At 74.5% G+C, this 55,010-nt stretch carries 55 protein-coding genes (1 of these 55 running past the window's edge); 29 read left to right on the top strand and 26 right to left on the bottom strand.

Features of this window, described 5'->3' with window-relative positions; all coding sequences use genetic code 11:
* Positions 1–1,135 carry the 5' portion of a YncE family protein gene (locus ACZ3J7_RS36210; protein WP_465627556.1) on the bottom strand. It extends 320 nt beyond the left edge of the window, so only the first 1,135 of its 1,455 coding nucleotides appear in the window; it begins with the start codon at positions 1,133–1,135; its stop codon lies off the left edge, out of view.
* 479 nt (positions 1,136–1,614) lie between these two features.
* Here ACZ3J7_RS36210 and ACZ3J7_RS36205 point away from each other — a divergent pair, with 479 nt between their 5' ends.
* The 4 genes from ACZ3J7_RS36205 to ACZ3J7_RS36190 all read left to right on the top strand — a co-directional run bounded on the left by ACZ3J7_RS36205 (position 1,615) and on the right by ACZ3J7_RS36190 (position 5,583).
* Positions 1,615–2,403 carry a DUF5979 domain-containing protein gene (locus tag ACZ3J7_RS36205; RefSeq protein WP_465627555.1) on the top strand — a complete coding sequence of 263 codons (789 nt, stop codon included), beginning with the start codon at positions 1,615–1,617 and terminating at the stop codon, positions 2,401–2,403.
* A 95-nt stretch (positions 2,404–2,498) separates the two neighbouring features.
* Positions 2,499–3,683, top strand: a complete 1,185-nt coding sequence (locus tag ACZ3J7_RS36200) for an MFS transporter (RefSeq protein WP_465627554.1) — start codon at positions 2,499–2,501, stop codon at positions 3,681–3,683.
* Between the two features lie 151 nt (positions 3,684–3,834).
* Complete coding sequence (locus ACZ3J7_RS36195) at positions 3,835–5,085, top strand: alpha/beta hydrolase family protein (RefSeq protein WP_465627553.1); 1,251 nt, start codon at positions 3,835–3,837, stop codon at positions 5,083–5,085.
* Positions 5,086–5,226: 141 nt separating this feature from the next.
* On the top strand, positions 5,227–5,583 hold the full coding sequence (locus ACZ3J7_RS36190) for a helix-turn-helix domain-containing protein (RefSeq protein ID WP_465627552.1): 357 nt from the start codon (positions 5,227–5,229) through the stop codon (positions 5,581–5,583).
* On the opposite strand, the gene ACZ3J7_RS36185 is transcribed toward ACZ3J7_RS36190, so the two are convergent.
* Complete coding sequence (locus ACZ3J7_RS36185; protein WP_465627551.1) at positions 5,532–7,064, bottom strand: FAD-binding oxidoreductase; 1,533 nt, start codon at positions 7,062–7,064, stop codon at positions 5,532–5,534. The genes ACZ3J7_RS36190 and ACZ3J7_RS36185 overlap by 52 nt on opposite strands.
* Positions 7,065–7,628: 564 nt before the next feature.
* Between ACZ3J7_RS36185 and ACZ3J7_RS36180 the strand changes: the two genes are divergently transcribed.
* Positions 7,629–8,741 carry a response regulator gene (locus ACZ3J7_RS36180; protein ID WP_465627550.1) on the top strand — a complete coding sequence of 371 codons (1,113 nt, stop codon included), beginning with the start codon at positions 7,629–7,631 and terminating at the stop codon, positions 8,739–8,741.
* Between the two features lie 27 nt (positions 8,742–8,768).
* On the opposite strand, the gene ACZ3J7_RS36175 is transcribed toward ACZ3J7_RS36180, so the two are convergent.
* Positions 8,769–9,203 carry a nuclear transport factor 2 family protein gene (locus ACZ3J7_RS36175; protein ID WP_465627549.1) on the bottom strand — a complete coding sequence of 145 codons (435 nt, stop codon included), beginning with the start codon at positions 9,201–9,203 and terminating at the stop codon, positions 8,769–8,771.
* A 146-nt stretch (positions 9,204–9,349) separates the two neighbouring features.
* On the opposite strand from ACZ3J7_RS36175, the gene ACZ3J7_RS36170 reads away from it, so the two are divergent.
* The gene (locus ACZ3J7_RS36170; protein ID WP_465627548.1) at positions 9,350–9,865 is read left to right on the top strand and encodes a winged helix-turn-helix transcriptional regulator; all 516 of its coding nucleotides are present in this window, start codon (positions 9,350–9,352) and stop codon (positions 9,863–9,865) included.
* 100 nt (positions 9,866–9,965) lie between these two features.
* Here the strand turns inward: ACZ3J7_RS36170 and ACZ3J7_RS36165 are convergent, their stop codons facing one another.
* The gene (locus tag ACZ3J7_RS36165; protein ID WP_465627547.1) at positions 9,966–12,155 is read right to left on the bottom strand and encodes a carbohydrate-binding module family 20 domain-containing protein; all 2,190 of its coding nucleotides are present in this window, start codon (positions 12,153–12,155) and stop codon (positions 9,966–9,968) included.
* Positions 12,156–12,475: 320 nt separating this feature from the next.
* Here ACZ3J7_RS36165 and ACZ3J7_RS36160 point away from each other — a divergent pair, with 320 nt between their 5' ends.
* Both ACZ3J7_RS36160 and ACZ3J7_RS36155 read left to right on the top strand, forming a co-directional pair.
* The gene (locus ACZ3J7_RS36160) at positions 12,476–14,803 is read left to right on the top strand and encodes an ATP-binding cassette domain-containing protein (protein ID WP_465627562.1); all 2,328 of its coding nucleotides are present in this window, start codon (positions 12,476–12,478) and stop codon (positions 14,801–14,803) included.
* A gap of 318 nt (positions 14,804–15,121) precedes the next feature.
* Positions 15,122–15,856, top strand: coding sequence for a hypothetical protein (locus tag ACZ3J7_RS36155; RefSeq protein WP_465627546.1), 735 nt, complete (start codon positions 15,122–15,124; stop codon positions 15,854–15,856).
* Positions 15,857–15,955: 99 nt separating this feature from the next.
* Here ACZ3J7_RS36155 and ACZ3J7_RS36150 read toward each other — a convergent pair whose 3' ends face one another.
* From ACZ3J7_RS36150 to ACZ3J7_RS36140, 3 genes are all read right to left on the bottom strand, one after another.
* On the bottom strand, positions 15,956–17,209 hold the full coding sequence (locus ACZ3J7_RS36150; RefSeq protein ID WP_465627545.1) for an RCC1 domain-containing protein: 1,254 nt from the start codon (positions 17,207–17,209) through the stop codon (positions 15,956–15,958).
* Between the two features lie 72 nt (positions 17,210–17,281).
* Positions 17,282–18,514, bottom strand: coding sequence for an RCC1 domain-containing protein (locus ACZ3J7_RS36145; RefSeq protein ID WP_465627544.1), 1,233 nt, complete (start codon positions 18,512–18,514; stop codon positions 17,282–17,284).
* Positions 18,515–18,558: 44 nt separating this feature from the next.
* Positions 18,559–18,813: a hypothetical protein gene (locus ACZ3J7_RS36140; RefSeq protein ID WP_465627543.1), complete on the bottom strand. Its 255-nt coding sequence runs from the start codon at positions 18,811–18,813 to the stop codon at positions 18,559–18,561.
* 306 nt (positions 18,814–19,119) lie between these two features.
* Here ACZ3J7_RS36140 and ACZ3J7_RS36135 point away from each other — a divergent pair, with 306 nt between their 5' ends.
* From ACZ3J7_RS36135 to ACZ3J7_RS36125, 3 genes are all read left to right on the top strand, one after another.
* A complete protein-coding gene (locus tag ACZ3J7_RS36135; protein WP_465627542.1) occupies positions 19,120–20,031 on the top strand; it encodes a hypothetical protein in 912 nt (303 codons plus the stop codon).
* Positions 20,031–21,386, top strand: a complete 1,356-nt coding sequence (locus ACZ3J7_RS36130) for a hypothetical protein (protein WP_465627541.1) — start codon at positions 20,031–20,033, stop codon at positions 21,384–21,386. Before ACZ3J7_RS36135 ends, ACZ3J7_RS36130 begins: the two co-directional genes overlap by 1 nt.
* Positions 21,387–21,466: 80 nt before the next feature.
* A complete protein-coding gene (locus ACZ3J7_RS36125; protein WP_465627540.1) occupies positions 21,467–22,369 on the top strand; it encodes a hypothetical protein in 903 nt (300 codons plus the stop codon).
* A 93-nt stretch (positions 22,370–22,462) separates the two neighbouring features.
* Here ACZ3J7_RS36125 and ACZ3J7_RS36120 read toward each other — a convergent pair whose 3' ends face one another.
* The 5 genes from ACZ3J7_RS36120 to ACZ3J7_RS36100 form a co-directional block, all read right to left on the bottom strand.
* Positions 22,463–23,386: a hypothetical protein gene (locus tag ACZ3J7_RS36120; RefSeq protein WP_465627539.1), complete on the bottom strand. Its 924-nt coding sequence runs from the start codon at positions 23,384–23,386 to the stop codon at positions 22,463–22,465.
* A gap of 47 nt (positions 23,387–23,433) precedes the next feature.
* Entirely contained in the window at positions 23,434–24,468 is a 1,035-nt protein-coding gene (locus tag ACZ3J7_RS36115; RefSeq protein WP_465627538.1) for a hypothetical protein, read from the bottom strand.
* Positions 24,469–24,708: 240 nt separating this feature from the next.
* Positions 24,709–25,008, bottom strand: a complete 300-nt coding sequence (locus tag ACZ3J7_RS36110; RefSeq protein WP_465627537.1) for a DUF2316 family protein — start codon at positions 25,006–25,008, stop codon at positions 24,709–24,711.
* Between the two features lie 106 nt (positions 25,009–25,114).
* Positions 25,115–25,384: a hypothetical protein gene (locus tag ACZ3J7_RS36105; RefSeq protein WP_465627536.1), complete on the bottom strand. Its 270-nt coding sequence runs from the start codon at positions 25,382–25,384 to the stop codon at positions 25,115–25,117.
* Positions 25,381–25,758 carry a winged helix-turn-helix transcriptional regulator gene (locus tag ACZ3J7_RS36100; RefSeq protein ID WP_465627535.1) on the bottom strand — a complete coding sequence of 126 codons (378 nt, stop codon included), beginning with the start codon at positions 25,756–25,758 and terminating at the stop codon, positions 25,381–25,383. The genes ACZ3J7_RS36105 and ACZ3J7_RS36100 overlap by 4 nt, the downstream gene beginning before the upstream one ends.
* Positions 25,759–25,855: 97 nt before the next feature.
* On the opposite strand from ACZ3J7_RS36100, the gene ACZ3J7_RS36095 reads away from it, so the two are divergent.
* Positions 25,856–26,509, top strand: a complete 654-nt coding sequence (locus ACZ3J7_RS36095; protein ID WP_465627534.1) for an NADPH-dependent F420 reductase — start codon at positions 25,856–25,858, stop codon at positions 26,507–26,509.
* Between the two features lie 7 nt (positions 26,510–26,516).
* Here the strand turns inward: ACZ3J7_RS36095 and ACZ3J7_RS36090 are convergent, their stop codons facing one another.
* Positions 26,517–26,945, bottom strand: a complete 429-nt coding sequence (locus ACZ3J7_RS36090) for a hypothetical protein (RefSeq protein ID WP_465627533.1) — start codon at positions 26,943–26,945, stop codon at positions 26,517–26,519.
* An 83-nt stretch (positions 26,946–27,028) separates the two neighbouring features.
* Positions 27,029–27,988, bottom strand: coding sequence for an LLM class flavin-dependent oxidoreductase (locus ACZ3J7_RS36085; protein ID WP_465627532.1), 960 nt, complete (start codon positions 27,986–27,988; stop codon positions 27,029–27,031).
* A gap of 128 nt (positions 27,989–28,116) precedes the next feature.
* Between ACZ3J7_RS36085 and ACZ3J7_RS36080 the strand changes: the two genes are divergently transcribed.
* On the top strand, positions 28,117–28,743 hold the full coding sequence (locus ACZ3J7_RS36080) for a TetR/AcrR family transcriptional regulator (RefSeq protein ID WP_465627531.1): 627 nt from the start codon (positions 28,117–28,119) through the stop codon (positions 28,741–28,743).
* A gap of 25 nt (positions 28,744–28,768) precedes the next feature.
* Here the strand turns inward: ACZ3J7_RS36080 and ACZ3J7_RS36075 are convergent, their stop codons facing one another.
* Positions 28,769–29,191 carry a hypothetical protein gene (locus ACZ3J7_RS36075; RefSeq protein ID WP_465627530.1) on the bottom strand — a complete coding sequence of 141 codons (423 nt, stop codon included), beginning with the start codon at positions 29,189–29,191 and terminating at the stop codon, positions 28,769–28,771.
* Between the two features lie 88 nt (positions 29,192–29,279).
* On the bottom strand, positions 29,280–30,227 hold the full coding sequence (locus ACZ3J7_RS36070; protein WP_465627529.1) for a TIGR01777 family oxidoreductase: 948 nt from the start codon (positions 30,225–30,227) through the stop codon (positions 29,280–29,282).
* A gap of 93 nt (positions 30,228–30,320) precedes the next feature.
* On the opposite strand from ACZ3J7_RS36070, the gene ACZ3J7_RS36065 reads away from it, so the two are divergent.
* Positions 30,321–30,902 carry an SMI1/KNR4 family protein gene (locus tag ACZ3J7_RS36065; RefSeq protein ID WP_465627528.1) on the top strand — a complete coding sequence of 194 codons (582 nt, stop codon included), beginning with the start codon at positions 30,321–30,323 and terminating at the stop codon, positions 30,900–30,902.
* Between the two features lie 463 nt (positions 30,903–31,365).
* Positions 31,366–32,754: a glycosyl hydrolase family 28-related protein gene (locus tag ACZ3J7_RS36060; RefSeq protein ID WP_465627527.1), complete on the top strand. Its 1,389-nt coding sequence runs from the start codon at positions 31,366–31,368 to the stop codon at positions 32,752–32,754.
* A 72-nt stretch (positions 32,755–32,826) separates the two neighbouring features.
* On the opposite strand, the gene ACZ3J7_RS36055 is transcribed toward ACZ3J7_RS36060, so the two are convergent.
* Positions 32,827–33,765 carry a carbohydrate kinase family protein gene (locus tag ACZ3J7_RS36055; protein WP_465627526.1) on the bottom strand — a complete coding sequence of 313 codons (939 nt, stop codon included), beginning with the start codon at positions 33,763–33,765 and terminating at the stop codon, positions 32,827–32,829.
* Between the two features lie 416 nt (positions 33,766–34,181).
* Here ACZ3J7_RS36055 and ACZ3J7_RS36050 point away from each other — a divergent pair, with 416 nt between their 5' ends.
* Positions 34,182–36,044 (top strand): cellulase family glycosylhydrolase, encoded by a 1,863-nt coding sequence (locus tag ACZ3J7_RS36050; RefSeq protein WP_465627525.1) that lies wholly within the window; start codon positions 34,182–34,184, stop codon positions 36,042–36,044.
* A gap of 149 nt (positions 36,045–36,193) precedes the next feature.
* On the opposite strand, the gene ACZ3J7_RS36045 is transcribed toward ACZ3J7_RS36050, so the two are convergent.
* Positions 36,194–37,042, bottom strand: a complete 849-nt coding sequence (locus ACZ3J7_RS36045; protein WP_465627524.1) for an SAM-dependent methyltransferase — start codon at positions 37,040–37,042, stop codon at positions 36,194–36,196.
* A 262-nt stretch (positions 37,043–37,304) separates the two neighbouring features.
* On the opposite strand from ACZ3J7_RS36045, the gene ACZ3J7_RS36040 reads away from it, so the two are divergent.
* Positions 37,305–37,790 (top strand): MarR family transcriptional regulator, encoded by a 486-nt coding sequence (locus ACZ3J7_RS36040; RefSeq protein WP_465627523.1) that lies wholly within the window; start codon positions 37,305–37,307, stop codon positions 37,788–37,790.
* A gap of 189 nt (positions 37,791–37,979) precedes the next feature.
* A complete protein-coding gene (locus ACZ3J7_RS36035) occupies positions 37,980–38,336 on the top strand; it encodes a PRC-barrel domain-containing protein (protein ID WP_465627522.1) in 357 nt (118 codons plus the stop codon).
* Between the two features lie 85 nt (positions 38,337–38,421).
* Here ACZ3J7_RS36035 and ACZ3J7_RS36030 read toward each other — a convergent pair whose 3' ends face one another.
* Both ACZ3J7_RS36030 and ACZ3J7_RS36025 read right to left on the bottom strand, forming a co-directional pair.
* On the bottom strand, positions 38,422–38,817 hold the full coding sequence (locus ACZ3J7_RS36030) for an SsgA family sporulation/cell division regulator (protein WP_465627521.1): 396 nt from the start codon (positions 38,815–38,817) through the stop codon (positions 38,422–38,424).
* Between the two features lie 160 nt (positions 38,818–38,977).
* Complete coding sequence (locus ACZ3J7_RS36025) at positions 38,978–39,349, bottom strand: hypothetical protein (protein WP_465627520.1); 372 nt, start codon at positions 39,347–39,349, stop codon at positions 38,978–38,980.
* Between the two features lie 206 nt (positions 39,350–39,555).
* Between ACZ3J7_RS36025 and ACZ3J7_RS36020 the strand changes: the two genes are divergently transcribed.
* The 3 genes from ACZ3J7_RS36020 to ACZ3J7_RS36010 all read left to right on the top strand — a co-directional run bounded on the left by ACZ3J7_RS36020 (position 39,556) and on the right by ACZ3J7_RS36010 (position 41,664).
* Positions 39,556–40,500 carry an RNA polymerase sigma factor SigF gene (locus ACZ3J7_RS36020; RefSeq protein WP_465627519.1) on the top strand — a complete coding sequence of 315 codons (945 nt, stop codon included), beginning with the start codon at positions 39,556–39,558 and terminating at the stop codon, positions 40,498–40,500.
* A gap of 200 nt (positions 40,501–40,700) precedes the next feature.
* Positions 40,701–41,054 (top strand): STAS domain-containing protein, encoded by a 354-nt coding sequence (locus ACZ3J7_RS36015; RefSeq protein ID WP_465627518.1) that lies wholly within the window; start codon positions 40,701–40,703, stop codon positions 41,052–41,054.
* A 142-nt stretch (positions 41,055–41,196) separates the two neighbouring features.
* The gene (locus ACZ3J7_RS36010) at positions 41,197–41,664 is read left to right on the top strand and encodes an ATP-binding protein (RefSeq protein WP_465627517.1); all 468 of its coding nucleotides are present in this window, start codon (positions 41,197–41,199) and stop codon (positions 41,662–41,664) included.
* Between the two features lie 106 nt (positions 41,665–41,770).
* Here ACZ3J7_RS36010 and ACZ3J7_RS36005 read toward each other — a convergent pair whose 3' ends face one another.
* Positions 41,771–42,166, bottom strand: coding sequence for a WhiB family transcriptional regulator (locus tag ACZ3J7_RS36005; protein ID WP_465627516.1), 396 nt, complete (start codon positions 42,164–42,166; stop codon positions 41,771–41,773).
* Positions 42,167–42,431: 265 nt separating this feature from the next.
* Entirely contained in the window at positions 42,432–42,620 is a 189-nt protein-coding gene (locus tag ACZ3J7_RS36000; RefSeq protein ID WP_465627515.1) for a hypothetical protein, read from the bottom strand.
* 200 nt (positions 42,621–42,820) lie between these two features.
* On the opposite strand from ACZ3J7_RS36000, the gene ACZ3J7_RS35995 reads away from it, so the two are divergent.
* On the top strand, positions 42,821–42,898 hold the full coding sequence (locus ACZ3J7_RS35995) for a hypothetical protein (RefSeq protein WP_464336931.1): 78 nt from the start codon (positions 42,821–42,823) through the stop codon (positions 42,896–42,898).
* A gap of 183 nt (positions 42,899–43,081) precedes the next feature.
* Here ACZ3J7_RS35995 and ACZ3J7_RS35990 read toward each other — a convergent pair whose 3' ends face one another.
* Complete coding sequence (locus ACZ3J7_RS35990) at positions 43,082–44,029, bottom strand: oxygenase MpaB family protein (protein WP_465627514.1); 948 nt, start codon at positions 44,027–44,029, stop codon at positions 43,082–43,084.
* A gap of 215 nt (positions 44,030–44,244) precedes the next feature.
* Here ACZ3J7_RS35990 and ACZ3J7_RS35985 point away from each other — a divergent pair, with 215 nt between their 5' ends.
* From ACZ3J7_RS35985 to ACZ3J7_RS35975, 3 genes are all read left to right on the top strand, one after another.
* Positions 44,245–45,612 carry a hypothetical protein gene (locus ACZ3J7_RS35985; protein ID WP_465627513.1) on the top strand — a complete coding sequence of 456 codons (1,368 nt, stop codon included), beginning with the start codon at positions 44,245–44,247 and terminating at the stop codon, positions 45,610–45,612.
* A 129-nt stretch (positions 45,613–45,741) separates the two neighbouring features.
* Positions 45,742–46,962, top strand: a complete 1,221-nt coding sequence (locus ACZ3J7_RS35980) for an AAA family ATPase (protein ID WP_465627512.1) — start codon at positions 45,742–45,744, stop codon at positions 46,960–46,962.
* The gene (locus ACZ3J7_RS35975) at positions 46,959–48,206 is read left to right on the top strand and encodes a vWA domain-containing protein (RefSeq protein ID WP_465627511.1); all 1,248 of its coding nucleotides are present in this window, start codon (positions 46,959–46,961) and stop codon (positions 48,204–48,206) included. Before ACZ3J7_RS35980 ends, ACZ3J7_RS35975 begins: the two co-directional genes overlap by 4 nt.
* 156 nt (positions 48,207–48,362) lie before the next feature.
* On the opposite strand, the gene ACZ3J7_RS35970 is transcribed toward ACZ3J7_RS35975, so the two are convergent.
* Entirely contained in the window at positions 48,363–48,809 is a 447-nt protein-coding gene (locus ACZ3J7_RS35970; protein ID WP_465627561.1) for a DUF6114 domain-containing protein, read from the bottom strand.
* A 139-nt stretch (positions 48,810–48,948) separates the two neighbouring features.
* Positions 48,949–49,578: a DUF6230 family protein gene (locus ACZ3J7_RS35965; RefSeq protein WP_465627510.1), complete on the bottom strand. Its 630-nt coding sequence runs from the start codon at positions 49,576–49,578 to the stop codon at positions 48,949–48,951.
* A gap of 608 nt (positions 49,579–50,186) precedes the next feature.
* Between ACZ3J7_RS35965 and ACZ3J7_RS35960 the strand changes: the two genes are divergently transcribed.
* Both ACZ3J7_RS35960 and ACZ3J7_RS35955 read left to right on the top strand, forming a co-directional pair.
* Positions 50,187–51,176, top strand: coding sequence for a hypothetical protein (locus ACZ3J7_RS35960; RefSeq protein WP_465627509.1), 990 nt, complete (start codon positions 50,187–50,189; stop codon positions 51,174–51,176).
* A gap of 205 nt (positions 51,177–51,381) precedes the next feature.
* Positions 51,382–52,041: a Tat pathway signal sequence domain protein gene (locus tag ACZ3J7_RS35955; protein WP_465627508.1), complete on the top strand. Its 660-nt coding sequence runs from the start codon at positions 51,382–51,384 to the stop codon at positions 52,039–52,041.
* A 78-nt stretch (positions 52,042–52,119) separates the two neighbouring features.
* Here ACZ3J7_RS35955 and ACZ3J7_RS35950 read toward each other — a convergent pair whose 3' ends face one another.
* A complete protein-coding gene (locus ACZ3J7_RS35950) occupies positions 52,120–52,722 on the bottom strand; it encodes a helix-turn-helix domain-containing protein (protein ID WP_465627507.1) in 603 nt (200 codons plus the stop codon).
* Positions 52,723–52,852: 130 nt separating this feature from the next.
* On the opposite strand from ACZ3J7_RS35950, the gene ACZ3J7_RS35945 reads away from it, so the two are divergent.
* Positions 52,853–54,466, top strand: a complete 1,614-nt coding sequence (locus tag ACZ3J7_RS35945) for an FAD-dependent oxidoreductase (RefSeq protein WP_465627506.1) — start codon at positions 52,853–52,855, stop codon at positions 54,464–54,466.
* 167 nt (positions 54,467–54,633) lie between these two features.
* On the top strand, positions 54,634–55,010 hold a 377-nt coding region (locus tag ACZ3J7_RS35940; RefSeq protein ID WP_465627505.1), incomplete at its 3' end, for an electron transfer flavoprotein subunit beta/FixA family protein.

Here is a 55,010-nt window from a genome sequence, read left to right as displayed (position 1 = left end):
CGCTGAGGGTGTAGTCGATCCGGCCGCCGATCAGCCCGGCCACGGGCCGCGCGGTGAGGCCGACGGCGAGGTCGGCCTCCCGGTGGACGGGGGTGGGCGGGCGCGGGATGACCAGGTCGGTCGGGGTGCGGACGGTGCCGGACCGGCCGAGGACGGTGTCGGTGGCGGTGTCGAGCACGGTCAGGTAGCCGTTGGCCCGGTTGGCGACCCAGAGTTGGCCGCCGTCGGGAGTGAGGGCGAGGGCGCCGGGCTCGTCGGGGGTCTCGACGATGCCGGTGACCCGTCCGCCGCCGGTGGCGAACGCGGTGACGGTGGGGCCGAGCGCGCTGCTCGCGTAGCCGAGGCCGCCGTCGGGGCTGACGGCGACGCCGTCGGCGCCCGCGTAGACCTGCACCTGGGCGCCGACGGTGCGGGTGGCGGTGTCGATCACGGCGACGACGCCGGTGTCGTACGCGGTGACGTACGCGTGCCGGCCGTCGGGCGCGAGGGCGACCCGCCGGGGCGAGCCGGACAGCGGGACGGTGGCGGTGACGGTGTTGCTGCGGGTGTCGACGACGGTGAGGCCCAGCGGCTGGACGAGGTAGAGCTCGCGGCCGTCGGGGGAGACGGCCGCGTCCTCGGGCAGGAAGCCGACCGGGACGCTGGCAGTGGCGGCCCGGGTGGCCGGGTCGAGCACGGTGACCCGGCCCTCCGCCGGGTCGCCCTGGTAGTCGCCGACGTAGAGCCGGGTGCCGTCCGGGGAGACCGCGACGGCCCTGGTGCCGGTGCGGGTGGCGATCGGGACGGGCGCCCGGCCGGGGGCGGTGGCGTCCAGGGCCCAGACGGTGGGGGCGCCCTGGTCGGTGACGTAGACGCGGGTGCCGTCGGGCGCGGCCGCGACCCGGGCGGGCCGGGCGCTGCCGGGGAGGGCGATCCGCCCGGTGGGCTGCCGGGTGGCGGTGTCGACGGTGGTGAGGGCGCCGCCGTCCTGGTCGACGACGTAGGCGACGTACGCGACGGGCCCGGCCGGGGGTGCGTCGGCCGGGGCGGCCGAGGCGGGGGCCGGGAGGGCGAGCAGCAGCGGCGCCGCGAGGGCGAGCGCGAGCGCGCCGACGGCGGGTCTGCGGAGGAGGGCGGCGGGACGACGGGATCGCACTGCTGTCTCATTTCGTTCACGGGGGTGGCGCCGCGGCCCCGCGACGGCGGGGGCGGCTCCGCGACGGCGGGGCGCACCCGCCCGGCCGCGACTGCTGGTGCACGGGTGGTCACCGGGTGTGCATGCTGCTGGGGCGCGCGCCCGGCTCGCAAGGGCGGTTTCGCGCCACCGCGGGCGCTCGGCGCGCGTTTCCGCCGGATCCGCGCCCACCGGACCGAGGAGCATTCCGTCGCATTGTCCGAAAGGCCGCTTCGCCGATCGCACACGCCCCTCCGGCCCGACGCGCCGCCTCCGCAAGGGCGTTCGGGGAACGCTCACCCGATCGATCCGGCCACCGGACGCCGCCCGGCCCGCCGCGCCCGCCGCGTCCCGCCGTTCGCCTGACAGACGATCAGCCCCTCGGTGCGGCCACCCCGCGCCCCGACGTGCGGATCGTAGGGTTTCGCCTTATTTGTCTGCTTCCACGGCAAGGACCGCCCATGCCACGACCAGGACGCTTCACCCCCACCCGCTCGGCCCTGGGGGTGCTGACCGCCGGCGAGGCCGCGCGGTACGCGGCCGGGAAGACCTTCACCGTCACCGTCTCCTGCGCCCTGCCGGACGCCTCCGGCGACGCGACCGACCTCGTCCTGCACCACGACTACCAGCTGACGGCCGACCGGCCCGTCACCGTCTCCCCGCTGCCCGTCGGCACCCGCTGCTGGGCCGAGGAGATCGACACCGCGGGCGCGGCGCGGGCCGTCGTCGACCACGGCACCGCCGACGACCCGGTGGTCGTCACCGCGGGCGACCCGACCGGCGCGACCATCACCGTCACCAACACCTACCCGGCCGGGAAGCTCACCGTCACCAAGCACGTGGTGAACGGCGGCGCCGGGCCGTACTCCTTCGCCCTCACCTGCACCACCGCGAGCGGCCCCGTCCCGCTGGCCGCCGCCGACGGCGCGTTCGCGCTGAAGGACGGCGAGACCCGCGAGGTCACCGTCCCCGACGGCGCCGAGTGCACCGTCACCGAGCAGGACGTCCCGGCCGGGGACGTCGTCGGCTACTCCGTCGCCGGCGGCCGCACCACGGTCCGCGGCAGCGCGGCCGTCGAGGTCACCAACACCTTCCCGCTCCCCTCGCCCACCGGGAGCTCCCCCGCCGCCGACGGCGGCGCCCTCCCGTCCACCGGCACCGGCTGGGCCCTCGGGGCCGGCGCCGCCGCCCTGCTCGCCCTGCTCACCGGCGCGGCGCTGCGCCTGACCGCCCGGAGCCGCCGCCACTGACCCGACCCGCACCCCCTCGCGGCCCCGGCCCGGAACCCCTCCGGCCGGGGCCGCGGCACGTCCGCCCACGCCGCCCGCCCACGGTCTACGGTGAGGTGGTGACAGATCGTCGACGCAACGGGTACCTCGGGGCGGCGGCCGCGTTCGCCGTCTGCATGGCCGGCACCACGCTGCCCACCCCGCTGTACGGGCTCTACCAGGAACGGATCGGCTTCTCCGAACTGATGGTGACGGTGGTGTTCGCCGTCTACGCGTTTGGGGTGATCGGCGTGCTGCTGCTGTTCGGGAACGTCTCGGACGCGGTGGGGCGGCGGCCGGTGCTGCTGGCGGGACTGGCGTTCGCGGCGGCCAGCGCGGTGGTGTTCCTCGCCGAGCAGGGCCTGCCCTGGCTGTTCGCGGGCCGCCTGCTGTCGGGCTTCGCGGCGGGCCTGTTCACCGGCACCGCCACCGCGTACGTCCTCGAACTCGCCCCGCCCGGGCGCAAGGGCCGGGCCGGTTTCGCCGCGACCGCCGCCAACATGGGCGGCCTGGGCTGCGGGCCGCTGCTGGCCGGGCTGCTCGCCCAGTACGCGGCACGGCCGCTGACGCTGCCGTTCGCCGTCCACCTGGTGCTGCTGGCGGTCTCGTTCGCGGTGGTCCGCGCGCTGCCGGAGACGGTGCCCGGGGCCCGGCCGGTCCGCACCGCGCGGCCCCGGCGGCCGTCGCTGCCGGCCGAGGTGCGCGGGGTGTTCGTGCCCGCCGCGATCGCCGTGTTCGCCGGGTTCGCACTGATGGGGGTGTTCACCTCGGTCGCGCCCGCGTTCCTCGCCGAGGAGCTGGGCGTGCGCGACCACGCCCTGGTCGGGCTGATCGTCGCCACCGTGTTCTTCGCCTCCACCGTCGGCCAGCTGCTGGTGCCGGGGCTGGGCACCCGGCGGGCGGTCCCGCTGGGCTGCCTGGTGCTGATCGGCGGCCTGGGCCTGCTCGCCCTCTCGCTCGCCACCGAGACCCTCGCCCCGCTGGTGCTGGCCGCCCTGGTCGGCGGCGCGGGCCAGGGCATGGGTCTGCGCGGCGCGGTCGGCGAGGTCGCGGCGGCCGCCCCCGCCGCCCACCGGGGCGGAGTGCTCTCCGCCCTGTTCGTGGTCGGCTACCTGGGCATCTCCGTCCCGGTGATCGGCGTCGGCCTGCTCTCCGGGCCGCTCGGCCTCCCCGACGCCGGCCTGGTCTTCACCGCCTGCATGGCCGTCCTGGCCGCCGCCGCCGGCGCCTTCCTGCTGCACCGGGCCCGCGCCCTGGGGTGACCGCGCGGCCGCGACGAGTCCACCACCACCTGATCGGGCGTCATACCCGGGTACTACCCCGCCGGTTGGCCCTCCGGTACGACGCCGACCACCCGTTCGTCCCCGTACGGTGGTGCCCGCCAGCACGTACCGAACACGGAGGGAACCGGCGATGGGCAAGCGCGGACGGATCGGGGCGGCCCTGCTGCTCGCGGCACTGGTGCTACCGGCGGGCCAGGCACCGGCGGTGGCCGACACCCGGCAGGCGACGGCCCGACTCCCGCAGCCCACCGGGCCGTTCGCGATCGGGACGACCGCGCTGCTGCTCGCCGACGACTCCCGGCCCGACCCGTGGACGGCCGGGCGGACCCGCGAGCTGATGGTCAGCTTCTGGTACCCGGCCGCCCGCCCGTCCGGCGGCGGACCGGCCCCGTACATGACTCCGGCCGCCGGAGCGCACTTCGGCGGTCCGGACGGCATCGGGTTGATCAACTACGGTGTCACGCCCGGCAGTACCGACTGGTCCTCGATCCGCACCCACGCCCGGACGGACGCCCCGGTGCTGCCCGGCGGACCGCGCCCGGTGGTGCTGTACTCGGCCGGGCTGGGCGACCCGCGCGCCTGGGGGACGGCGCTGGTCGAGGACCTGGCCTCCCGCGGGTACGTGGTGGTGACCGTCGACCACACCTACGAGGCTTCCGAAGTCGCCTTTCCGAGCGGCGAGTTGGCGACCTCGGTGCTGCCCGGCATGCTCGGCGACCCGGACCTCGACGTCGCCTCGGTGCTGCGCCGGTCGCTGGACGCCCGGGTCGCCGACACCCGCCTGGTCCTCGACCGGCTCGGCTGCCTCGGCGAACTGCCGGGCCTCCAGGCCGGGTTGGCCGCCTCGCTGGACCTCGGCCGGATCGGCATGGCCGGCCACTCCGCGGGCGGCTTCACCGCCCTCCAGGCCATGCACGACGACCCGCGGATCGCCGCCGCCGTCGACCTGGACGGCCAACTGCACTTCCCCGACCCCGACGGGCGGGGCGGCGTCCACCTCACCGACCTCGCCGAGGACGGCCTGAGCCGTCCCTTCCTGCTGATGGGCACCCGCAGCGCCGACTCCGGCTCCTACCACCGGCAGCCCGGCTGGGACGCCCTGTGGCGGCACAGCACCGGCTGGCACGCGGACGTCACCCTGGAGGGCTCCCGCCACGGCTCCTACACCGACGCCGAGTCCCTCCTCCCCCAGCTCGCCCGCCAGGGCGCCCTCTCCCCCGCCGCCCTCCGCGACCAGATCGGCGACCTCGCCCCGGCCCGGGCCGAAGCCGCCACCCGCGCCTACGTCGCCTCCTTCTTCGACCGCTGGCTGCGCGGCCACGACGACCACCTGCTGGACGGCCCGTCCCCGCGCTTCCCCGAAATGACCTACGAGCGCTGAGGGTCGGCAGCGGCGTTCTCGCCGGGTCCGTCCGGGCCGTCGAACAAGAGCGCGGCGACGGTCCGCGGGGCCTCGCGCAGCGCGTCGTGGGCGCCCGTGAGGCGGACCGCCCGCAGGAGGGCGGCGACCGGGTGGGGGCAGGTGCGGATCCTGCGCCGGGCGCCGGCCGGGCTCGGCCGGCAGGTCGGGGCCGGTGCCCGCACCCTGAGCCGACTGCCGCGCGACGAGCTCGGCATGACGTTCCACGCGTGGCGCACCCGGGTGCGCGTCCACCACGCGCCCGTGCTCCGGGCCGAGGGCCACGGCACCTCGCACACCGCCCACGCCCGCGGCCGGGCCGACCCCGGCGGCTTCATCGCGGCGTCCACCGACCTCGCCGGCACGACCCCGGGCCGCTACCGGGCGGGGCCCCGGCACCCGCCCGGCGCCCGCCCGGCACTCGGCGCTCAGGCCGCGGCGACGCTCTGCGGGAAGGCGAACACCCCGTCCGGGTCGTAGCGCCGGGCGACCTCGCGCAGCCGCGGCAGGTTGTCGCCGTAGTAGGCGCGCCCCCAGTCCGGCAGCGTCGCGTCGATGTAGTTGACGTACGCGCCGGGCGCGCCGAGCCGGGCGAGGCCGTCGCGGACCTCGTCGACGGTGGCCCGGACCCGGTCCGCGTTCGCGGCGGTCGCCCCGGCGTACACCTGGGCGCTGGCGAGCGACCCGCGGTGCGGGAACGCCGTCCCGTCGGGGGCGATCTCGCCGACCGCGCCGCCGAGCGAGTCGAGCAGCAGGTCGACGCCGGTGCGGCCGGTCATCAGCTCGGTGAGGCGGCCCGGGTCGAGCGGCCGCGGGCCGAGCATCCGGGAGACGGCGACGAAGCCGGTGCGGGTCAGCCGCCCGCCCTCCCAGGTGGGGTGGCACTGGGCGACGGTGTCGTTGGCGCAGCCGGCCATGAACTTCATCGCGGCCAGGTAGTCCTTGGCGGCGACGGTCCGCCCGGTCGGCGCGGTGCCGGCCAGCCGGACCAGCCGGTCGAGCTGCGGGTTCGCGCCGGACGGGTCGCCGACCCAGCAGCCGACGATCCGGCAGGTCGGCGGGTTGCCGCCGGAGACCTGGCAGCTGGCCCAGAGCTCGGGCGGGGCGTCGGCGACCCACTGCTGCCAGGCGCCGAGCACCTGCGGGACGGATCCGGCGGGGAACGGCAGGATGAAGACGGTCAGGCCGGGCGCGGGCGGGGTGTCGAAGGTGAACCGGGTGACGACGCCGAAGTTGCCGCCCCCGCCGCCGCGCAGCGCCCAGTGCAGGTCGCTCTCGTGCTCGGCGTCGGCGGTGCGCACGCAGGAGTCGGCGGTGACCACCTCGGCGGCGCGCAGCCGGTCGCAGGTCAGGCCGTACTTGCGGGCCAGCACGCCGATGCCGCCGCCCAGGGTCAGGCCGCCGATGCCGACCGTCGGACAGCTCCCGCCGGGCAGCAGCCGTCCGGCGGCGGCGAGCCCGGCGTACACCTCGATCAGCCGGGCGCCCGCACCGACCTCGGAGCTGCCGTCGGGGTTGGTCCGGACGGTGTTCAGCGCGCGCAGGTCGATCACCAGGCCGCGGTCGGGGACGCTGTAGCCGAGGTAGCTGTGGCCGCCGCTGCGGGCGGCGATCGGGATGCCGTGGCCGCGCGCCACGTCCAGGCAGGCCCGGACGTCGTCGGCGGAGGCGCACTTGGCGACGGCGCCCGGGAGTTGGTCGTCGTTCAGCTCGTTGAAGCCGAGCCGGGCCGTCCCGTAGCCGGGGTCGGCGGGCAGCACCAGCCGGTCGCCGAGCCGCTGCCGCAGCGCCTGCCAGTCCGGCGGCGCGGCCCGCAGGGCGTCCCGCGGCCGCGCCGGGAACGCCCGCACGCCCTGGCCCCGCGCCTCCCGCGCCCGGGCCGGGGCCGCCCCCAGCAGCAGTCCCGCCCCCACCGCTCCGCCCATCGCTCCGCCCATCGCCAGGAACCGACGACGATCCATCACCACGACGCTCCTCTCCGCCCCGCACGGGGTGCGCGGGGTTCCTCCGGCCCCGATCGTCACGCCCCGCGCCGCCCCCGCCCGGCCACGGCCCGCCACGGCCCGCCGGAATGCGCCCGATGGCGCAGCGCGACGGCGCGCACCCGGCACCACGCCGTTGCGCGCACGCCGGGCGTCCCGCGGCCGCCATCGGCGAGAGCCCCGCCGACGCCGCCCGAAGCCGACCGAAGCCGACCGACGCCGACCCGTGCCGACCGGCCCGCCGTGTCCCGCTCCGGGCCGAAGACGTGCGGTCGCGACGGCCCGCCGCCCGGGCACCCGGGCCGGCCGCCACCCCCTACGCCTCCGACCGCCCCCGAACCGTGACCTGACTGGCCGTCATTTGTTCTCCCGGTGTCGTATTGTCGCCGTCTCGGCCGACGCGATCGCGGATGGTCGCGTCCCGTCGTGGCCGCTCCGGCCGGGACGGGGCGGGCCGACCGGTGCGAGTGGAGGTACGCGGGTGCGGATGCGGGTTCGGGTGCTGGCGCGGACGGCCATGGCCCTCCGGGCGGGGTGCGGCCGGTGACGGCCGCCGACGGCCTCCCGCCGCTGGCGGACGGACTGGGCGCGGAGCAGCGCGAGTTCGGCGAGGAGCTGCGCGCCCTGCTGCGCCACCCGGACACCCGGGTGGCGGCCTCGGCGGCCCGCTGCGGGCTGGACCCGGAGACCGTCGACGCCTACCTCTCGGCCGCCCGCATCCCGCCGTGGGACTTCGTCGAGGCGCTGCTCGACACCCGCGCCGCCGGGCTCATCGACCGGTCGTCCGTCCGGGAGCGGCTGCGCCGCTCGCGGATGGCCGCCCTGCGGGTGGCCCGGCCGATCGGCCGGGCGGTGTGCCAGATCGAGGGCCAACTGCACGCCGCCGCACGGGAGATCGAGCAGGCGGACGAGCTGGCGGAACGGGCCGGGCGGGCGCTCGCGCACAGCCGCCGGGCGCTCGCCGAGCTGGACGCCCGCGTTCCCCCGCGGGATCCCCGCCCGGCCGCCGAGCAGGCCGTCCCGCACCCCCGGGGCGCCGAACGGGGCACCGAACGGGACGTAGAACGGACCGCTCTCGTCGAGCAGGCCGAGCTGTTGGCCGAGCAGGCCGAGCGCGCCCGCGAGCAGTCCGCCCGGGCCGGGGTGCGGTACGCCCTGCTGGAGCGCCAACTCGCCCTGGTGGAGCGGCAGCAGGGCACCACGGCGGCGCCGTCCCCACCTGCCGGGGCGCCGGTCGGCGCGGGTGCCGACGGCGCGCGGCCGCCGAAGATCCTGCTGGTGGACGACCGTCCGGAGAACCTGGTGGTGCTGGAGGCGCTGCTCGGTCCGCACGGGCACGAGCTGGTCTCCGCGACCTCGGGTCCGGACGCGCTGCGCGCGCTGATGGAGCCGGACGGCTACGCGGCGATCCTGCTCGACGTGCAGATGCCCGGCATGGACGGCTACGAGACGGCCGAGCACATCCGGCGCCGCGCCCGCACCCGCGACATCCCGATCGTCTTCGTCACCGCGATCGGCAGCGGCGCGGACCACGCGATGCGCGCGTACGCGGCGGGCGCCGCCGACTTCATCCCGAAGCCGGTCGACCCGTGGGCGGTGCGGGCGAAGGTCGCCTCCTTCGTCGAGCTCCACCGGGAACGCGCCGCCCGCCGCTGACCCCCGCCGCTCCCCGCCCCTCGCCCCTCAGCCGGTCGCGGCGGCCAGCGCGGCGGCCTGGCGGCGGCACGCCTCGTCCAGCGCCTTGGTGTCCTCCAGCACCTCGTCCGCGGTCATCCGGCCCCAGCGGAGGGTGATCCACTGGACGGCCTCGTTGCGGTAGGGCGTGCCGTCGGCGAGGGTGGCCGCCACGTCGAGGCGGACGACCACGGTGGTGCGCCAGGGCCAGCCCCGGACCAGCACCTCGCGCGGGGTCAGCCGCAGCCCGGGGAAGCGCTCGTACAGGGCGCGGAACCACTGTTCGAAGCCGTCGCGGCCGACCAGTTCGGCGCCGAGCGGGGTGTCGCCGGCGAACCGGAAGCGCAGGTCGGGGGCGGCGGTGGCGACGGCCGCCCGGTAGTCGCCGGTGCCGATCCGCCGCCACAGCGAGCGGACCCTGGCGCGGGTGAGGGCGTGGTACATCGCTGCCTCCCGGGGCGTGGTGCGGGCGGGCGCGCGGGCGTACGGGCACGGACCGGCCCCGCCCCCGTCGCCGTCCGTCCCGCCGACCGTAGCACCTCACTTGCATCATGCAAGTCACTAGGGCGGGGCGCCCTAGACTGGACGCCGTGGACCGCACCCGCTTCGCCGACGTCCCCTGCTCCGTCTCGCGCGCCGCCGGGGCGGTCGCCGACCCGTGGACGCTGCTGGTGCTGCGCGACCTCTTCCTCGGGCTGCGCCGCTTCGAGGAGCTGCGTCAGGACCTCGGCATCGCCACCAACATCCTCACCGCCCGCCTCGACCACCTGGTGGCCGAGCGCCTGGTCGAGCGCCGCCGCTACAGCGAGCGCCCGCCCCGCGACGAGTACCTGCTGACCGACGCCGGACGCGACCTGCACGGCATCGTGCTGGCCCTGCTCGCCTGGGGCGACCGGCACCGCTCCGACCCCGCGGGCGCCCCGCTCGTCCCCCGCCACACCGCCTGCGGCCACCCGGCCCGCCCGACCGTCACCTGCGACCACTGCGGCGGCGAACTCGCTCCCGGCACGGTCGAGTTCACCCCCGGCCCGGGCGGCCGGCCGGCCCGCGGCACCACCGTGATCGCCGCCCGCCTCGCCGACGGCCCGCTCCCGTCCGGCGACTGACGCGCCCCGCCCCCGTCCCGCCCCGCCACAACGGCGAGGCCGCCACCCCCTGCCGGGGACGGCGGCCTCATTCCGTGGGGGTCTCGCGCCCCGGGTGCGGCTACTTCCAGCTGTCCCCGAGGGTGGCCGTCCCGGAGGCTCCGGTGGCGTAGGTGCGGTTCGCGCCGCTCTCCCACGTGACGTTCCCGGCGGCGTCCTTGACGATGTACTTGTACTCGAAGGCGGTGCTCGCCGGCATGGTGAGCGACAGCGTCCAGTTCGGGTACGAGGCGCTGGACATCGGCAGCGCCGAGGACGGGTTCCAGCTGCCGAGCTGGGCGGTCGAGCCGACCAGGTAGACGTTCTGGCCGACCACGGTGGTCTTGTTCTCGGCGAAGTTCACCGTGACCTGCCCGGTCGAACCGGCGCCGCCCCAACTGTCGTTCAGCGTGCCGCCGGTGGCCCCGGAGTTGGCGCTGTGGTTCGCGCCGCTCTCCCACGTGACGTTCCCGGCCGCGTCCTTGACGATGTACTTGTACTCGAAGGCGGTGTTGGCGGGCAGTTGGACGCTGCCGCTCCACACGGGGTAGCCGGCCGGGGAGAGCGCGACGGCCGCGCCCGGGTTCCAGTTGCCGAGCTGGGCGATCGAGCCGACCAGGTAGACGCTCTGGCCGACCACGGTGGTCTTCGTCTCGTGGAAGCTCTCCGTCACCGTCCCGCCGGGCGACTGGGACGGCGAGGCGCTGGTACTGGCGCTGGCGCTGGCGCTGGCGCTGGCGCTGGCGCTCGCCGACGCGGAGGCGGAAGCCGAGGGGCTCGGGCTGGCGGTGCCGGTGGTGGCGGCGTACAGCGCGACCGCGTCGCCCGCGCCCACGGTGACGGTCGCCTTGCCGGAGCCGTCCACGCTCACGGTCGGGCCGGTGCAGGCGGAGCCGCTGAGGTCGCCGTGGATGACGTCGCAGTAGGTGCCGGCCGCCAGGCCGGTGGTGAAGGTCTGGGTGAGCGCGGCGGAGCCGTTGTTGATCGCGACCCAGCCCTTGGCGCCGCGGCTGAACGCGATCGCGTTGCCGCCGTTGTCCCACCAGTTGGCGACCGACTGCCCCCGGGTCGCGTTGTGCCAGCCGACCATGTTGGCGATGCCCCGGTCGCGGTCGGTGCAGGTCCAGGTGCCGTTGCCGCAGTCGACGTCGGTGACGAAGCCGTTGCCGTCGGCCGGCGGCGAGTCGTCCTTGTTGGCGAACCGGTAGCCCGCGTACACCTGCGGGGTGCCGTAGCCCCAGGCGAGTTCGAAGACGTGCGCCAGCCGGTACTTGCTGCCGTCGTTGTACGTCAGCGTGGTCCGGTCGCGCTCCAGGTCGTGGTTGGTCACCATGGCGGCGGACTTGTCGCTCGGCTCGAAGCCCCAACTCTGCCCGAACGTCTTGAGATTGGCGATGCTGCCGTTGAACTGCTGGCTGAGCTTGGAGGCGTAGGTGAACTCCAGCACGCTGCCGTTGCCCTCGAACGCGGCGGGCGCCAACTGACCGCCGCTGCCCGGGAAGATCTCCTGGTAGACGTACGGCCGCCCGCCCCACCGGGTGTCGCTCACCCGGGAGAGGATGTTCGCCATGTCGGCCTGCGCGACGTGCTTGGCCGCGTCCACCCGGAAGCCGTCGACGCCCGCGCCGACCAGGGTGTTCAGGTAGCCGGCGATCTTGCCGCGGACGTAGTCGCTCTCGGTGTTCAGGTCCTCCAGGTTGAGCAGTTGGCACTCCTGGACCTGGGTGACGTTGTTCCAGTCGTTGATGCCCAGGTCGGCGTTGGGGCACGGCGGGGAGCCGTGGAAGTCCGACTTCGCGTAGGGCACCGCCGAGTAGCTGTACGCCGCCGGACTGAAGGCCGAGCCGCCGTACCCGTCGGTGCTGCTCTGGTTGCTGCCCGCCATGTGGTTGATCACCGCGTCGACGTACACCTTCACGCCCGCGCCGTGGCAGGCCGCCACCATCGCCCGGAACTGCGCGTCGCTGCCCATCCGGCTGTTCAGGCTGTACGAGACCGGCTGGTAGACCTCCCACCAGGGGTGCCCGGACAGCGAGATCGACTCCTGCGGCGGGGCCACCTGCACCGCCCCGTAGCCCTTGGGGCCCAGGACGTCGACGCACTCGGCGGCCACCGAGTTCCAGTTCCACTGGAACAGGTTGGCGATCACGTCGCCGCCGTTGGGGGTGGCGGCGGCCTGCGCGGTGCCCTGCAGGCCGAGCGGCATCAGCACGCCCAGCACCAGCGCGCCGGCCGCGGCGGCGACGGGCACGGTTCTACGGACAGCGGACATCGATGAATCTCCCAAGGTGGTGGGGGACTTGAGGAGGGAACGGGAAGACGATCCACCCCGGCCGCGCGCACCGTCAAGGCATCGGTGCAAGAAATTTCATCTCCTTGCGTTCGGATGCACACGCGCGGGAAACACGGATCGGCTATCCGAACCGGCAAAAATAGGAAGATAACTCCCATCCACCCCTCCAGTCCCTCCGCTCCGCCCTCCCCATTCGGCAAACACTTTCAGCAACTTTCAGCCATGTGCCGCTCCCCGCCCCGCGCCCGCCCCCGGGTTAGCGTGGCGCGGTGGACCAGAACACGATCGACGACGACGGCATGGTGCGGGTGCGCGGCGCCCGGGTGCACAACCTGCGGGACGTGAGCGTCGCGGTGCCGCGCGGCGCGGTGGTCGCGTTCACCGGGGTCTCCGGCTCCGGCAAGTCCTCGCTGGCCTTCGGCACCCTGTTCGCCCAGGCCCAGCACCGCTACCTGGAGTCGGTCTCGCCGTACGCCCGCCGCCTGCTGCGCCAGGTCGAGGCCCCGCAGGTGGACGCGGTGACCGGCATGCCGCCGGCCGTCGCGCTGGAGCAGCGCCGCTCCGTCCCGTCCTCGCGCTCGTCCGTCGGCACCATCAGCACCATGTCCAACCTGCTGCGGATGCTGCTCTCCCGCTGCGGCGACTACCCGCCGGGCGCGCCGAGGCTGGACTCCGACGCGTTCTCGGCGAACACCCCGGCGGGCGCCTGCCCCGAGTGCCACGGGCAGGGCGTGCTGCACCGGGCTACGGAGCGCTCGCTCGTCCCGGACGACTCGCTCTCGATCCGGCAGGGCGCCGTCGCGTCCTGGCCGGGCGCCTGGCAGGGCAAGAACCTGCGCGACATCCTGGGTGCGCTCGGCCACGACCTGGACCGGCCCTGGCGCGAACTGCCCGCCGCCGAACGGGAGTGGATCCTGTTCACCGACGAGCAGCCGGTGGTCACCGTCCACCCCGAGCGCGAGCCCGGCCGCGTCCAGCGCCCGTACCGGGGCAAGTACGGCAGCGCCCGCCGCCTGGTCCTCAAGGCCTTCGCCGAGTCCCGCAGCGAGGCCGCCCGCACCAGGGCCGCCGCCTTCCTGGAGCAGTCCACCTGCCCGAACTGCCACGGCCTGCGCCTGCGTCCCGAAGCCCTCGCCGTGACCTTCGCCGGCCTGCCGATCACCGGCCTGGCCGCCCTCCCCGCCGCCCGCCTGGCCGACCTGCTGCGCCCGCACACCGCCGGGGACGGCCCGGCCGGACTGATCACCACCGACCTGGTCGACCGCCTCACCGCCCTGGAACGCCTCGGCCTCGGCTACCTCGCCCTCGACCGCGCCGCCCCCACCCTCTCCACCGGCGAACTCCAACGCCTGCGCCTGGCCACCCAGTTGCGCTCCGGCCTGTTCGGCGTGGTGTACGTCCTGGACGAGCCCTCGGCGGGCCTGCACCCGGCCGACACCGAGGCGCTGCGCCGCGTCCTGGCCGAACTCCGGGCGGCCGGCAACTCGGTCTTCGTGGTCGAGCACGACATGGCGGTGGTGCGCAGCGCGGACTGGCTGGTCGACGTCGGCCCCGCCGCCGGCACCGGCGGCGGCCGGATCCTGCACAGCGGCCCGGTCGAGGGCCTGCGCGCGGTGGCCGACTCCGCCACCCGCCGCTTCCTGTTCGACCCGCCGCCCCCGCCGCCGTCCCGCGGCCGCACCCCGAGCGGCGTGCTGCGCCTGCGCGGCATCACCCGGCACAACCTGCGCGACCTGGACGCGGACGTACCGCTGGGCGTGCTGACCGCCGTCACGGGCGTGTCCGGCGCGGGCAAGTCGACGCTGCTCGCGGCGGTGGCCGCGGCCGCCGCCGACCACCGGGTGGTGACCTTCGACCAGACCCCGCTGGGCCGCACCCCGCGCTCCAACCTGGCCACCTACACCGGGCTGCTGGACACCGTCCGCAAGCTGTTCGCCGCCACCGAGGAGGCGAAGGCCCGCGGCTACGGCGCGGGCCGGTTCTCCTTCAACGTGGCGTCCGGTCGCTGCCCGACCTGCGAGGGCGCGGGCGCGATCGAGGTCGAGCTGCTGTTCCTGCCCACCGCCTGGAGCCCCTGCCCCGCCTGCCACGGCAGCCGCTACGCCCCGCAGACCCTGGAGGTGACCTACCGCGGCTCGACGATCGCCGACGTGCTCGCCCTGACCGTCGACGCCGCCGCCGACTTCCTCGCCGACACCCCGGCCGCCCGGCGCGTCCTCACCACCCTCCAGCAGGTCGGCCTCGGCTACCTGCGGCTCGGCCAGCCCGCCCCCGAGCTCTCCGGCGGCGAGGCGCAGCGCGTCAAGCTCGCCGCCGAACTCCAGCACGCCCGGCGCCGCGACACCCTCTACCTGCTGGACGAACCCACCACGGGCCTGCACCCCGCCGACAGCGAGGTCCTCACCGCCCAACTCCACCGCCTCGTCGACGCGGGCGCCACCGTCCTGGTCGCCGAGCACCACCTCCCGCTGATCGCCGGCGCCGACCACGTCATCGACCTCGGCCCCGCCGGCGGCGACGCGGGCGGCCGCGTCCTCGCCACCGGCACCCCAGCCACCGTCGCCGCCTCCGCCGACAGCCGCACCGGGCCGTACCTCGCCGAGTACCTCTCCGCACAAGGCGGTTGACCAGCGACGAGTCCACCACCAACCCCAGGCGACAGAGCACTCCACCACCGTGGGGCCGTACATGACGTGCCGTCAGGGGATCGAACTCGCCGACGCCATCGAGGCCGTCCGCCGCGAACTCCTGGCCGGTGCCGGCCGGTGCGGCGCCGAAGCCGGTGAACGACTCCGGAGCGCGCCAAGCGACCGTGCCCGCCTCCGGCCGAGTCGACGACGCCCGGACGGTCCACTGGTCCATGCCCCGACCCTCCCACCGGCGTCCGCCTGTCAAGGCATCGCAAACGCGGTGAACGCGCGCGGCAACCGCACTACCCTGGCGCCGTGACGAGTCGAACCCGAAACCCCCGCGCCGGCGCGGCCGCCCTGGCGGCCGCCGGCCTCGTGTTACTCACCGCCTGCAGCAGCGGCGGTGGCGACAGCGACGACGACCGCAGCAGCCCCAGCGCCGTCGCCCAGCCGAGGCAGGTCGGCTGGTACCGCATGATCGACGACCTGTGCGCGGCGGTGGGCGACCCGGGCCTGCCGGGGCAGTTGAAGGACTCCATACCGGTGACGAGCGAGGGCGTCGAGAGCGACCCGTCCCAGACCCTCAGCTGCAGCTACGACACCGCGGCGGCGGCGGAGGAGTGGCGGGTGGTCATCGACGCGACGGTCTTCGAGGCGGCCCGCGGCTGCCACTGGCTGGAGGTCGACGCCGAGATCGCCGAGTCCCCGCTCGACGGGCCCAAGCCGAACGAGAGCCGGACGTTCCAGCCGAACGACGGCGGGGGTCTCGGCCAGCAGGGCTACCAGTCCTCGGTCCGGCACCCGCTCACCGACGGCTCCGCCGGGCCGGTGGACCAGCTCGCCTTCAAGTCGGCCGTCTGCGACGGGAACCTGAACCTCGCGGTGGACATCGACTACGGCGCGGGCGCGGAGATGGCCGCGGACTACCCGGGCGCGCTCGACAAGGCGGAGGCGGCGGCGCGGAAGAAGGCCGCCGAACTCCTCAAGCGGGCGCAGGCGAAGCTGTACGAGCGGGCGATGAGCCCGCAGTCGACCGCGAGCCCCTCGTAACGGACCGGCTCCCGGAGCCCGCGCCCGGAGCGCGCGAGGGCCCGCGCGGCGATCGCGCGGGCCCGGCGCGTCCGTCCGACGACTGCCGTTGCCGGAGCCTCAGTTGGCGAGGCTGAAGTCACCGCCCACCGGCGCGGCGATCTTGTCGACGCCGGTCAGCGCGGTCAGCGTGGTGACGGGGGTGCTGCTCTCGGTGGTGGTGCCGTTGCCGAGCTGCCCGGAGCCGTTCGCGCCCCAGGAGCGGACGGTGTTGTCACCGAGCAGCACGATGGTGTGCTCGCGTCCGCCGGCGGCCAGTTGGACGCCCTTGATGCCGGGCACGGGGACGGGCGTGATCCGGTAGTCGGTGGTGCCGTCGCCGACCTGGCCGGAGGTGTTCTGGCCCCAGGCCTTCAGCTTGTTGTCGCTGTCGGTGACGGCCAGGCTGTGGTTGCAGCCGGCGGCGATCTGCGAGACGCCGCCGAGCCAGATGCCCTGGGTGTCGACGGGCGTGTACCGGTTGATGGTGCTGTTGTCGCCGAGCTGCCCGGTCGCGTTGTAGCCCCACGCCTTGACGGCGTTGCCGCTGGTCGGCCTCACACCGCCGCTGGGCGGGCCGACCAGGGCGAGGTTGTGGTTGCAGCCGGACGCGATCTTGGTGACGCCGGTGAGGCCGCCGACCGGGGCGGGGACGTTGCGGCTGGCCGAAGTGCCGTCGCCCAGCTGCCCGTTGATGTTGTAGCCCCAGGCCCAGACGGTGCCGTCCTCGCGCAGCGCGATGCTGTGGTTGAGGCCGGCGGCGATCGCGATCACCTTGTTGAGGCCCTCGACCCGGACGGGGACGCTGCTGTCGCTGTTGGTGCCGTTGCCGAGCTGCCCGTAGTTGTTGCGGCCCCAGGCGACCACGGTCTGGTCGTCCAGCAGGGCGAGGCTGTGCCAGCCGCCGGCCGCGACGTCGCGGGCGTTGGAGAGGTTGACGACCTGCCCGGGCGCGTTGTGGCTGAACACGCTGCCGTCGCCGAGCTGCCCGGAGCTGTTGGCGCCCCAGGACTGCACGGTGCGGTCGGTGAGCAGCGCCAGCCCGTGCCCGGTGGTGGAGCCGCCGCCACCCGCGGCGATCTTGACGACCTCGGCGCTGGTCAGGCCGAGCACGGTGGTGGCGGTGGTGCGGAAGTCGGTCCAGGTGCCGTCGCCGAGCTGCCCGGAGCGGTTGTTGCCCCAGGCCTTGAGCCGCTTCTCCTGCGCGTGCGCGGTCCCGGCGGGCACGGCGGCCAGGCTGAAGGCGGTGAACGCGGCCAGCCCGGCGGCGAGCGCGGGGCGCAACCCGGGGCGCAACCGGGAGCGGCCGGCGGTGGCGGTCTGCGTGGACGTCATGAAGTGCCTTTCCTCGTAACGGAGTCGGTGTCGCCGTCGGCATCGGCCTCGGCAACGGCGCCGGCCTCGGCGTCAGCGCGCGAGGCTGAAGTTGCCGCTGCTCGGCGCCGAGACCAGGGAGACGCTGCCGGACTTGGCGAGCACCTGGACGGGGGTGTTGCGCTGGTTGGTGGTGCCGTCGCCGAGCTGGCCCTTGTCGTTGAGGCCCCAGGCCTGCACGGTGCCGTCGGCCAGCACCGCCAGGTTGTGCGCGGAGCCGGCGGCGATCGCCTCGACGCCCGCCACGCCCGGGACGGGCACGCTGGTGTTGCGCTGGGTGGTGGTGCCGTCGCCGATCTGGCCCTTGTCGTTGGCGCCCCAGGCGCGCAGCGTGTGGTCCTGCAGCAGGGCGAGGCTGTGGGTGGCGCCGCCGGCCAGCGCGGTGACGTCGGTCAGTTCCTGGACCGGGACGGGGTAGGGTTTGTTGACGGTGCTGTCGTCGCCGAGCTGGCCCTTGTCGTTGAGGCCCCAGGCGTACACGTGTCCGTCGGCGAGCAGCGCGAGGGCGTGGTTGGCGCCGGTGGCGATGCCCTTGACGGTGGTCAGGCCGGGGATGCTCATCGCGGTGTTGCGGGTGGCGGGCGTCGGCGCGGGGACGGCGGCGGTGGAGCTGACCGGCAGCGGGGTGACGCCGAGCTGGCCCTTGTCGTTGGTGCCCCAGGTCTTGACGGTGCCGTCCTTGAGCAGGGCCATGCTGAAGGCGTCGCCGGCGGCGATCGCCTTGACGTCGGCGAGTCCGGCGACGGTGACCGGCAGGCTGGTGTTGGTGCTGGTGCCGTCGCCGAGCTGGCCCTTGTCGTTGAGGCCCCAGGCCTTGACGGTGCCGTCCTTGAGCAGGGCGAGGGCGTGCGAACCGCCCGCGGCGACGGCTTCGACGCCGGTCAGCCCTGCGACCAGGCCGGGGACGGCCGCGTCCTCGGTGGCGCTGGTGGTGCCGTTGCCGAGCTGGCCCTTGTCGTTCTTGCCCCAGGCCTCGACGGTGCCGTTGGCGAGCAGCGCGAGCGCGAACCCGGCCGTGGCGGTGCCGCCGGCGGCGATGCCGTTCAGTTCGGCACCGGCCATGCCGACCACCGAGACGGGGGTGAGCCGCTGGGTCTTGGCGCTGCCGTCGCCGAGCTGCCCGCTGGCGTTGTTGCCCCAGGCGCGCAGCCGCAGGTCGTACGCGGACGCGGTGCCGGCCGGCAGGGCGGTGGTGCACACCAGGGTCAGTCCGGCCACCATCGCGGGCAGGGTGACGGCGGGCAGCTGGCGCAGCTTGCGGTGCATCGGTGGTTCCTCCATGGACGTGCGGGACGTGACGGTGCGGGGCCTCAACGGGTGGACGGGCGGGGGACGGCGCGCTGGACGGGTCCGCCCTGGGCGAGCCGTCCGGGCGGGGGCTGGACGGGGTGGATCTTGTCCACCGGCCGGTGCGCGCCGTGCGGGGTCCCGGTGACGACCGGGCGGGTGTCCGCGGCGGCCGGACGGGTGTCCGCGGCGGCGGCCGGGGGTGCGGCGAGCAGGCAGGCGAGCAGGCAGGGGGCGGCGGCCGCGAGCAGGGCGGCGCTTCGGGGGTGGGGTGTCATCGGTGCCTCGTGGTCACGGTCGGCGCGCGGCGCGGGGTCGCTCAGGGCAGCGCTCCGACTCCGGTCGAAGTCAAGAAGTGACGATCCGATCGTCGGGATGTCTAACCCGGCGTCACCGGGTTCGTGCGGACACGGACCGCTTTCCATGCCAACGGCGCAGCGATTCCTCCGCCCACCCCCCGTTCGGTCCGCTCTCGGTTGCGGTGCGTGACGGCGCTGCCGAGCATGGCCAGGGATCTTGATCGCCGGAAGCACTGATCAGACATCAACCGATCGGCCCTATCGCCGAGTTCAGGGAGGAACCCGTTGCTCCGGACCTCACCCGCCAGACTCCTCGCCCTCACTCTCAGTAGCACCACCGCTCTCGTCCTGGCGGTCCCGGCCGGCGCGGAGGACACCGAGCCGGCCACGGTGGTGAACGGCACCTTCGCCTCCCCGACCGTCCCCTCCGGCAAGGACTGGGCCTATCTCGCCATCGACGGCTGGGACGGTCCCGGTCTCCTCTCCGCCGGCCGGGCCAACCACCCGAGGGGGTACCAGGCCGCCTTCCTGGCCGCCCCCGACTCGGACCGGCCGCTGAGCACCCGGCTCCGGGCCGTCCGCGCGGGTGCCACGGTCACCCTCACCTGGGACGACAACCCCGACAGCTGCGTGGGCAGCGGCGTCGCGCGGCGCGCCTACACGGTGACGGTCGCCGGTGACGCCAACCAGCCGGGCAGGTTCACCACCAACGACCCGAACGGGAAGGCCAACTGGTTCCTCGGCCGGTCCTACTCCTTCACCGCGACCGAGGACTCGCCCCGCGTCACGTTCTCCTTCGACGCGTCCAACGCGAGCCAGGGCTGCCAGCCGTCCGTCGCCGACGTCGCCGCCCGGCAGACCGCCGCGCCGCTCGCTCCGCCGAAGGGCGGCTCCGACCCGTGCGAGGGTGGTGCGGCGGACAGCACCCAGTGCAAGGACCTCGGCAGCGCCGGGGACGAGATCGCCAAGTGCCCTCCCACCAGCAAGGACTGCCTGACCTCGGTGGCCGGGGACGGCAAGCAGACCAACGACGGCATCGACCAACAGACCGGCGCCGTCAAGGACTTCGACGACATCCCGCGTGACGAGGACCCGGACGCCGCCGCCCAGCACCTCTGCCCGCTGTCGAACGCCCTCACCGAGGGCGTCCCGCCCGAGTACATGGTCATTCCGCCGAGCCAGTGGGGTCAGTGCTGATGCTCCGTCAACTTCCTTACACCACAGGATCGGTGCTGCTCGCCGCCGCGCTCGCCCTGACCTCCCCGCCGGGCGTCGCGCACGCCGCCGACACGGTCGACGCCACCGTCCCCAACGGCACCTTCGCCGACCCGGTCGCGCCGGACAACGGCACCCAGGCCGGACACGCGGGCTGGTCGCCGGACGGCAACGGCGTGGTGTTCGGCAAGGGCCTGGCCCAGCACCCGCAGGGCTACCAGGCGGCCTCGCTGAACTGGAACGGCGCGCCGCTGACCATGCGCACCCGGCTGTGGGGCGTCAGGAAGGGCTCCACGGTCACCCTCACCTGGGACGACAGCCCGAGCACGTACAGGGGCTGCACGCCTGAGCAGGTCAAGGACGGCCAGACCTACAACGTGTCGCTGATCGTCGACGGTCCCGCGCCCGACCCGCAGGTCACCACCAAGGGCAGCGACACCGTCGGCACCGCCAACTGGACGGCGGGGCGCGCCTTCTCGTTCACCGCGACCGAGGACAACCCGATGGTGTCCTTCGACTCGGCGGAACCCGCCGGGTCGCTGTCCTGCGGCCCGCTGATCACCAACGTGCAGGCAAAACAGACGCCCGCGCCGGTCGACCAGAAGGTCCGCAAGGAGCAGCTGCCGCCGCCGAAGGCCTACCGCGGCAACGACCCGCTGGAGCCGGGCGTCGCGGTGGACGACTGCGAGGGCTCGCCGACCACCTGCACGTTCACGGTCGACAGGCGGTACTCGTACCAGTACTACGGGCAGACCCGGATCGTCGGCGAGGTGTACCTGAACTGCACCCGCAACCCGATCACGGACGACCGGAAGCTGGAGGTCACCGAGCCGCCGTACGACAACCTGACCCAGTACTACGCGCTCAAGGGCGCCCCGCTGCTGCCCAGCCGCTCCGAGCTCGCCAAGAGCCGTCCCAACGTGGCGAGTCAGGTCGAGGCGGGGTTCAGCGTGGCGGGCGGGAACGCGGCGGCGGTGTCCACCAGCAACCCGCTGACCTGGTCGCGGACCACCAGCAAGCCGATGAACCCGGTGATCCAGCCCGGCGAGGTGAGCTGGATCGAGGTCCAGCCGGCCCGCGAGCGGGTGGTCGGCTCGTTCACCAACTCCCGCAACAGCTACCGGTTGGACGCCACCTTCGACGTCCCGGCGACCTCGCTGCCGGACCGCTACTACCAGCGCACCGGCCCGCTCACCGAGGTCGAACTGCAGCGCTGCGGCGCGGCCCGGCCGACCGCCGGGACGCCCGACAACACGGCCGGACCGGACAAGCGCCTCAGCGCGCTGGACACCCCGCCCGCCGACCGGTCCACCCGCACCGTCCCGCTCAACCCCTGACCCGCGCAAGCCTTCCGGCCGCCCGGCCCCTGCGACTCCGGGCGGCCGCAGACCTGTTCACCGACCGCTTGGAGCAACCCGTGCCGCCCACCCGCCTGTTGGCCCTCCCGCTCGGAGTCGCCCTCGGAGCCGCCTTCGCCTTCGCCCTGCCGTCACCGTCCGAGGCCGCGGACACCGACCCGGTGGTGGTGCCGAACGCGACGTTCTCCTCCCCCACCGTGCCCGCCGGGCAGACCTGGGGCGGCGCCGCCGACGACTGGACGGGAGACACGCTCCTGGTGTCGGCCGGTCGCGCGGGCCATCCGCGCCAGTACCAGGCCGTGGCCCTCGCGCCCGTCACCTCGACGCCGATCGGCACCCGGGTGCGCGGGGTGCGGGCCGGTGCGACCGTCACCCTCAGCTGGGACGACAACCCCGACTCCTGCGTCAACTCCGGTGGCGGGCGGCCGTACACGGTGTCCGTCGCCGGAGCGGACAACAAGCCCGGCTCCTACACCACCAACAACGCCAACAGCTCGGCCAACTGGGGCATCGGGCGGAGCTACTCGTTCACCGCCGCCGAGGACGCCCCCGCGGTCACCTTCACCTACGGCACCCCCGGCACCAACCCGAGCTGCCGACCGATGATCACCAACCTCCAGGCGGCACAGACCGCGTCCCTCAAGCCGCCCTCCGCCGCCGACCCGTGCGCGGGCGGCGGCGCGGGCAGCCCGGCCTGCACGACCAACGCGGGCGGCAAGGAGAAGATCGACAAGTGCCCGGCCACCAGCCGGGAGTGCCTGGGGTCGGTCGCCGGCGGCGGCACCAAGGAGAACGCCGGGATCGACCAACAGACCCAGGCGCTCGACGAGTTCACCAACACCCCGCGCGACCAGGACCCGAACGCCGCCCTCGGCGGCCTCTGCCGGGTCGCCGGCCTGCACAACGAGAACCTCGACCCCGGCGACACCGTCCTCGCCCCCGGCACCTGGTGGTACTGCTGAGCCACCACCGGGCGCCCCGCGCACGAGGACGGCGGGCCCGGTGCCGCACGGATGGTTCCCGTGCGGCACCGGGCCCGCCGTCCCGGGTGGCGGTCAGTCCGTCCGCACCCACTCCTGGTCGCCGGTTAGGCGGTACCGCGCCTGCGGGCGCTCCCCGGCCGGGTGCGGGGCGCCCTCGTGGACCCGGCCCCCGTCCAGGGCCCGGCCGGCCTGCAGGCTCAGGCAGTGGTCCTTGGCGTCGAAGGTCTGGGCGACCACGGTGCTGACGTTGGAGCTGGACGGGCTGGTCACCAGGATGTTCTTGATCGTGGTGCCGGTGCCGTCGATCGACATCACCCCGACCGTCCGGGTCATCGCGCCGAGCATCCCGAACTGCAGCTCCTGGTCGGTGCCCACGGTGAACTTCACCTGCGTGGTCTCGGTGTTGGTGCGCTTCCACTCGTGCGAGTACGTCGCCTTGAAGGCCATCTGGAAGGCCGCGGTGGCGGTGAGCTTGAGCTGGCCGGACGCGGTGGCGCTGCTGCTGGTGGTGGACGAGCCGCCGTTGGTGGTGTCGGTGTTGGGGCCCTTGTCCTTGGGCGCGGTGATGTCGGTGTGCGAGGACTCCGTCTTGTCGGAGTTCGCCACCGTGCCGGACACGTTGGTGGTGTTGTCGATCGTGCCCTCGATGGTGGCGGAGCCGGAGATCTCGCCGGACAGGTTGTCGGTGGCGCTCGACTCCAGCACCACCGACCGGTAGACCGTGATCTTCTGGTTGGTGCAGTTGATGACGGTGTTGCCGACCGAGACGACGGCGGCCGTCCGCTCCAGCGCCAGCCCGGGGAGGAACCGGAAGCTGCACCCGTACTCGCGCCCGCAGCCGTGCGCCACGGCGACCGCGTCGGGCAGCGGGGTGTCACCGTCGAAGGCCCGCGCGACCACGTCCTCGACGGCCTGCTGCACCGGGGCCGGCACCGGCACCGACGCCGGCCCCGGTTCGTCGGCCAGGGCGGGTGCGGCCGTCAGGCCGCTCACCATCAGACCCCCCACCGCCAGGAGCGCGACGGCCGGCGCCGCCGGCCGCCTCACCGCTTGCTCCAGGTGCCCTCGGCGGTGCGCACGTACGTGGCGTCCGGCGCCCGCCCGGGCGGGTCGGGCACCGTCCCGGCGGACCCGGGCCGCGCCACCGACCGGCCCGGCGGCCGCAGCGACTTGCAGACGTCCGGGCGGGAGAAGGTCTGGGCGACGATGGAGCTGCTGGTGGCGACGGACGGGCTGTCCACCACCACGTTCTTGATGAAGCGGCCGGTGTGGTCGACCGACAGGATGCCGACCACCCGGGTGACCGCGGTGAGCGTGCCGAACTGGAGCTCGTCGTTGGACGACACGGTGAACACCACCCGGGTGGTCTCCCGGACGGTCGCCTGCCACTGCTTGGAGTACGCGGCCTGGAAGGCGAGCTCGAAACTGGCCTTCGCGCCCAGGTGGAGGGCGTTGGACCCGGCCACGGTGGTGCTGTTGTCCTTGCTGTCCTGGAACTTGTCCTGGGTGGTGGGGCCCTTGTCCTTGTTCGCCCCGTACTCGGTGGTGCTGGTGGTGGTGTTGTTCGCCTGGCTGCCCTGCGCGGAGGCGGTCACCGTGGTGTCGATGCTGCCGGTGACCGTCGCCTTGCCGGAGATCGAGCCGCCGATGTTGTCGGTGCTGCTGCTGGCCACCGTCAGGGTGCGGTCGACCTCCATGTCACTCCCGGTGCAGTTGATCGCGGCGTTCCCGATCGAGGCGACGGCGCTGCCGAACAGGCCGATCACCCGGTCCGTCGCCCGGAAGGTGCAGGCGTCGGGCCGGTCGCACTGCGCGGCGACCTCCTCGGGCGAGGACAGCCTGGTGTCGCCGTCGTACGCCTCGGCCGCCGGCATCGGCGGCAGCGGCGCCAACCGGCCGTCCCCGGCGGGCGGGGGGCCGGCCGTGGCCTCGGCCCCCTCTGCGCTCTCGGCGGCCACCGCCGGCGCGGCCGGTGCGGCGAGCGGCACCAGGCCGCCCAGGAGCGCCAGCCCGGTCAGCGCGGCCCCGGGCGCGGCGGCGGCGCAGCGGCTTATCCACCTGGGTCCGGCCGTTCGCACCGGTCTCACCGTTCGCGCCGATCGCGCCGTTCGCGGGCGTGCGGAACCGACCACGGATGTGCTCCTCACTCGTCGACGACCCCCGTACCGAGCCGTCCGAACGGGCTCCCAGCCCGTGGACGGCCCCCCGGCCCATCCTCGGCGACCTTCGGATCGCGGGCGAACGGTCGGTCGCCGCGAGTGCGCCATTCGATGGCACGTCACCCGGTGGGACGTCAAAGCGCGCCCAGCGGTGGCGGATCAGCCCCGGCCCGGGGCCTTGCGCAGCGGGAACCAGCGCTCGGCGGCAGCCCGCGCGTCCTCGGTCAGCACGCTGTACGGGACGGGCTCGCGGCCCGCCTCGCGCACCAGGTCCTCCAGGTGATCGCGCAGCACCCACACGTCCTCCGGGTCCGCCCCGGCCACCCCCAGCGCCTCCGCCAACCGCCCTTCGGCGAAGCCGAGTTGCGCACCGACCCGGTCCGCCCCGATCCCGGTCAGTTCCAGGTTGGCGCGCAACTCGGCGGCGGTACGGGCGAGCTCCTCGGCGTTCAGCGACATCGCGGTCTCCCGGGCGGACGGTGGGCGACTGTTCCTGCCCGCATGCTACGTCCGCCGCCCCCGCCCCGCCCCTCCCGTCCGCCCGCACCCCCGTCCGCCCGTCCGCTCATCCGTCCGCGCGGCGGCGGCGCCGGTACTCGGCCAGCCAGCCCCGGACCTGCTCCTCGTCGTGCAGGTGGGGGGCGTCCGAACCGTGCCGCAGGTCGATGCCGTGGAGCAGTTCCAGCGCCCAGGCGGAGGTCTCGTCCCACTCCCGCGCGTCGTCCCGCAGCATGTCCCCGGCCCAGCGGTCGACGGCGTCACGGTCCGCGGTGCCGTCCGCGACCTCGGCGAGCCGCCGCTCGATCCCGTCCTCGGCCGCCGCCCCCGCCGTCACGCCCGCCCCTCCGTCTCCGCAGCCCCCGTCTCGGCGGCCTCCTGCGCCGCCATCACCTCGTCGCCGTGCGCGAAGGCCCACGCGCCGACGGCGTCGATCGCCGGCAGCAGGGTCCGGCCCAGCGCGGTGAGTTCGTAGGCCACCCCGGGCTGTTCGGGCTGCGGCGGGCGGCGGTCGACCAGGCCGTTGTACTGCAGGCGGCGCAGCGTCTCGGTGAGCACCTTGGAGCTGATGCCGCCGATGCGTCCACGCAATTCGACGTGGCGGCGCGGGCCCTCGCGCAGGGCCCAGATCACCACGGCGTTCCAGGTGTTGGAGAGCAGGTCGAAGGCGAGGCGGGCCCGGCAGTCGGCGAGCACGGGGTCAACGGTCACGTACCGAATGGTGCCTGACCGCCTCCCTAGGCTCACATCCGAGGTCGAAATCCCCACGACCGCACGACCGCACGACCACCCCGACAGGAGCGAGTCCATGAGGATCGGCATTCTGGGCACCGGCAACATGGCGGACGCGCTGGGCACCCACTGGGCCCGCGCCGGACACCGACTCACCATCGGCGGACGGGACTTGGCGAAGGCCCGGGACGCGGCCGAACGGATCGGCCACGGCGCCCGGTCCGGAACGCTGCGCGAGGCCACCGTGGACGCCGAAGTGGTGCTCGCCGCCCTGCCGTTCGGTGCGGGCGAGCAGGTCGTCCGGGAACTCGCCGAACCGCTCGCGGGGCGGACCCTGATCGACTGCGCCAACCCGGTCGGCCCCGGCTTCCGGCTGCTGACCGGCCACGGCCCGTCCGCCGCCGAGCAGTTGGCCGCCGCCGCACCCGGCAGCCGGGTGGTGAAGGCGTTCAACCTCTGCCACGAGGACGTGTGGCGGATGCGCCCGCCGGTCTTCGACGGCCGCCCGCTCGCCGTCCCGCTGTGCGGCGACGACCCCCGGGCCCTGGAACAGGTCTCCACCCTGGTGGCCGACTCGGGCTGCACCCCGCTCCCGGCCGGCGGCCTCGACCGGGCAGGTCTGCTGGAGGCCACCGCCGCCCTCTTCATCGGCCTCTGGGTCGGCGCGGACGCGGACGCCCAGGCCATCGCGCCCCCGCTCGCCTACGCCACCGGCCCGAACGGCGGCTGACCGCGGGCTACCCGGGCCCGGGCCCGCCCTCCGACGGCGGGAGTTCGTCCAGCAGGCGGTTCGCGTACTCGTCCTCCGGGCCGAGGTCCCGAACCGCCTGCCGGGCCTCCCGGGCCCGGCCCGTACTCCCCAGCAACCGGATCAGGACGTACAAGGCGTAACGGTCACCGTCGGCGGCCCGCGCGCGCAGCGCCTCCACCCTCCCCCGTTCCCCGAGGGCCCGGTCGAGCGTGCGACGGGCGTGCACGTCGGTCCGGGCGAGTCGTGCCAGTTCCTCCGACCGTCCCGCCGCCACGAGCAGGCGCAGGTGCCAGAGGTGGTTGTCGTGAGCGTGGTGGTCGGCCGAATAGCACTCGGCCCGGGCGCTCACCAACGCGATGGCCCGGTCCCACTCCTGCCGCCGCTCCGCCTGCCTGGCCTGCTCGAACCACTCCACGGCACGAGTGTCGCAGCCACGGACTTCCCGAGCGCCCCCGGCTCCGCCCCGGCCCCCGGTGGCCCCGGCGGTCCCGGGACCGGCTACTCCGCCAGCTCCCCGGCGAGCCGGGCCCAGGCGTCCTCCGGCACGCCCTCCTCCCCCACCGCGACCACGTGCAGGGCGACGTGGTCCGCCCCGGCCGCCCACTGCTCGCGGACCCGGCCCGCGACCGCCCCGGCGCCGCCGTGGGCCACCAGGGCGTCGACGACTTCCCGTCCCGGCGGGTCCACCTCCCGGCGGCCCGCCGCCTGCAGCAGTTCACGCCGGTTCGGCAGCGCGGCCGCCGCCAGCTCGACGGCGGCCCGCTCGACGGCGGAGCGCCCGGCAGCGGAGCTCCCGGCAGCGCCGCCGCCCGGAGCGAGCACGCAGAGCTGGACGACGGCCAGCAGGCGGTCCGGGCCGAGCAACCGGCGGGCCTCGCGGGTGTGGTCGACCGGCAGGCCGAGCACCAGCGCGCCGTCGGCGCCCTCCGCCGCCACCTCCAGCATCGGCCGGCCCAGCGCCGAGACGAGCCTGGGCACCCGCGCCGCCGTTCCGTCGCCGGGCGGACCGAACGGTGCCGCGTCCAGGCCGGCGAGGTACGTCCGGACCGCGTCGACGGGCGGGCGGTGGGCGTGGCCGCGCACGGTCTGCGCCAGGCTGGGGTGGCTCTCCCACAGCGTCGTCAGGAAACGTCCGGGGTGGGCCTCGTCCAGCGTCCGGGCTCCGGCCGCCGTCGCCACCGCGTCCCGGGCGTGGATGTCGGCCATCCCGCAGGCGACGGTGATCCGTTCGCTCGCGGCCAGCAGCAGCGCCGCCTGCGCCATCGCCTCCCGGCCGCCGGTCTCCCCGAACCACAGCGTGCCGTAGCCCAGCCGTTCGGCGGCGGCGACCGCCCGGCGCAGCTCCGCGAGCGGCCATGCGTCCGCGTCCCCCGCCCACACCCCGACCCGGCCGAGCGGCGGCAGCCCGCCCCGGCCCCGCGCGGTGCCCGTACGGCCCCCGTCCTCCACAGGCCCCACCGCATCCACCCCGTCCCGCTCCAGCGCCTCCGCGCAGGGGCCACCCGGAAGCAAACGGGGTGGCCCTCCACTTGACGGGCGCTACGATATGGGGGACCACCCCGGTTAGCAAGCCGTCAGGAGCCCCGGTGCCCTCGAAGCCCCCCGCCACCTCCGCTTCCGCCTCCACCTCTCCCCCGCCGCCCCGACCGATGCGCGCGGACGCCCGGCGCAACCACGAGCGCATCGTGGCGATCGCCGGAGTGCTGGTCGCCGAACAGGGGGCGGACGTCTCGCTGGAGGAGGTCGCCCGGGTGGCCGGCGTGGGGTCCGCGACGCTGCACCGGCACTTCCCGTCACGTCAGTCGCTGCTGGAGGCGGTGTTCAGGGGCCGGGTGGCCGCCCTCTGCGCGCAGGCCGACGAACTCTCCGCCGCACTGCCCCCGACCGACGCCCTGATCGACTGGCTGCACGCCGTCGGCGCCCACGCGGTGGCCAACCGCGGTCTCGGCACCTCGCTGCTGCGCGGCGCGCAGGAGGCCGCCGACGGCGATCCGGCCTTCGGCGCCGACTGCCACACGATGATCGTCGAGGCCGGCCAGCGCCTGCTCGACCGCGCCGCGGCCACCGGCACCGTCCGGCCGGAGGCGACGGTCGTCCGGCTCCTCACCCTGGTCAGCGCCCTCGCCGCCGCCACCGAGGCCACCCCGGACGGCCCCGCCGAGACCCGCCAACTGCTCGACCTCGCACTGACCGGCATCAACGCCCCCGGCTGACCCCCGCCCGAGCCGACCGGCCGGCTCAGAGCGCGCGCAGCAGGTGGTCCGCCGGGGCGTAGTCGATCTTCCAGTCGGCACCGACCCCCACCGCGCCGTCCCGTTCGCAGCGCAGCCCCACCGTCACCCAGCAGACCGCCCCGTCGGCGGTCAGCGAGAAGGCCACCGCCGTCTCGAACTCGACTCCTCCGCACGGGCATTCGGCCACCTCGGGTTCGGCCTCCGCCCACACCTCCGCACTGTCCGCGAGGAACGCCCGCCGCTCGCAGCGCGCGCACTCCCGCTCCGCGCACCCCTCGGTGCCGTCCACCCGGACGGTGAACACCCGTCCGCCGCAGCGCTCGCACTCGCACCCGCCGAGCACCGCCGGACGGTACTCGGCGGCACCGCGCAGGAACTCCGCGAGCTCGCCGGAGACCGCCGCCCCGATCCACCGTTCAGCATCCACCCCCGCATCCTCACAGCACCCCCTGACACCCGGGCCGCCCCGCGCCCCGCGTCGCCCCGCCTCCACCAGGTCGGCCGGCCGGCCGCCGTCACATCCGGCCGCTCCGGCGGCGGGCGACCAACTCCCGGGCGGCGTCGGCGCAGTGCGGGAAGTCGAAGGCGAACCCGGCCTCCAGCAGCCGGCCGGGCACCACGCGCCGGCTCTTCAGCAGCAGTTCGGTGTCCGTCCGGAGGGCGAGCGCGCCGAGTTCCGCCATCCAGCGGGTGGCGGGCAGGCCCACCGGCACGCCGTTCGCCCGTCGCAGCGCACGCATCAGCTCGCGCTGCGGCAGCGGGTTCGGCGCGGCCAGGTTCACCGGCCCGGCGAGCCCCTCGGTCTCGGCCAGGAAGCGCACCGCCCGCACGAAGTCACGCTCGTGGATCCAGGACACGTACTGCCGTCCGCCCGCCACCGGCCCGCCCAGGCCCAGCCGGGCCAGCCAGGACAGCACGTCGAACACCCCGCCCCGGTCCGGGCTCAGCACCATCGCGGCTCGCAACGCCACCTTCCGGGTGCCGGGCGTGGCCGCCCGCTCCTGCTCGGCCTCCCAGTTCCGGGCGATCCGGACGCTGTACTCCCAGTAGCCCGGCACACCGGGCTCGGTGCCGCCGATGACGCCGTCCGCCTCGTCGTTCGGGGCGTCGAAGCGGTGCGCGTACACCGTCGCCGTGCTCATCTGCAGCCAGACCCGGGGCGGACGGGCGGCCGCGGCGATCGCCTCGCCGACCACCCGGGCCGAGTCCACCCGGGAGTCCATCATCTGCTGGAGGTTCTCCGGCGTGTACCGGCAACTCACCGTCCGCCCGGCCAGGTTGACCACGACGTCGGCGCCGTCCAGCTGCTCGGCCCAGGCGCCGAGGGAGCGGCCGTCCCAGGCCACGTGGTGCGGGGCGGTGGGTGCCCGGGTGAGGACCACCACCTGGTGCCCGTCGGCGCGCAGCGCGCGCTCCAGCATCGTGCCGACCTGCCCGGTACCACCGGGAATCACGTACTTCACGAGGGAGACCGTACTCTTCAAATTGAACGCGTTCAATTCCCTCTCTCCGACCCCACCGCCCCGACCTTCCGTGCTCCCTGCTATCCATGCCGCATGGACACCGAGCACCCGGACCCGGCCGACCTCGCCGCCCTCCGCGCCGCCTTCGGCCTCGACGGCAACGGTGACGGCGGTGGCGGTGGGGACGCCCTCGACTGGGAGGCCGTCCACGCCTTCGAGGCGCAGCACGGCATCGTCCTGCCCGAGCCCTACCGCACCTTCGTCGCCGAACTGAGCGACGGCTCGCGCCTCGGGCCACCCGGGTCCGGCCTGCTCGGGCTCGCCGACATGCCCCCCGACTGGGGCGACGACCGTCCCGCCCGGGACCTCTCCCGGCCGTTCCCGCTCACCGGGGCCTGGATCTGGGAGGACGACGAGGAGACCCCGGAGGAGGAGTTCGACGCGCGCGTCGGGCAGGTCTCCGACGACGGGACGATCGTCCTCGGCGGCGACGGCTGCGGCTTGTACTGGCACCTGGTCGTCACCGGTCCGCAGCGCGGCCACATCTGGCAGGTCACCGACGTCGGCGCCGCCCCGTTCGGCGCCGAGTTCGGCCACACCACCGCCGCCGCCGGCTTCGCCGGCTGGGTGGCCCACTGGCACGCCGGCCTCCCCTGGTTCGACGCGGAGGCCTGAGCCGCTCCGCTCCACCGGCCCCGCCCCGTCCTGCCCTCAGCGGACGGGACTGTCGAGATGTCGACCTACCGACAGCCTCTCCGCACGTCTCCTCCCCTCCCCCTCAGCCGCTCCGCTCCTCCTACGGCCGCACCCAGGGGGCCCGGCGCTCGCCCGGTTCCAGGTGCTCGTGCCAGTACCGGAGGACCACCCCGGTTGCGGCCTCCAGCCACCCGGCAGCTCGGGTACCGCCGTCCCACCTCCGCGACCACCGGCATCCCGGGCAAGGACGAGCCGGCGCCCCCGAGGTCACCGAGCGTGGCGGATTCGCCTCCTCCTGGCCCGTTCAGCGCTCCACCAACGGCTCTTGCGCCGACAGCCGACGACGCAACGTCACTGGTTGACCAGTCGTCAGTATCCGTGCGATCTTGCCTTCCGGCCGGGGACGAACCCCGGTCCCGTAGAGGCACAGGGGGGACCTCGCATGGGCAAGGACGATTCCGCGCGGGACGGCGGGGGCGGGCCGCTCCGTCGCCGGGCACTGCTGACGGGGGCGGCGGCGGGGGTCGCGGGCATCGCGGTCACGGCGAACGCGCAGTCCGCGTCGGCCGTGACGACCGGCGCGAGCGGAGTGGCCGACTGGTTCGACGTCAAGGACTACGGCGCGACCGGCGACGGTTCGACGGACGACACCGCGAAGGTGCAGGACGCGATCAACGCGGCGTCCGCGCAAGGCGGCACGGTCTACTTCCCGGCCGGCAGGTACCTGGTGAAGCCGGCCGGCGCCACGACGCCCGCGCTGGCCGTGGGCGGCAACGGCGTGCGCCTAGTCGGCGCGGGCAACAAGGCGTCCATGCTGGTCAAGGGAGCCAACGGGCCGCTGCTGCGGATCTCCGGCGCGGGCCCGGACGCCACCGGCGCGACCCACCGGCGCTACTGCGCGGTGGAGGACCTCGGCTTCAACGGCAACGGCAGGACCGGCCTGGTCCTGGAGCTGTACTACAACGACAACACCGTCGTCCGGGACGTCTACATCACCAGCAACATGGACGTCTGCATCGACGGCGTGGAGCTGTGGGACTCGCGGTTCTACAACCTGGTGGTGGAGTCCAGCACCGGTCCGGTCGGCACCACCGGCGCCCCCAACATGTGGCTGCGCAACGCCTCCGCCGCCTCCGGCTGGGGTTCCAGCACCGACAACACCAACCAGGTGCACGTGATCGGCTGCCGGTTCGAGGCCTTCGGCACCGGCGCGCTGTGGATCACCGCCGGTCCGGGCTCGACCAACAACCCGAACGGCATCTACGTCACGGACTGCAAGTTCGAGACCTCGCAGCTGATCAGCGGCCCGCACTTCAAGGTCGACGCGTCCAGCAAGCACGTGCACGCCCGCAACATCTACTGCTACGCGGGCAACTTCTCCCCCGCCCTCGACAGCACCCAGCAGCACGCCCAGAACATCATCGCCTGGGCACCCGCCGCCTCCTCCCTGGAGGACGTGCTGATCGCCAACGGCTCGACCGCGACGGTCAATTCGGGCATCGACCTGTACGCCGGCACCGGCAGCACCGCGATGCTGCGCAACGTGGTCGGCCTGTACGGGACGGCGCCGCTCGGCGCGCACGTGTACTACGAGTCCCCGCTCCCCGGCGACGTGCGACTGGAGAACACCTACGGCAACAAGGGCGCCCAGACCAGCGGCACCGTCCCGGGCACCAACGCGCCCGGCCTGGCGCTGCGCCAGGTCGCCGGTCCGGTCTCGGACGCCTCGTTCCAGCGCGCCCCGGCCAACGGCACCCTCGCCGTCGACACCGTCAACCAGCGCCTGTACGTGCGGATCAACGGCGGATGGAAGTCCTCCCCGCTCAGCTGACCCGACCCGGGGTGGGCCGCCCCGGCCCACCCCGGCCCACCCCGGCTCTCCAGCAGCCCACTTGACGTTCCGTCAAAGATCTTCTCCCCAGGGCGGATTGGCACCGGGGACCGCGACCGTCCGGGCCGCCACGCGGGCGGCGAAGGCGCAGGCCCGTTCCAGGTCCTCGGGGGTCAGCGAGTCGAGCCGGCCGCCGAGGTGGCCCTGGGCGGCGAGGGAGTGCAGCAGGCCGGCGGTGAAGGAGTCGCCCGCGCCGACGGTGTCCGCCACCGGTGTCGCGGGCGCCGCCACCCGGACCCGGCGGCCGTCCAGCGAGGCGAGCGCGCCGCGTTCGCCGAGCGTCACCACGACCAGCGGGACGCCCGCCGCGTGCCACTGGTCGCAGGCGTCCTCGGGCGCGGCGCCGGGCAGCAGGACGCCCAGGTCGTCCTCACTGAGGCGCAGCAGGTCGGCCAGTTCGCACCAGCGGTCGATCCGCTCCCGGTAGACGTCGGGGGCGACCAGCAGCGGGCGCACGTTCGGGTCGATCGAGACGGTGGCGTACAGGCGGGCCTCGGCGAGCAGGTTCTCGATCCGCGGGCCGCCGGGGTCGCGGGCCAGCGCGAGCGAGCCGGTGTGCAGGCACACCGAGCCGTCCCGGCGGGCGGCGTCCAGTTCCTCGCGGGTCCACTGCCAGTCGGCGGTGCCCTCCGCGTGGAAGGAGTACGTGGCGTGGCCGTCGGCGTCGAGGGCGGCCAGCGCGAGGGTGCTGGGTTCGGCGGCCGCGACGGTGTCCGCCAGGTCGACGCCGGAGTCGGCCAGGTGGGCGCGGAAGAGCGCGCCGAACGGGTCGGCCGAGATCCGGCCGACGAACCGGGTCGGCGTGCCGAGCCGGGCCAGCGCGACCGCGGTGTTCGCCGGACCGCCGCCCGGCAGCACCCGCAGCGCGAGCTCGCCCGTCCGGGCTCCGTCCCGCTCGACGAAGGCGTCGGCGACGCACTCCCCGACCACGGTGATCTGCCGACCCGCCATCGAAACCAGCCTCCCAACAGGGCGAACGCACATCCAGCGGTCCGGACTCCATCACCGCGACCCACCCGTAGTCAACGCGCGGCCCACCATCGGGTCACCACCGCCCCTGCCCTTGGCCGCGCCCGTTCCGCCGATGTACGTTTCAGCGCGCCCGGGCGGGTGACCTTCATCAAGTGGGAGCGCTCCCAGGGGTCTTGACGATCCGAAGGGCCATCTGGCTTCATATGGCGAACCCACGAGGGGTGCGAGTGGGAGCGCTCCCGATCCTTCCCCCACCATGACCGGACTGCTCCCCCCTCGCCCCCGTCCCCCCGTCCCCCTCCGCCCCAGCACGTTCCACCCGGGTTCCACGAACGTCTCGGACCACCCCACCCCCACCGGACGCCCCCACCCGCGTCCAGAGAGGAACGAGACCCATGCGCCTCCAGCTGCGCCGGCGCCTGTCGCGCCGATTGGCGGGCTGTGCCGCGGCCCTGACCGCCGCGCTCGTCACCACCCTGACCGCCCCCGCCGCTCCGGCGGCCCACGCCGCCACCAGCACGGCCGGCACCACCACGACGGCCGTGACAGCCGCCGCCACGGCCGGTGCGGGAGCCGGCTACTGGCACACCAGCGGCCGGCAGATCCTGGACGAGGCCGGAAACCCGGTGCGGATCGCGGGCATCAACTGGTTCGGCTTCGAGACCTCCAACTACGTGCCGCACGGCCTGTGGAGCCGCGACTACAAGTCGATGATCGACCAGATGAAGTCGCTGGGCTACAACACCATCCGCCTGCCGTACAGCGACGACATCTTCAAGGGCACCGCGCCGAGCAGCATCAACACCTCCGGCGGGATGAACTCCGACCTGGTCGGCCTGAACTCGCTCGGCGTGATGGACAAGCTGGTCACCTACGCGGGCAGCATCGGCATGAAGGTCATCCTGGACCGCCACCGCCCGGACTCCGGTGGACAGTCGGCGCTCTGGTACACCTCCTCGGTGCCGGAGTCGACCTGGCTGGCGAACCTCAAGTCGATCGCCGCCCGGTACACGAACAACCCCGCCGTGATCGGCATCGACCTGCACAACGAGCCGCACGACCCGGCCTGTTGGGGCTGCGGCGACCTCGCCACCGACTGGCGGCTGGCCGCCCAGCGCGGCGGTGAGGCCGTCCTGGCGGCCAACCCGAAGCTGCTGGTCTTCGTGGAGGGCGTGCAGAGCTTCAACGGCAGCTCGTACTGGTGGGGCGGCAACCTGCAGGGCGCCGGCCAGTACCCGGTCCAACTGAGCGTCCCCAACCGGGTGGTGTACTCGGCGCACGATTACGCGACCAGCGTGGCGCAGCAGACCTGGTTCTCCGACCCGAGCTTCCCCTCGAACATGCCGGGCGTGTGGGACAAGAACTGGGGCTACCTGTTCAACCAGAACATCGCCCCGGTGTGGGTCGGCGAGTTCGGCACCACGCTCCAATCGACGGTCGACCAGGCCTGGTTGAAGGCCCTGGTGCAGTACCTGCGCCCGACCGCGACGTCCGGCGCGGACTCCTTCCAGTGGACGTTCTGGTCCTGGAACCCCAACTCCGGTGACACCGGCGGCATCCTGAACGACGACTGGACGACGGTCAACACGGTCAAGGACGGCTACCTGGCCTCGGTCAAGGCCCCGGGCTTCGGCTCCACGGGTGGCGGCACCGGCGGCGACGTCCAAGCGCCTTCCGTGCCCGCCGGGTTGACCGTCACGGGCACCACGGCGAGCAGTGTGTCGCTGTCCTGGACGGCCTCCACCGACAACACCGCGGTCACCGGCTACGACGTGTACCGGGGCGGAACGAAGGTCGCCTCGACCACCTCGACCTCCTATACGGACGGCGGACTGACCGCGGCGACGGCATACAGCTACACCGTCCGGGCGAAGGACGCGGCGGGCAACGTGTCGAGCGCCTCGGCGGCGGTGACGGCGACCACCGCGACGAACGGCGGCGGGACGAACGCCGGGTGCGCGGCGACCGTCGCCCTGAACGACTGGGGCAGCGGCCTGACCGCGACGGTCACCGTCACCAACACCGGCAGCACGCCCACCAAGGGCTGGCAGGTGGCCTGGACCTGGCCCACCACCCTGCAGATCAGCGGAAGTTGGAGCGCGACCGTGACCCGCAGCGGGCAGACCGTCACCGCGACGAGCCTGCCCTACAACGGGGCGCTCGCCCCGGCCGCCTCCACCTCCTTCGGCATCCAGGCGACCCGGAGCGACGCCGGCGCGGCGGCGACCACGACGGCGGTCTGCACCGCGACCCCCTGACCCGCTCCCCGCGCACCACCCGCTCCCCGCACCACGCGTTCACCGCCGACCGGTCGTCCTGGACGGCGGTGAACGCGCTTGCCGGGTCGGGTGGTTGGGAACCGGAAGTCGGTCCCCTCCCCCCGCTTCGGCGGCCCGAGTCCCGTGATTCACGCCGTGCGCAGGGCCTCCAGGAAGCCGGCGCCCGCGAAGTCCCCGACCGGCGGGAGCCGGCGTACGAGGGAGGCCGCGAACGCGTCGATCGCGGTGAAGTCCGTGCGCCAGCCGTGCGCGTCCAGCCAGTCGGCGGTACCGGCGCCCAGGCCGCCCCGCCACAGCGCGGTCATCTCGGCGAGCCCCGCCACGACGGGCACCCCAGACACGTCCCGCCCCTGCTCGGTCAGCAGCCGGCTGCCCGGGGCCGACAACCCGCCGACGGCGGTGAGCAGCCGGGCGGCCTGCTCGGCGTCCAGGTAGACCAGCAGCCCTTCGGCCAGCCACACGGTGGGCTCCCCGGGATCGAACCCGGCCGCGACCAGCCGTCCCGTCCACTCCGGGTCCGCCAGATCGGCGGCCAGCGCGGTGCGCTCACAACGCGCTTCGGCCCCGTGCTCGTCGAGCACCCCCTGCTTGAAGTCGAGGACCGCCGGCAGGTCGATCTCGAACAGCCGGGTCCCGGTCGGCCAGTCCAGCCGGTGGGCCCGCGCGTCGAGCCCGGCGGCGAGCAGCACCACCTGGCGGGCTCCGGCGGCGAGCAGCCGGTCGTCGTAGAAGCGGGTGCGCATGATGCCCCTGGCCACCAGCACCCGGGCGAACGGCTCCGTCGGCCCGGCCGTGGGCAGCGGAGCACCGGCGGCCTCGATGAAGGCCAACGCGTAGGGGTCGGTGAACAACGGCTCCGGTTGGGCGCTCTCGTAGGCACGGACCCGCGCCACCGAGAGCGCGGTGCGGGAGACGGGGCTCAGCTGCGCGGCCCGGTGTGCGGCAGGGGCGGGGTCCGTGGAGTCGTTCGTCGTCATGCCCGCAAAACTACATCGCTACAGATGCATCTGTGAAGATGCATCTATAGCGATGCGTTACGCGTCATCGATGAGCAGGAACCAAGTGGCACGTCACCGATGACTCGGCATCAATGACACGGCATCGGTGTCCCGACATCGGTGACGCGACACCGATGAGCCGAAAGCCGTGATGCGACATCGATGTCAGGTCACGAACAATGCATCCCCGGCGATACATCGGCACAGATGCAGCCCCCGCCAGGGCGGTAGCCTGTCCGCCATGGACGGCGTACGGCTTCTGCGACTGGGCAAGCGGCTCACCGAGCTGGGCCGGGCGATGGTCACCGACCACGCCTCGGAGACCCTCACCCCGGGCGAGATCGCGGTGATCTCGGACGTCTACCAGCACCCGGACAGCTCGGTGCAGGACATCCGGGTCCGGACCGGATTCGCCCAGAGCCACGTCTCCACCTCCGTCGCCCGGCTGCGCGAGCGCGGGCTGCTGGACGCCGCCGCCGATCCGGCCGACGGGCGTCGCACCCTGCTGTCCGTCTCCGCACTCGCCCGCGGGTACGTCCGCACCCGGGCCGCCCGCCCCGCCGAACCGCTCCTGGCCAGGGCCCTCACCGATCCGGCCCAGGCGCAGCGGGCCGCCGAGCTGCTCGACGAACTCGCCGCCCTGCTGCTCCCCGCCCCGGCGGCGGAGCCGGCCTCCCCGGCCGCAGCCCCGTCGGGGCCGACCGAGCCGGGTCCGACCACGCGCTGAGCCGCCGGCCCACCCGGGCGGCGACGGGGCCGCGACAGGGGTCGGCGGGGTCGGGGGGGCCGGCGGGGCCGCACCGGCCGGTCAGGGCGCCGGCGGTTGCCCGAGGAGCGCCCGTCGCCGCTGTCGGTGAGCATGGAACGGACCGACCGACGCACGCCGCGGTCCCAGTCCATCGCACGGAGGCCATGAATGATCCAGATCGCCGACATCCGGGAGTGGCGCAACCACGACGTGGTCGACCAGGACGACAAGAAGATCGGCAGTCTGGAGAACGTCTACGTCGACACCGCGACCGACGAACCGTCCTTCGCCACCGTCACGGTCGGCATGCTGGGTCGGCACCGCCTGGTGTTCGTGCCGATCGCTGACGCGGTGGCCGGCCCCGGCTACCTGCGGGTGCCGTTCCACCGCAACGACGTGAAGGACGCGCCGTCCATCGGCACCGACGACGTACTCACCGCCGAGCAGGAGCCCGAGGTGTTCGCGCACTACCACCTCGCCTACGCCACCGGCACGGGCGGCGAGCGGCGGCTGGCCCGCCGCTGAGATCCCGCGGTCCGCCCCGCCCTCGCCCTCCGCCCTCCGCCTTCCACCGCCGTCCCGGCGTCGGAAGGGGTCCCCAGGGTTCCGTTCAGGCCGACAGCAGTCCGGCCAGCCCGCCGTCCCAGTCGATCCGCTCGGACTCGCTGCCCAGGGGCACCAGCTCGGCGGTGGTGGCGAGGAAGGCCGCGATCGCGGCGCAGTCGGCGGTGAGCACCACCGTGCCGCCAGCGCCACCGAGCGCCAGGCACAGCTTGCCGTCGTCCAGCGGCGCGAAGTGGATGTCACCCTCCCCGACCGGCCCGCGCAGCGAGGCCAGCAGCATCTCCCGCGACAGCACCCAGCGGGCCCCGGCGGCGCGCGGGCCGAAGTCCAGGCTCACCGCGTACGGGTCGTCGGGTCGGTAGCGCCAGTCGGTGTCGAGCTGGACGGCGGTGCCGTCGGGGGCGAGCAGGTGCAGGGTGATCCGCTCGGTGACGGGGCCCATGGCGGTGCTCCCTTCCGTTTCTCGCAGGTGGGTGGAGATTCCGTACGAAAACCCGACAGCCCGACGGCCCTGTCACCGGGCGAACCGAGGACCCGAAGCCCGGTGAGCCGAGGGACCCGACGGCACCGACGCGCCGGTGCGAGGGCGTCGGGACGGCCGGTCAGGCGGCCAGGTGCTGTCGGTGGTCCTCGACGTGGGCCTTGAAGGCGGCGAGTTCGTCGATGACGCGGCGGTCGGTGAAGCCCAGCCCCTCGACCACGTGGTCCCACAGCCCGTGGGGTTCGGTGTCGAGCTGGAGCATCAGCCGGGTGCTGTGGTCGCTGGTCCGGTGGAAGGTGACCACACCGGAGTGTCCCGGCTGCTCGGGGCCGCCGCTCCAGGCGATCCGGTCGGGCGGCAGCACTTCGGTCGCGGTAGAGCCGCGCTCGGCCCCGCCGCGCATGCACGCGGGGAGCGGCGAGTACACGGTCCATTCGTGGAAGACGGCGCCGATCGGCGCGTCGATCTCGATGGACTCCTCGATCCGGCCCATGGGTGTTCCCTCCTCCACCGGGGCGCGGCCGCCGGGTGCGGTCCGCGTCGGGGGCCGTGTGCCCCGCCCTCCGCCGCGCATGCGCGTTCGACCGGCCCGAACACCGGGATACTTCCTTCACAGAAACTACACACTCGGATCCGGCATGATCGAGGGAGACCCGGGTACCCGGGGACGGACCGGCCGGAGTCGAGGAAAGGACTGGCATGCGCGTGCCCACTGATGAACTTCTCCTGATCGCCCCCTACGAGGCGTCCTCCGACCAGGCGGAGGCGGCTGCGGAGACATCGTCCCGCAGCGCCACCGTTCCCGCCCCCGCGGCGGGCGACAGCACCGACCTCTTCTCGGAACTCGACCCGGACGTGCTCGCCGACCCGGTGAACGCGACGCCGGCCGACGCCCGCGAGATGACCCGGGTGCTGCTGCGCCGGCTGGCCGGGCTGGAGGAGGGCACCCGGGAGTTCAGCTACGTCCGCACCACCCTGATCGAGCTGAACCTGACCCTGGTGCGGTTCGCGATCCGTCGCTTCGGCAACAGCAAGGAGCCGTACGAGGACCTGCTGCAGGTCGGCTCGGTCGGCCTGATCAAGGCGATCGACCGGTTCGACCCGTCCCTCGGCGTCGAGTTCACCACGTACGCGGTGCCCACCATCGTCGGCGAGATACGGCGCCACTTCCGGGACACCACCTGGTCGGTGCACGTGCCGCGTCGCCTGCAGGAGCTGCGGCTGGACCTGGCGAAGGCGCAGGACGCGCTGGCCCAGACGCTCGACCGCGAGCCGACCGTCGCGGACCTCGCCGAGTACCTCTCGCTGCCCGAGGAGGAGGTGATCGAGGGCCTGGCCGCCGCGAACGCGCACACCGCCGGTTCCCTCGACCTGACCTCGCCGGGCGAGGGCGACGGGCAGCAGCCCGCCGAGCGGCTCGGCCGGGTGGACGGACGTTTCGCGCTGGTGGAGAACCTGGTCGCGCTGAAGCCGCTGATCGCCAAGCTGCCGGAGCGGGAGCGGCAGATCCTGGCGATGCGGTTCTGCGAGGACCTCACCCAGTCGCAGATCGGCGCCCGGCTCGGCCTGTCCCAGATGCACGTGTCGCGTCTGCTGTCCCGTACGCTGGCCCGTCTGCGCACCGGCCTGGAAGCGACGGACTGACGGCCACGGATCGACGCCACGAACCGACGAGCCGACGGCGATGAACGGCAACGAACCGGTGCGGCGGCCCGGCCCGACGGACAGTCGGGCCCACCGGGCCGCCGCACCGGCGGGCACCCCGTCTCGACTGCCGCGCCCGCCGGTGCGTATCGTCGAGGTAGACCGGTCGAGGGAACAGGACGAGGATGCCAGCCGAGAACATGCCCGTAGCGCCACTTGCGGTGGACGTCCGGCGCACGCCATCCCGCGCGGCGATATGCGCGCTGGCGGGCGATCTGGACATCGAGACACTGGGCCCCGCCCGGGAAGCGCTCGACCTACTGGTCGCGGAGCGCCCCCGGGCCCTGGTGGTCGACCTCGGACGAGTGGACTTCTGCGACTCGTCCGGGCTGAACCTCCTGCTCCAGACCCGGATGGCGGCCGTCGAGGACGGGCTGCCCTTCCACCTGGCGGCGCTTTCCGGGCCGGTCCAGCACCTGCTCGAACTGACCGGTGCGAAGGCCGTGTTCACCATTCACGAGACGGTGGACGCAGCCCTCGCCGCAGTAGGGTGAGCCGCCGTCCCGCACCGCCGCCGCCCGCCCCATCCGCACTGTCGGCCGCATCGGGAATAATCCGGACGCGGCCGGGAAACCGATCCGTGAGAACGACCCGTGAGCCTGTGAGAGCGCCGTCCGGAACGAAGGGAACCCGCACGTGACACCGAGCCGGGGCACCCTGGACGGCGACCGTCCGAACACCGGGCCGAGCATGCCCCCTGGCGGGCAGCGCCGCCGCCTGCGACTGGCGGGCGTCCCGCGCCCGGTGGCCCGGGCCCGGGCGTTCACCGCCGAGGCCCTCGGCGACTGGTCGTGGTCCACCCCGCCCGACCCGGACCTCGCCGAGGACGTCGTCCTGCTGGTCGCCGAACTGGTCGGCAACGCGATGCTGCACGCCGGCGGCCCGCTCGAACTGGTCCTGGACGCGACGCCCGCCCGGCTGCGGATCGAGGTCAGCGACGCGTCCACCGTCCTGCCCACCCTGCGCACGCCGCACCACCCGGGCCTGCCCGGCGGGCACGGCCTCTACATCGTGGAGCGCACCGCCGACCGCTGGGGCGCGGTCGGGCACGACCAGGGCAAGTCGATCTGGGCCGAGATCGACGCCACCCGCCTGCTCGCATGAGCCGGAGCAGCCCCCGGTCGCCCGTGCACTCGCCCATCCACCACACGCCGTGAGGGCGGTCCCTTCTCGAAGGGACCGCCCTCACGGCGTGTTCAGGTGCCCGCGCTCAACGGGCACGGGCACGGGCGCGGGCACGGACACCGACGCGGGCACCGGCTCCGTTTCCGGCGCCGCCACCGTCCGCACCGGCCCCGACCCCGGCAACGGCGGCGCGGGGGCGGTTGCGGCGCCGACGGCGCAGCATGCCGCGCCGTTCCTCCTCGGTGCAGCCGCCCCAGACGCCGTAGCGTTCGCCGGTGGCCAGCGCGTGCCGCAGGCAGCGCTCGCGGACGGGGCAGCCGGCGCAGACGGCCTTGGCGGCGCGGTCGCGGTCGTCGTGGGCCTGGCCGCGCTCCCCGGAGGGGTGGAAGAACAGCCGGGAGTCGGCGGCGCGGCAGGCCCCGTCGAGCTGCCAGTCCCACTCCTCCTCGCGGGCGCCGGGCAGGCGCGAGGTCACGGTCATCGGGTACTCCTTCCGTCGGACGGTCGGATCAACGGCTGAGCGGACGCACACGCGGGCACCAGAACGCCCGGGCCCCTGGTCTCCTGAACCCCTGGACGTGCTGACGTCTGGTCGCATGAACGTCCGAGCCGATGAGCGGATGAACGGATTTCCTGTCCGTCTAACCGCGTTCCGCCGTCCGAAGCACCCCGAACCGGTGCTCGTGCCGATACCGGGGTCGGGGGGCTGGACCGGAACCGGGGTACCGGGACGCCGAGGCTCCGGGTCAGCCGTCCTCGGGCTCCGGCGGCGAGGAGACCGGGATGGCGAACTCGGGGCCGTCCTCGGGGGACTTCTCGCCCTCCTCGGGCGGCGGTGAGCCTTCGGCGGTCATCCGGGCCTCGGGGGTCTCGGTGGGCGGCCACTCGTCGGCCGGCGCGTCCTGGTGGGTCCCATCGTGGGTGTGGTGCGACATCGTTCCTCCCGTGCTTCCGTCTCGGCCCCCGCTCTCCATCCTGGCCCCCGTGGCGCGCTGCCGCCCGGCTCGGCCCGGCCCGGCCGGGGCAAGGCAGCAAGGCGGTAGGGCGGCGGGGCGGTGCTCGGCTGGCGGGTTCGGCGGAGACGGGGCACGGTGGACGGAGGAGGGGGTCGTGCACCGCCGTGAGAGGAGAGGCCATGTCGTCGAAGCGCCGCCGCAAGAAGAAGGCCCGCGCGAGGCGTGGAGCGAACCACGGCCGTCGGCCCCAGTGCTGACGGCCGTACGCTCCGCGCCCACCGTCGGGCACTGACGACGTCGAAGCGGTCGTCGTACCGGATCCCAGCCCCGGTACGGCGGCCGCTTCACCGCGTTCCGACCCGGCAGCCGTCCACCGGACGGCGCGCGGCACCCGCAGCCCGGCAGCAGGCGCCCGCCTCGCGGAACTTCGGCGCGGGGCCTCAGCGCACGCCACCGCCCGCCCGCACCGCCGGCTCCGCCCGGGCCCGGGCCGTCGCGGCGAGGCGGATCGGGGACAGTCCGCACGCCCAGACCATGACGGCGCCGAGCAGTCGGGCCAGCGGGCGGTCCCAGAGCCGGCGCACCGCCCAGGGACGGCGGACGCCGAGCGCGTGGCGGGCCCAGGCGGGCAGCAGGCCGATCGCGGCGTTGGTGAGGATCCGGACGGCGAGGCGTTCGCGCCGGGTGCGGCCGAAGCCGCGCATCAGCGCGACCGCCTCCAACGCCTCGGGGGTGGAACGCAGGTGACCGCGCATCCCGTCCAGGTAGCGGGCGAGTCCGGCGCGCGAGACGGGCACGCCGTCCGCGCCGAGGAGTTGGCCGATCTGGGCGACCTCGGCGAGGTAGTCGTCACGCTGGGCTTCGTCCAACCGCCCTTCGCCCGCGAAGACTTGGTAGCCGGCGAGGAAGCAGGCCGCTTCGGCGGCGTGCACCCAGCACAGCAGGTCGGGGTCGTCCGCCCGGTAGGGGCGGCCTTCGGCGTCGCGTCCCCGGACGTGGCCGTGGACGCGGCGGACGGCCGAGATCGCGGCCTCGGCGGCGGCGGAGGAGCCGAGCGTGGTGGTGGAGACGAAGCGGGCGGTGCGGTGCAGCCGGCCGAGCGGGTCGGTGCGGTAGTCGGAGTGCTCGGCGACCGCGCGCATCGCCACGGGGTGCAGCGACTGGAGCATCAGCGCGGCGAACCCGCCGACCAGCATCCCGGCCGGATGCCCGTGCACCTGCCACACCACGCTGTCCGGGCCGAACAGCCCGGGGTCGCCGGCCGGGCGGTCGTAGCGTTCCAGGTGCAGATCGGCGCCGTGCACCGTCGAGTTGATCTCCTGCAGCAGCCGGTGCCGCAGCGCCTGCGTCGGCCGCCGCCTCCCGGTCGCCGCTCGCCCGTCCGCCATCCTCCACCGCCGTTCCCGGTCCGCCCCGCTCGTGCCCCGGCCGCTGTCCGGCCCTCTGCCGCTCACCCTACGTCGCGTCCGCCAGCCCGCGGGAGCGGTCGGAGCGGGGCGGGAACGGGAGCCGGAACGGAGGTGACAGGGGGCGGGTCCGCGGCTACGATCACGGCGATGACCACTCACGGATTGGAGGTCCCGTCCTTCCGAAGTGTGTGCTGATGCACGACACTTCCCTCCAGGACGAGGACACTCGCCACAGCTTCTGGTCCCGGGTCCGGCGCTTCGCCGTCCCTCCGACCATGATCGAGACCGCCACCGCCCGCCGTGCGCTGGGCGATTGGGGCGGAGCCTGCGCGGCGGCCGGATGCGATCCGGACTTCGACCTGCGCGCCGTCGCCCGCACGTACGGGGTCGACCTGGCCGGGCGGCTCCGGGCCGACCTGCGGCACCTGGCACCCGACCTGCTGCGCTGGCACCTGCCGCGGACCGCACCGGACGGGCTGCTACGGCCCCGGCTCACGCTGTCCCTGGCACGCTACCCGCGCGACGGGGGCCGGGCGCCGCTGCACCTGGTGGCCCGCACCGCACCGGGTTACGCGGCGGCGGGCCAACGCGTCACGCTGACGCTGTGGGACGCCGACGCCCACCCGCCCGGCCCGCCCCCACCGCATCCCGACCCGCGCTTCCGCCTCGACCTGCACCGCCACCTCTGGGACGCCCGACGGGCTCACGAACTCGCCGACCGGACGGCACTCCTGACCAACAGTCAGATGGCTGACGCGGCCTGGTCGTTCGAAGCCTCGCTGCTGCGCGCCGCAGACGGCCTGCCGGACGACGCCCCGGTGACGGTACGGCTCAGCCGCCGGCGGCACGTCCTGCTCGGCCGACCACCGGGGCCCGGAACGCCCGGCGACACCGTCCGCACCGTCCGCACCGGCTCCGCCGTCCTGCCGGACGCCGCGACCTGGACACCGCCCGACCTGCTCCTGCTCCGCGCGGGACGGATCGGTCCGGACGGTCTGCACCCGCTGGTGGCCGCCGCGCTCGCCCCGGACCACCCGGGCGCCCCGACGTCCCCGGCGTCCGTCGAAGAACGGGCAGCCCAAGAAGGCCCGTTGACGGTCCGGTGCCGTGGCGCCCTGCACCGGATCGCCGTGGTCGACGGGATGCTCGTCCCGCTCGACCACGATCCGGAGCAGTTGCGGCGCGAGGAGCTGCTGGTCGAGTTCGGCGGCCCGCCGCTGCCCTGCCTGCGGACGATCGACCGCGCGCACCGGCAGCCGGAGGACCTGGACGACATCCGGCAGCGACTGCTGCACGGCGACCGCACGGGCGCCCTGGCCGCCGTGCGCCGACTCCTCGGCGCGGAGGCGGTCCTGCGCGAGGGGCCGCTCGCGGCGGCGCTGGAGGCGGACGTCCGGCGGCGGCTGGCCCACAGCGTGCACGTGGCCGGGCTCTCCCCCGCCCGCAACCGGACGGGCGACGGCACCCCTCCCGTCCCGGCACCGACCGACCCGCGTCCGGGCGGCCATCCGCACCGCCCCCGCTCCCGGCGCCCACGCCCCGCGAAGCGCCACCACCTCTGACCCCACCGCGCCCCCATCGCAACGCCACCGCGACCCGACGCCCTCGCCTTCGCCCTCGTCCTCGTCCTCGACGGCTCCGCCGCGCCCGTGCGCCGTGCCGTCCCGCTCCCGACCCCAGGTGGATCACTCGTGCCTTCTTCCGTTTCGCCCCGACTCGCCGTCGCCGACCAACTGCTGGCACTCCTGCGGGAGTCCGCCACCGAGCCCCGCCAGGACCTGCAGATCGAGGCGCTGACCCTCGCCGTCGCCGCCGACCTCCCGGTGCTGCTGTGGGGGATGCCGGGTATCGGCAAGACCGCGGCGCTGAACCAGCTCGCCGCCGAACTCGACCTGCCGCTCACCACGGTGATCGCCAGCGTCCACGAGCCGTCCGACTTCTCCGGCCTGCCGGTGATCGGTGACGACCCCGCCGTCCAGGGCGTGCCGCTGGCGCCGCCGGACTGGGCGGTGCGGCTGGTCCGGCAGGGCAAGGGCCTGCTGTTCCTCGACGAACTGTCCACCGCGCCGCCGGCGGTGCAGGCCGCGCTGCTGCGGCTGGTGCTGGAGCGGCGCATCGGCTCGCTGCGACTCCCGCCGGGGGTACGGATCGTGGCGGCGGCCAACCCGCGCTCCTCGGCCGCCGACGGCTGGGAGCTGAGTCCGCCGCTGGCGAACCGCTTCGTCCACCTGGACTGGGTGCACGACGCCCAGGTGGTGGTGCGCGGCCTCGGCGGCGTGTGGCCGCGCGCCGAGCTGCCCCGGCTCGCTCCCGAACGGCTGCCCGAAGCAGTCGAGTTCGCCCGCCGGGCGGTGTGCGGGCTGCTGACCGTCCGGCCCGAGCTGACCCACCGCCTGCCGTCCGCCGAGACCAAGCGCGGCAAGGCCTGGCCTTCGCCGCGCAGTTGGGAGATGACGGTGCGGCTGCTCGCGTTCGGCTCGGCGGCCGGCTCCTCCCGGGAGGTGCTGTCGCTGCTGGTGCGCGGCACCGTCGGCGACGGTCCGGGGCTCGAACTGCTCGCCGCCATGGACCGGATGGACCTGCCCGAGCCGGAGAGCCTGCTCGCCGACCCGGCCGCCGCCGTCCTGCCCGAGCGCGGCGACCTCCGGCAGGCCGTCCTGGACGGCGTGGTGGCCGCCGTCCGCTCCCGTCCGACGCGCGAACGCTGGGACTCCGCCTGGGCGTTGATGGCCCGGGCGCTGGAGAACTGCCCGCCCGACGTGCTGGTGGTGCCGGTGACCACGCTCGCCTCACTGCGCCAGGACGCCTGGGAGGTACCGGAGTTGATCAACCGCTTCGCGGGGGCGCTGCGGGTCTCCCGCCGGGCGGAACGCGCGGCCTCCCTCGTCTCCACCGGGGTGGGACGCCGATGAGCACGTCGGTCCGGCCGGTCCGCCCGCTGGACACCGAGAAGCTGTTCGCGGCCCGGCTGCAGGCGGTGCGGGCCCGCCCGTACCTGGCGACGGCGCTGTTCGCGATGCACGTGGTGGAGTCCTCGCGGGTGCCGACCATGGCCGTGGACCGGCACTGGCGGTGCTACGTCTCGCCGGGCTTCGTCGACCGCACCTCCGAGGCGGAGTTGGCCTCGGTCTGGGTGCACGAGGTCTCGCACCTGCTGCGCGACCACGCCCGGCGCGGCGACCTGGCGATGCGCGCGCTGGGCCTCGACGGGCCCGGCGACCGGCTGCGGATCAACCTGGCTGCCGACTGCGAGATCAACGACGACGCGTTCGGCGACGGCCTGGTCAGACCGGCCGGCGCGGTCTACCCGAAGACCCTCGGGCTGGACGAAGGCCGGCTGATGGAGGACTACCTGCGGCAGTTCTCCCTCAGCACGCAGTACCAGCACCTGGTGTGGCTGGAGTGCGGCAGCGGCGCGGACGGCCTGGAGCGGGACTGGGAGTTCGGCCCCGGTGACCCGGACGCCGCGCACGGCCTGAGCGACCAGGAGCGCGACCTGGTCCGCTTCCGGGTCGCCCAGGGCATCCTGGGCGACCCCGGTCGGGCACCGGCGGGTTGGCGGCGCTGGGCCGAGGAGGCGTTCCACCCGCCGCAGCCGTGGCGGCGGTTGCTCGGCGCGGCGATCCGCTCCACGCTGGCCGCGGCGGGCGCCGGCGAGGACTACGACTACGGTCGCCCGGCCCGCCGCTCGACCAGCCTGCCCGGGGTCGTGCTGCCCTCGCTGCGCCGCCGCCCGCCCCGGGTCGCGGTGATCGTCGACACCTCCGGCTCGGTCAGCGACGGCGAGTTGGGCACGGCGCTGCTGGAGGTCGCGGCGATCATGCACGCGGTGGGCGGGCAGCGCGGGTCGGTCTCGGTGCTCTCCTGCGACGCCGCGGCCCGGACCGTCCGGCAGGCCGCCGACGAGAGCGGCTGGGAGCTGGTCGGCGGGGGCGGCACCGACCTCCGCACCGGTTTCACCACCGCCCTGCGGCGGCGTCCCGCCCCGGACGTCGTCGTCGCCCTGACCGACGGCCAGACCCCGTGGCCGAGCGCCCCGCCGCCCTGCCGCACCGTCATCGGCCTGTTCCCCCGCACCCGCCGGACGGACGAGGGCGACCCGCCCTACGCACCCGCCGGCCTGCCGGTCTGGGCGAGGGTGGTCACCCTCGGCTGATCCGGCCCGCACCGCGACCGGGCCTGCGACCGGCGGGTCCGGGCCGTCCGCACCCGCGTACGGAGGCCCGGTCGCGGCCCTCGACCGCTCGGTGTGCGGGGGCCGCGACCGGGGCGTCCGGCGGCGGCCACGCTCCTCCGCCGGACGCCGCCCCGGTCAGGCCGGGGTGGCTTCGGCAGGTCCGGACGCGGACGCGGAGGCGGAGGCGGACGAGGGTTCCGGACCACGGCGCGGTCGGCGCCGGCGCCGGGGCTGGTCGGGGAGCCAGCCGAAGGCGAGGCTGCTGCCGATCAGGCCGAGCAGCAGGCCGATGAAGAAGCCGCCGAGGTTGGAGGTGATCCAGCTGCCGAGGGTGGCGAGGACGGCAAGGACGGAGTAGAAGACCCGCTGGACGGGGTGGAAAATCAACAGCAGGCCACAGAGCACCATCAGGGAGGGGATGACGTAGCCGGCCAGGCCCAGCATGCCGATGCGGATGACCATGCGCATCGGGGCCTTCTCGGTGAACAGGATCTCGGCGCCGGCCAGGACGACCAGCAGGCCGCCCCAGAAGGGCCGCTGCCCGCGCCATCCGGCGAAGCCGCGCGGAGCGGGCGGGTCGATCCCGGCGGACGGGTCGGCCTGGACGGACGGGGAGACGGCGGCTTCGACCGCGCCCCCGCTGCCGCCGTTGCTGCCGGGGGCGGTGTCGGCGGGCCGGGCGGCCGTGGGGTCGGCCGCCCGGTCCGGTGCCGGTCCGGGTTCAGCAGCCATCGGTGCTGAAGCTGAGGTGCATGTTGGGCAGGCGGAAGGTGCCGGCGGTGGTGGCGTAGTTCTGCTGCCGGAAGTGGTCGACGGTCACGGTGTCGCCCTGCTGGCCGAACATGCCGGGCGGGCCGGCCACGCCGCCCTTGTCGAAGGTGCTGGCGTCGCGGCCGACTTCGAGCCCCTTGAACTCGGCGTCACCGCTCATCAGGTCGGAGTCGGTGGTGAGGTTCTCGGCGGTGACGGGGGTGCCCTTGTCGCCGGCGGTGATCAGCAGGTTGATGCCGCCCAGGTTGACGCTCTGGCAGAGCTTGGTGAGCGAGGCCTGCTTGACCACGGTCTGGATCAGGAACAGCTGGCCGCCGGTGTCGCCGGCGTTGGGGCTGTTCTCGATCATGTTGTCGAGGGTGCCGAACTGCTCGAACCCGGAGCCGTCCAGCTTGTCGGCGGTGACCTGGAAGGCCATGCCGGAGATGGCGAACTGGGTGGCGAGGACGTTCTGCGCGGTCAGGGTCACGAGGACGCCCGCGGTCACGCAGGCCGGGATCGCCATCAGTGCGGCGCGGCGCAGCCGTACCCGGCCGCGCCCGGTCGGGGTGGCGGCGGATTGTTCTGCGGAGGGTGCCATGGACAGCTCCAGAGGGTCGGGTGGGGGATCCGCAGCTCGTCGGGGGTGAGCACCTGGCGTGGTGGGCGGATCTCGGCAACTGGGGTGGAAGGCAGTGCAGTTGACGATCTTTCTCACAACCGGCGGGCTGACTGGAAGTTACCCCGGGGTACATGACCGGTCAATACTTCGCGCACCCCGCCGGATTTCCGCAACTCCAGTCAACTCCTGTGACCAGTGCGGCAGTTGGCGAGAGCTGTCAACCCAACTCCACTCACCTTCATTCCAACTTCCGTTCACCGCCTTGACGTTGACGCGGAAGGCCGCCTAGAACTTGGCGAGTACCCGGCGGTAACCACGGCCCCACGGCCGTGCCCACCGGGTCGTTCTCGCTCCGGGCCCGCCCACGCACCTCCCCTGCGGCGCACCTGCCGTACGACGGAGGCGCCGCGCCCCGGTACGGCGGACCGCCTCGGCGCGACGGTGGCAGTCGCGCGCCCCGGCCCGGTCGCTCGTGGCGTCGAGCGCCCCGCCCCTCCCCCGCCCCTCCCCGGCCCACCCGCTCTGCCCTGCCCCGCCCCGCTCTGCCCTGCCCCGCTCCGGCCCACCCTGCCGTCAGGAGTTCCCGCATGCGCACCGACCCCACCAGCACATCCGCCGCTCCCGCCGCTCCCGCCGCTCCCCGGCGCCCACGCCGGCTCCGCCGACTGCTGCCACCCGCCGCCGTCGCGGCCTGCGCCGCGCTGCTGGCCGGCGTCGCCCCGGTCTCCGCCTCCGCCGCGAGCGCCACCGCAACGCCGGGCGCGCCGTACACCGGCATGGGCAACTGTCCGGTCGCGGCGCCCGCGATGCAGGACCCGGCCAACCTCCAGGTCGGCTGCCTGGTGTCGGTGACCAACGCCGGGAAGTTCACCCTCGGCAACACGGTGGTGCCGTTCAACTCGCCGATCACCCTGCAGTTCGGCTTCTACTGGGACAAGTCCGCGCCCGAGGTCTCGTTCCCGGACGGCAGCAGCGCCAACCAGTACACCGTGGTGCCGCCCACCACCGCCCCGCTGCTCAGCGCGCCGATGGTGCAGATCAACATCCCGGGCATCCAGAACTTCCTGCCCGGCATCACCAGCGTCTTCGCCCAGGTCGAACTCGCGGGCCCGGTCACCAAGTTCACCCCGCTGGCGACCGGCGAGCCGTACCCGGTGTTCCAGCTGCCGATCAAACTGCACCTGTACAACGCGCTGTTCGGCCCGCACTGCTACGTCGGCTCCGACTCCACGCCACTGCTGCTCAAGCCCACCACCGGCTCGACCACCCCGACCGGCTCCACCCCGCCGATGACCGGCGACCCGGGCACCCTCGGCTACGACCCGGATCCCAACGGGCACGGCGCGCTGGTCATTTCGGAGACCAACGCGTCGCTGGTGGACAACACCTTCGCGGTGCCGGGCGCCAACGGGTGCGGCCTGCTCGGCTCGTTGAACCAGATCATCAACTGGACCATGGGCCTGCCCGCCGCCCCCGGCAAGGACTCGGTGAGCTTCCAGCAGACCAACGCGTCCTTCGTGCTGGACACCGACATCGCCGACCTCACCGCCGCGCTGCACGACAGCGCCGCGCACTGAACCGCGCGCAGGGCCACGCACAGCGCCGCACGCCGCGCCGCCCCGCGCCGACTCCCGCCCCCAGCGAGGGAGTCGGCGCGGGAGACCCCCACCTGCCCGTGTCGCCCCGTCCCCAACGCGGGGCGGCACGCGCTCCGACGACCGCTCCGGCGAGTCCGTCGGGGCAGCTCCGTCCGCTCCGCCCCACCCATCGGAAGGAACCCTCATGCGCAACCGCACCCTCGCCGGCATCGCCGCCCTCGCCGCCGCCGGCGCCCTGCTCGTCCTCCCGGCCGTCCCGGCCGGTGCCGCCGTCACCGCCACCCCGGTGCTGACCGTCGGCACCACCCCGGTCGGGGTCGGTGACTCGCTGGCGGCGAACCTGGTCGGCGGCACCTTCGCGACCATGTACAACCCGGGCACCACCACCGGCGTCAAGTGCTCCGTCTCCACCATCGGCGGCAGCGTCAGCAGCAACCCGACCGCCACCGGCTCCGCCACCGCGTCCGGCCCGGTCAACGTCCTGACCTTCGCCGGCTGCACCTCCAACGTGGTCGGTGTCAGCGGCGTGAACAGCCTGACGATGAGCAACCTGCCCTACACCCTGAAGATCTCCGACTCCGCCGGGTTCCCGGTCACCCTCACCGGCTCCGTCCAGGCCGTCGTCAACCTGAAGACCCTGGCCGGCAACGCCCTGTGCACCTACACCTCGCCCACCGGCACCCTGAGCGGCAACGCCACCAACACCCCGCCGCAGATCAACATGGTCAACCAGGGCTTCACCAAGCTGTCCGGCCCGAGCATCTGCTTCGCCACCATCAGCTTCTCGGCCTCCTACGGCCCGGTCACCGACACCACCCTGGGCGGCACGGTCACCGTCAACTGACGCCACCGCCAACCCCGTTCGGACGCCGCGCTCACCCCCTCGGGCGCGGCGTCCGGCACTTCCACCACCAGCGTGTCGTCAACCGGCCTCCTTTTCCGCCTTGTTGGCGGTGCGGGCCCGCACGTGCACCCGCTCCCCCTGCGGCCCGAACAGGCTGAGGAACTCCACCGGCACCCGACCCGAGTTGGCGAACAGGTGCGGCGTCCGGGTGTCGAACTCCGCAGCCTCGCCCGCCTTCAGCACCACGTCGTGCTCGCCCAGCTTCAACAGCAGCTCCCCGGACAGCACGTACAGCCACTCGTGGCCCTCGTGGGTGCGCTGCTCGCAGTCCTCCCGGCTCGCACCCGGCGGGACGACCATCTTGTACGCCTGCATGCCGCCGAGGTTGCGGGCCAGCGGCAGGTACGTCCAGCCGTGCCGGACGAAGGGGCGCAGCCGCACCCGGGGGTCGCCGGTCGGCGGGGCGTCGACCAGTTCGTCCAGGGCCACGCCGTGCGCCCGGGCCAGCGGCAGCAGCAGCTCCAGGGTCGGCCGCCGCCCGCCGGACTCCAGCCGGGACAGCGTGCTGACCGAGATGCCGGTCTGCTCGCTGAGCTGCGCCAACGTGGTGCCGTGCTGCTGCCGGATCGCCCGCAGCCGGGGGCCGACGCCGGTCAGCACCGCCTCGAAGTCCTCGCCCACCGCCGTGCTCCTCTCCGCCCGGACCCAATCGGGCCCGCCCGGACCCTCCCGGGCTCTCTCCGGCCCCCCTCCATTTGCCACCTCAGCAACATTGTTTGTCAATCCGGCGAACCCGTCGCACCATCGGAGCATGACCACGACGCACCAGCACGAGCAGCAGCACCAGCACTCCACCCGCCACCACGACGTCCTGATCGTCGGGGGCGGCGCCGCCGGACTCAGCGGCGCCCTGACCCTGGCCCGGGCCCGCCGCTCCGTCCTGGTGGTCGACTCCGGCCGGCCGCGCAACGCGCCCGCCGAGGGCGTCCACGGCCTGCTGGGCCGCGAGGGCCTGCCGCCCGCCGAGCTGGTCGCCCTCGGCCGGGCCGAAGTCGCCTCGTACGGTGGCGAGTTCCACGACGCGGAGGTGCGGTCCGCGAGCCGTGCGGCGGACGGCGGCTTCCGCGCCGAGCTGTCGGACGGCACGATCGTGCACGCCCGTCGGCTGCTGCTGACCACCGGCACCACCGACCTGCTGCCCGAGGTGCCCGGCCTGGCCGAGCGCTGGGGGCACCAGGTGGTGCACTGCCCGTACTGCCACGGCTGGGAGGTCCGCGACCGGAAGATCGCCGTCCTGGCCACCAACCCGGTGGTCGCCGTGCACCAGGCGCTGCTGTGGCGGCAGTGGAGCCCGGACGTCACGCTGCTCGCGCACACCGGTGCGCCGTTCGACGAGCGGCAGCGGCGCGAGCTGGCCGCCCGCGGCGTGACCGTGGTGGCGGGCGAGGTGACCGCGCTGCTGCCGGAGGGCACGGACGCCGAGCTGTCCGGCGTGCGGCTGGCCGACGGCACCGAGGTGGCGTGCGAGGTGCTGGCGGTCGGCACCGAGATGGCGGCGGACGCGCCGTTCCTGGCCGAGCTGGGCCTGGCCGCCACCGACCTGGTGCGCGAGGGCGTCCGGTTCGCGACCCGGGTGGCCACCACCGACCCGACGGGCGCCACCGGCGTCCCCGGCGTCTGGGCGGCGGGCAACCTGACCGACCCGGCCGGACAGGTGGCGGTCGCCGCCGCGGACGGACTGCGCGCCGCCGCCGCGATCAACGCCGACCTGGTCGCCGAGGAGACCCGGCTGGCCGTCGACGCGGTCGAGTTCTGGGAGAAGCGGTACGGCGAGAGCGAGCAGATCTGGAGCGGCCGCCCGAACGCCTCGCTGACCGTGCAGGCCGCCGACCTCGAACCCGGCCGGGCCCTGGACCTGGGCTGCGGCGAGGGCGGGGACGCGCTCTGGCTGGCCGGGCGGGGCTGGCGGGTCACCGCCGTCGACATCTCGCGGGTCGCGCTGGAGCGGGCCGCCGCCCGGGCCGCCGTCGAGGGCGTCGGCGACCGGATCGACTGGCAGCGCGTCGACCTGGCGCACGCCTTCCCGTCCGGCACGTACGACCTGGTCTCGGCGCAGTTCCTCCACTCGCCCGCCGAGTTCCCGCGCGAGCGGGTGCTGCGCCGGGCCGCCGCGGCCGTCGCCCCCGGCGGCACCCTGCTGATCACCAGCCACGCCGCGTTGCCGGTCAAGCACGACCACCCGCACCCCGACATGCACTTCCCCACCCCCGAGGAGATGCTCGCCTCGCTGCGGCTCGACCCGGCCGGCTGGACGGTCGAGCTCGCCGAGGAGCACGCCCGGCACGACCACCCCGGGCACCCGGTCACCGACCCGGACGCCCGCCCGCACCGCGACTCCACCCTCCGCCTGCGCCGCACCGCCTGACCGCGCGGGCGCGGCGGGAGCGGAGAGCGGGAACGAAGAGCGGGAACGAAGAGCGGAGAGCTGGGAACTGAGTCCCCCCTCACACCCCCACGGGAGTGGATCCGTGGCACGGAGTGTGGTCTAGTTGGGGTACTCAGTTCCCTCCCGCGTGAAAGGACAAGGTCGCCGTGAGCTTGCGGATCGTTGTCTGTGTGAAGTACGTGCCCGACGCGACCGGTGACCGTCGCTTCGCGGACGATGCCACCACCGACCGGGAGGGCGTGGACGGCCTCCTGTCGGAGCTGGACGAGTACGGCGTCGAGCAGGCCCTGCGGATCGCCGAGGCCAACGAGAGCGCCGAGGTGACCGTGCTCACCGTCGGCCCCGACGACGCCAAGGACGCGCTGCGCAAGGCGCTGTCGATGGGCGCGGACAAGGCCGTGCACGTCAACGACGACGACATCCACGGCACCGACGCGCTCGGCACCTCCGCGATCCTGGCCGCCGCGCTGGAGAAGACCGGCTACGACCTGGTGGTGTGCGGCATGGCCTCCACCGACGGCAC

Source organism: Kitasatospora sp. NPDC015121 (genome assembly GCF_055562955.1).
Note: the sequence above shows the minus strand (reverse complement) of the source record. Positions and strands in the feature narration are given on the sequence as shown.

Coding starts and splice junctions, on each gene's coding strand:
- ACZ3J7_RS36030 (WP_465627521.1), bottom strand. CDS start 38,817: ATGGGCCCCGTCACCGAGCGGATCACCCTGCACCTGCTCGCCCCCGAC.
- ACZ3J7_RS36050 (WP_465627525.1), top strand. CDS start 34,182: ATGCGCCTCCAGCTGCGCCGGCGCCTGTCGCGCCGATTGGCGGGCTGT.
- ACZ3J7_RS36165 (WP_465627547.1), bottom strand. CDS start 12,155: ATGTCCGCTGTCCGTAGAACCGTGCCCGTCGCCGCCGCGGCCGGCGCG.
- ACZ3J7_RS36175 (WP_465627549.1), bottom strand. CDS start 9,203: ATGTACCACGCCCTCACCCGCGCCAGGGTCCGCTCGCTGTGGCGGCGG.
- ACZ3J7_RS36150 (WP_465627545.1), bottom strand. CDS start 17,209: ATGACGTCCACGCAGACCGCCACCGCCGGCCGCTCCCGGTTGCGCCCC.
- ACZ3J7_RS36015 (WP_465627518.1), top strand. CDS start 40,701: ATGCCCGTAGCGCCACTTGCGGTGGACGTCCGGCGCACGCCATCCCGC.
- ACZ3J7_RS36005 (WP_465627516.1), bottom strand. CDS start 42,166: ATGACCGTGACCTCGCGCCTGCCCGGCGCCCGCGAGGAGGAGTGGGAC.
- ACZ3J7_RS36025 (WP_465627520.1), bottom strand. CDS start 39,349: ATGGGCCGGATCGAGGAGTCCATCGAGATCGACGCGCCGATCGGCGCC.
- ACZ3J7_RS36040 (WP_465627523.1), top strand. CDS start 37,305: ATGGACGGCGTACGGCTTCTGCGACTGGGCAAGCGGCTCACCGAGCTG.
- ACZ3J7_RS36205 (WP_465627555.1), top strand. CDS start 1,615: ATGCCACGACCAGGACGCTTCACCCCCACCCGCTCGGCCCTGGGGGTG.
- ACZ3J7_RS35965 (WP_465627510.1), bottom strand. CDS start 49,578: ATGGCACCCTCCGCAGAACAATCCGCCGCCACCCCGACCGGGCGCGGC.
- ACZ3J7_RS35995 (WP_464336931.1), top strand. CDS start 42,821: ATGTCGTCGAAGCGCCGCCGCAAGAAGAAGGCCCGCGCGAGGCGTGGA.
- ACZ3J7_RS36045 (WP_465627524.1), bottom strand. CDS start 37,042: ATGACGACGAACGACTCCACGGACCCCGCCCCTGCCGCACACCGGGCC.
- ACZ3J7_RS36060 (WP_465627527.1), top strand. CDS start 31,366: ATGGGCAAGGACGATTCCGCGCGGGACGGCGGGGGCGGGCCGCTCCGT.
- ACZ3J7_RS36130 (WP_465627541.1), top strand. CDS start 20,031: ATGCTCCGTCAACTTCCTTACACCACAGGATCGGTGCTGCTCGCCGCC.
- ACZ3J7_RS36120 (WP_465627539.1), bottom strand. CDS start 23,386: ATGGTGAGCGGCCTGACGGCCGCACCCGCCCTGGCCGACGAACCGGGG.
- ACZ3J7_RS35955 (WP_465627508.1), top strand. CDS start 51,382: ATGCGCAACCGCACCCTCGCCGGCATCGCCGCCCTCGCCGCCGCCGGC.
- ACZ3J7_RS36065 (WP_465627528.1), top strand. CDS start 30,321: ATGGACACCGAGCACCCGGACCCGGCCGACCTCGCCGCCCTCCGCGCC.
- ACZ3J7_RS36095 (WP_465627534.1), top strand. CDS start 25,856: ATGAGGATCGGCATTCTGGGCACCGGCAACATGGCGGACGCGCTGGGC.
- ACZ3J7_RS35945 (WP_465627506.1), top strand. CDS start 52,853: ATGACCACGACGCACCAGCACGAGCAGCAGCACCAGCACTCCACCCGC.
- ACZ3J7_RS36185 (WP_465627551.1), bottom strand. CDS start 7,064: ATGGATCGTCGTCGGTTCCTGGCGATGGGCGGAGCGATGGGCGGAGCG.
- ACZ3J7_RS35985 (WP_465627513.1), top strand. CDS start 44,245: ATGCACGACACTTCCCTCCAGGACGAGGACACTCGCCACAGCTTCTGG.
- ACZ3J7_RS35975 (WP_465627511.1), top strand. CDS start 46,959: ATGAGCACGTCGGTCCGGCCGGTCCGCCCGCTGGACACCGAGAAGCTG.
- ACZ3J7_RS36140 (WP_465627543.1), bottom strand. CDS start 18,813: ATGACACCCCACCCCCGAAGCGCCGCCCTGCTCGCGGCCGCCGCCCCC.
- ACZ3J7_RS36020 (WP_465627519.1), top strand. CDS start 39,556: ATGCGCGTGCCCACTGATGAACTTCTCCTGATCGCCCCCTACGAGGCG.
- ACZ3J7_RS36160 (WP_465627562.1), top strand. CDS start 12,476: ATGGTGCGGGTGCGCGGCGCCCGGGTGCACAACCTGCGGGACGTGAGC.
- ACZ3J7_RS36055 (WP_465627526.1), bottom strand. CDS start 33,765: ATGGCGGGTCGGCAGATCACCGTGGTCGGGGAGTGCGTCGCCGACGCC.
- ACZ3J7_RS36110 (WP_465627537.1), bottom strand. CDS start 25,008: ATGTCGCTGAACGCCGAGGAGCTCGCCCGTACCGCCGCCGAGTTGCGC.
- ACZ3J7_RS35990 (WP_465627514.1), bottom strand. CDS start 44,029: ATGGCGGACGGGCGAGCGGCGACCGGGAGGCGGCGGCCGACGCAGGCG.
- ACZ3J7_RS36195 (WP_465627553.1), top strand. CDS start 3,835: ATGGGCAAGCGCGGACGGATCGGGGCGGCCCTGCTGCTCGCGGCACTG.
- ACZ3J7_RS36145 (WP_465627544.1), bottom strand. CDS start 18,514: ATGCACCGCAAGCTGCGCCAGCTGCCCGCCGTCACCCTGCCCGCGATG.
- ACZ3J7_RS36000 (WP_465627515.1), bottom strand. CDS start 42,620: ATGTCGCACCACACCCACGATGGGACCCACCAGGACGCGCCGGCCGAC.
- ACZ3J7_RS35960 (WP_465627509.1), top strand. CDS start 50,187: ATGCGCACCGACCCCACCAGCACATCCGCCGCTCCCGCCGCTCCCGCC.
- ACZ3J7_RS36035 (WP_465627522.1), top strand. CDS start 37,980: ATGATCCAGATCGCCGACATCCGGGAGTGGCGCAACCACGACGTGGTC.